The sequence below is a fragment of the Methylorubrum rhodinum genome (assembly GCF_014199935.1).
Classification (GTDB): domain Bacteria; phylum Pseudomonadota; class Alphaproteobacteria; order Rhizobiales; family Beijerinckiaceae; genus Methylobacterium; species Methylobacterium rhodinum.
In genome coordinates, this window is the sequence record NZ_JACHOP010000011.1 from 110,504 (window position 1) to 154,091 (window position 43,588).

The 43,588-nt window shown below is 69.9% G+C and carries 46 protein-coding genes (1 of these 46 only partly in view); 19 read left to right on the top strand and 27 right to left on the bottom strand.

Annotated elements, in window-relative coordinates:
* A protein-coding gene (locus tag HNR00_RS14130) for an amidase family protein (RefSeq protein WP_183570334.1) crosses the window boundary here: on the bottom strand, positions 1 to 183 show its start. Its footprint begins 1,050 nt before the window's first position; only the first 183 of its 1,233 coding nucleotides appear in the window; its start codon is at positions 181 to 183; its stop codon lies beyond the left edge, outside the window.
* Positions 184 to 317: 134 nt separating this feature from the next.
* Here HNR00_RS14130 and HNR00_RS14135 point away from each other — a divergent pair, with 134 nt between their 5' ends.
* The 3 genes from HNR00_RS14135 to HNR00_RS14145 all read left to right on the top strand — a co-directional run bounded on the left by HNR00_RS14135 (position 318) and on the right by HNR00_RS14145 (position 2,879).
* Entirely contained in the window at positions 318 to 1,289 is a 972-nt protein-coding gene (locus HNR00_RS14135) for an extensin-like domain-containing protein (protein ID WP_183570336.1), read from the top strand.
* Between the two features lie 333 nt (positions 1,290 to 1,622).
* On the top strand, positions 1,623 to 2,090 hold the full coding sequence (locus HNR00_RS14140) for a hypothetical protein (RefSeq protein ID WP_183570338.1): 468 nt from the start codon (positions 1,623 to 1,625) through the stop codon (positions 2,088 to 2,090).
* A gap of 93 nt (positions 2,091 to 2,183) precedes the next feature.
* Positions 2,184 to 2,879: a ribonuclease T2 family protein gene (locus HNR00_RS14145; RefSeq protein WP_183570340.1), complete on the top strand. Its 696-nt coding sequence runs from the start codon at positions 2,184 to 2,186 to the stop codon at positions 2,877 to 2,879.
* Between the two features lie 6 nt (positions 2,880 to 2,885).
* Here HNR00_RS14145 and HNR00_RS14150 read toward each other — a convergent pair whose 3' ends face one another.
* Positions 2,886 to 4,043: a glycosyltransferase family 61 protein gene (locus tag HNR00_RS14150; RefSeq protein ID WP_183570342.1), complete on the bottom strand. Its 1,158-nt coding sequence runs from the start codon at positions 4,041 to 4,043 to the stop codon at positions 2,886 to 2,888.
* Between the two features lie 110 nt (positions 4,044 to 4,153).
* Here HNR00_RS14150 and HNR00_RS14155 point away from each other — a divergent pair, with 110 nt between their 5' ends.
* Positions 4,154 to 5,002, top strand: a complete 849-nt coding sequence (locus HNR00_RS14155; protein ID WP_312886058.1) for a 23S rRNA (adenine(2030)-N(6))-methyltransferase RlmJ — start codon at positions 4,154 to 4,156, stop codon at positions 5,000 to 5,002.
* Positions 5,003 to 5,073: 71 nt separating this feature from the next.
* On the opposite strand, the gene HNR00_RS14160 is transcribed toward HNR00_RS14155, so the two are convergent.
* From HNR00_RS14160 to HNR00_RS14170, 3 genes are all read right to left on the bottom strand, one after another.
* Positions 5,074 to 5,331 (bottom strand): DUF6894 family protein, encoded by a 258-nt coding sequence (locus HNR00_RS14160; RefSeq protein ID WP_183570343.1) that lies wholly within the window; start codon positions 5,329 to 5,331, stop codon positions 5,074 to 5,076.
* Positions 5,332 to 5,453: 122 nt separating this feature from the next.
* The gene (locus tag HNR00_RS14165) at positions 5,454 to 5,684 is read right to left on the bottom strand and encodes a hypothetical protein (protein WP_246390628.1); all 231 of its coding nucleotides are present in this window, start codon (positions 5,682 to 5,684) and stop codon (positions 5,454 to 5,456) included.
* A 22-nt stretch (positions 5,685 to 5,706) separates the two neighbouring features.
* A complete protein-coding gene (locus HNR00_RS14170) occupies positions 5,707 to 7,140 on the bottom strand; it encodes an FAD-linked oxidase C-terminal domain-containing protein (RefSeq protein WP_183570348.1) in 1,434 nt (477 codons plus the stop codon).
* Between the two features lie 317 nt (positions 7,141 to 7,457).
* Between HNR00_RS14170 and HNR00_RS14175 the strand changes: the two genes are divergently transcribed.
* Together HNR00_RS14175 and HNR00_RS14180 are read left to right on the top strand one after the other, a co-directional pair.
* Complete coding sequence (locus HNR00_RS14175) at positions 7,458 to 7,820, top strand: c-type cytochrome (RefSeq protein ID WP_183570350.1); 363 nt, start codon at positions 7,458 to 7,460, stop codon at positions 7,818 to 7,820.
* Between the two features lie 180 nt (positions 7,821 to 8,000).
* Positions 8,001 to 8,363, top strand: a complete 363-nt coding sequence (locus HNR00_RS14180) for a c-type cytochrome (RefSeq protein ID WP_183570352.1) — start codon at positions 8,001 to 8,003, stop codon at positions 8,361 to 8,363.
* Positions 8,364 to 8,435: 72 nt separating this feature from the next.
* Here the strand turns inward: HNR00_RS14180 and HNR00_RS14185 are convergent, their stop codons facing one another.
* The 5 genes from HNR00_RS14185 to HNR00_RS14205 form a co-directional block, all read right to left on the bottom strand.
* A complete protein-coding gene (locus HNR00_RS14185; RefSeq protein WP_183570354.1) occupies positions 8,436 to 8,915 on the bottom strand; it encodes a MarR family winged helix-turn-helix transcriptional regulator in 480 nt (159 codons plus the stop codon).
* Positions 8,916 to 9,457: 542 nt separating this feature from the next.
* On the bottom strand, positions 9,458 to 10,750 hold the full coding sequence (locus HNR00_RS14190) for an HlyC/CorC family transporter (protein WP_183570356.1): 1,293 nt from the start codon (positions 10,748 to 10,750) through the stop codon (positions 9,458 to 9,460).
* A gap of 247 nt (positions 10,751 to 10,997) precedes the next feature.
* Positions 10,998 to 11,591 carry a DUF1254 domain-containing protein gene (locus HNR00_RS14195; protein WP_183570358.1) on the bottom strand — a complete coding sequence of 198 codons (594 nt, stop codon included), beginning with the start codon at positions 11,589 to 11,591 and terminating at the stop codon, positions 10,998 to 11,000.
* Positions 11,588 to 12,265: a DUF1214 domain-containing protein gene (locus tag HNR00_RS14200; RefSeq protein WP_376770386.1), complete on the bottom strand. Its 678-nt coding sequence runs from the start codon at positions 12,263 to 12,265 to the stop codon at positions 11,588 to 11,590. Before HNR00_RS14200 ends, HNR00_RS14195 begins: the two co-directional genes overlap by 4 nt.
* 11 nt (positions 12,266 to 12,276) lie before the next feature.
* Positions 12,277 to 14,541, bottom strand: a complete 2,265-nt coding sequence (locus HNR00_RS14205) for a transglycosylase domain-containing protein (protein ID WP_183570360.1) — start codon at positions 14,539 to 14,541, stop codon at positions 12,277 to 12,279.
* 541 nt (positions 14,542 to 15,082) lie between these two features.
* On the opposite strand from HNR00_RS14205, the gene HNR00_RS14210 reads away from it, so the two are divergent.
* Positions 15,083 to 15,547 carry a YcgN family cysteine cluster protein gene (locus HNR00_RS14210; protein ID WP_183570425.1) on the top strand — a complete coding sequence of 155 codons (465 nt, stop codon included), beginning with the start codon at positions 15,083 to 15,085 and terminating at the stop codon, positions 15,545 to 15,547.
* 6 nt (positions 15,548 to 15,553) lie between these two features.
* Here HNR00_RS14210 and HNR00_RS14215 read toward each other — a convergent pair whose 3' ends face one another.
* A complete protein-coding gene (locus tag HNR00_RS14215) occupies positions 15,554 to 16,177 on the bottom strand; it encodes a GNAT family N-acetyltransferase (protein WP_183570362.1) in 624 nt (207 codons plus the stop codon).
* A gap of 244 nt (positions 16,178 to 16,421) precedes the next feature.
* Here HNR00_RS14215 and zapE point away from each other — a divergent pair, with 244 nt between their 5' ends.
* A complete protein-coding gene (gene zapE / locus HNR00_RS14220) occupies positions 16,422 to 17,639 on the top strand; it encodes a cell division protein ZapE (RefSeq protein ID WP_183570364.1) in 1,218 nt (405 codons plus the stop codon).
* 141 nt (positions 17,640 to 17,780) lie between these two features.
* Here the strand turns inward: zapE and HNR00_RS14225 are convergent, their stop codons facing one another.
* The 4 genes from HNR00_RS14225 to HNR00_RS14240 are packed head-to-tail and all read right to left on the bottom strand — an operon-like array spanning position 17,781 to position 20,164.
* On the bottom strand, positions 17,781 to 18,359 hold the full coding sequence (locus HNR00_RS14225) for a DNA-3-methyladenine glycosylase (protein ID WP_183570366.1): 579 nt from the start codon (positions 18,357 to 18,359) through the stop codon (positions 17,781 to 17,783).
* An 11-nt stretch (positions 18,360 to 18,370) separates the two neighbouring features.
* Positions 18,371 to 19,096, bottom strand: a complete 726-nt coding sequence (gene rnhA / locus HNR00_RS14230) for a ribonuclease HI (protein ID WP_183570368.1) — start codon at positions 19,094 to 19,096, stop codon at positions 18,371 to 18,373.
* Between the two features lie 31 nt (positions 19,097 to 19,127).
* A complete protein-coding gene (locus tag HNR00_RS14235; protein WP_376770387.1) occupies positions 19,128 to 19,937 on the bottom strand; it encodes a hypothetical protein in 810 nt (269 codons plus the stop codon).
* Positions 19,934 to 20,164, bottom strand: coding sequence for a hypothetical protein (locus HNR00_RS14240; RefSeq protein WP_183570370.1), 231 nt, complete (start codon positions 20,162 to 20,164; stop codon positions 19,934 to 19,936). The genes HNR00_RS14235 and HNR00_RS14240 overlap by 4 nt, the downstream gene beginning before the upstream one ends.
* Positions 20,165 to 20,720: 556 nt before the next feature.
* On the opposite strand from HNR00_RS14240, the gene HNR00_RS14245 reads away from it, so the two are divergent.
* Both HNR00_RS14245 and gshB read left to right on the top strand, forming a co-directional pair.
* The gene (locus HNR00_RS14245) at positions 20,721 to 21,059 is read left to right on the top strand and encodes a hypothetical protein (RefSeq protein WP_183570372.1); all 339 of its coding nucleotides are present in this window, start codon (positions 20,721 to 20,723) and stop codon (positions 21,057 to 21,059) included.
* Between the two features lie 70 nt (positions 21,060 to 21,129).
* Positions 21,130 to 22,095: a glutathione synthase gene (gshB, locus tag HNR00_RS14250; RefSeq protein ID WP_183570374.1), complete on the top strand. Its 966-nt coding sequence runs from the start codon at positions 21,130 to 21,132 to the stop codon at positions 22,093 to 22,095.
* A gap of 48 nt (positions 22,096 to 22,143) precedes the next feature.
* On the opposite strand, the gene HNR00_RS14255 is transcribed toward gshB, so the two are convergent.
* The 5 genes from HNR00_RS14255 to HNR00_RS14275 all read right to left on the bottom strand — a co-directional run bounded on the left by HNR00_RS14255 (position 22,144) and on the right by HNR00_RS14275 (position 26,554).
* Complete coding sequence (locus HNR00_RS14255; RefSeq protein WP_183570376.1) at positions 22,144 to 22,302, bottom strand: hypothetical protein; 159 nt, start codon at positions 22,300 to 22,302, stop codon at positions 22,144 to 22,146.
* A 662-nt stretch (positions 22,303 to 22,964) separates the two neighbouring features.
* Positions 22,965 to 24,530: a cation:proton antiporter gene (locus HNR00_RS14260; protein ID WP_183570378.1), complete on the bottom strand. Its 1,566-nt coding sequence runs from the start codon at positions 24,528 to 24,530 to the stop codon at positions 22,965 to 22,967.
* A gap of 84 nt (positions 24,531 to 24,614) precedes the next feature.
* A complete protein-coding gene (locus tag HNR00_RS14265; protein ID WP_183570380.1) occupies positions 24,615 to 25,367 on the bottom strand; it encodes an N-acetylmuramoyl-L-alanine amidase in 753 nt (250 codons plus the stop codon).
* Positions 25,364 to 26,089, bottom strand: coding sequence for a TerB family tellurite resistance protein (locus tag HNR00_RS14270; protein ID WP_183570382.1), 726 nt, complete (start codon positions 26,087 to 26,089; stop codon positions 25,364 to 25,366). Before HNR00_RS14270 ends, HNR00_RS14265 begins: the two co-directional genes overlap by 4 nt.
* 195 nt (positions 26,090 to 26,284) lie before the next feature.
* Positions 26,285 to 26,554 carry a YMGG-like glycine zipper-containing protein gene (locus HNR00_RS14275; RefSeq protein ID WP_091944642.1) on the bottom strand — a complete coding sequence of 90 codons (270 nt, stop codon included), beginning with the start codon at positions 26,552 to 26,554 and terminating at the stop codon, positions 26,285 to 26,287.
* A 212-nt stretch (positions 26,555 to 26,766) separates the two neighbouring features.
* Here HNR00_RS14275 and HNR00_RS14280 point away from each other — a divergent pair, with 212 nt between their 5' ends.
* The 4 genes from HNR00_RS14280 to HNR00_RS14290 all read left to right on the top strand — a co-directional run bounded on the left by HNR00_RS14280 (position 26,767) and on the right by HNR00_RS14290 (position 29,816).
* Entirely contained in the window at positions 26,767 to 27,351 is a 585-nt protein-coding gene (locus tag HNR00_RS14280; RefSeq protein WP_183570384.1) for an urease accessory protein UreE, read from the top strand.
* Positions 27,329 to 27,463 carry a hypothetical protein gene (locus HNR00_RS25805; protein ID WP_281383317.1) on the top strand — a complete coding sequence of 45 codons (135 nt, stop codon included), beginning with the start codon at positions 27,329 to 27,331 and terminating at the stop codon, positions 27,461 to 27,463. The genes HNR00_RS14280 and HNR00_RS25805 overlap by 23 nt, the downstream gene beginning before the upstream one ends.
* 489 nt (positions 27,464 to 27,952) lie before the next feature.
* Entirely contained in the window at positions 27,953 to 28,150 is a 198-nt protein-coding gene (locus HNR00_RS14285) for a hypothetical protein (RefSeq protein WP_183570386.1), read from the top strand.
* An 892-nt stretch (positions 28,151 to 29,042) separates the two neighbouring features.
* The gene (locus tag HNR00_RS14290) at positions 29,043 to 29,816 is read left to right on the top strand and encodes a right-handed parallel beta-helix repeat-containing protein (protein ID WP_183570388.1); all 774 of its coding nucleotides are present in this window, start codon (positions 29,043 to 29,045) and stop codon (positions 29,814 to 29,816) included.
* Between the two features lie 346 nt (positions 29,817 to 30,162).
* Here HNR00_RS14290 and HNR00_RS14295 read toward each other — a convergent pair whose 3' ends face one another.
* From HNR00_RS14295 to HNR00_RS14320, 6 genes are all read right to left on the bottom strand, one after another.
* Complete coding sequence (locus HNR00_RS14295) at positions 30,163 to 31,860, bottom strand: carbamoyltransferase family protein (protein ID WP_183570390.1); 1,698 nt, start codon at positions 31,858 to 31,860, stop codon at positions 30,163 to 30,165.
* Positions 31,857 to 32,114 carry an acyl carrier protein gene (locus HNR00_RS14300; protein ID WP_183570392.1) on the bottom strand — a complete coding sequence of 86 codons (258 nt, stop codon included), beginning with the start codon at positions 32,112 to 32,114 and terminating at the stop codon, positions 31,857 to 31,859. The genes HNR00_RS14295 and HNR00_RS14300 overlap by 4 nt, the downstream gene beginning before the upstream one ends.
* Entirely contained in the window at positions 32,111 to 33,835 is a 1,725-nt protein-coding gene (locus tag HNR00_RS14305; protein ID WP_183570395.1) for a cytochrome P450, read from the bottom strand. Before HNR00_RS14305 ends, HNR00_RS14300 begins: the two co-directional genes overlap by 4 nt.
* Positions 33,832 to 35,526, bottom strand: a complete 1,695-nt coding sequence (locus tag HNR00_RS14310; RefSeq protein ID WP_183570397.1) for an AMP-binding protein — start codon at positions 35,524 to 35,526, stop codon at positions 33,832 to 33,834. The genes HNR00_RS14305 and HNR00_RS14310 overlap by 4 nt, the downstream gene beginning before the upstream one ends.
* Complete coding sequence (locus HNR00_RS14315) at positions 35,523 to 37,052, bottom strand: B12-binding domain-containing radical SAM protein (protein ID WP_183570399.1); 1,530 nt, start codon at positions 37,050 to 37,052, stop codon at positions 35,523 to 35,525. The genes HNR00_RS14310 and HNR00_RS14315 overlap by 4 nt, the downstream gene beginning before the upstream one ends.
* A 232-nt stretch (positions 37,053 to 37,284) precedes the next feature.
* Positions 37,285 to 39,432: a phosphopantetheine-binding protein gene (locus tag HNR00_RS14320; protein ID WP_183570401.1), complete on the bottom strand. Its 2,148-nt coding sequence runs from the start codon at positions 39,430 to 39,432 to the stop codon at positions 37,285 to 37,287.
* Positions 39,433 to 39,534: 102 nt separating this feature from the next.
* On the opposite strand from HNR00_RS14320, the gene HNR00_RS14325 reads away from it, so the two are divergent.
* Together HNR00_RS14325 and HNR00_RS14330 are read left to right on the top strand one after the other, a co-directional pair.
* The gene (locus HNR00_RS14325; RefSeq protein ID WP_246390630.1) at positions 39,535 to 39,831 is read left to right on the top strand and encodes a PsiF family protein; all 297 of its coding nucleotides are present in this window, start codon (positions 39,535 to 39,537) and stop codon (positions 39,829 to 39,831) included.
* Between the two features lie 96 nt (positions 39,832 to 39,927).
* Positions 39,928 to 40,083 (top strand): DUF3309 domain-containing protein, encoded by a 156-nt coding sequence (locus HNR00_RS14330; protein ID WP_156384084.1) that lies wholly within the window; start codon positions 39,928 to 39,930, stop codon positions 40,081 to 40,083.
* A 948-nt stretch (positions 40,084 to 41,031) separates the two neighbouring features.
* On the opposite strand, the gene HNR00_RS14335 is transcribed toward HNR00_RS14330, so the two are convergent.
* On the bottom strand, positions 41,032 to 41,517 hold the full coding sequence (locus tag HNR00_RS14335; protein ID WP_312886060.1) for a lysozyme: 486 nt from the start codon (positions 41,515 to 41,517) through the stop codon (positions 41,032 to 41,034).
* A 48-nt stretch (positions 41,518 to 41,565) separates the two neighbouring features.
* Here HNR00_RS14335 and HNR00_RS14340 point away from each other — a divergent pair, with 48 nt between their 5' ends.
* The 3 genes from HNR00_RS14340 to HNR00_RS14350 all read left to right on the top strand — a co-directional run.
* A complete protein-coding gene (locus tag HNR00_RS14340) occupies positions 41,566 to 41,856 on the top strand; it encodes a hypothetical protein (RefSeq protein ID WP_183570403.1) in 291 nt (96 codons plus the stop codon).
* A gap of 32 nt (positions 41,857 to 41,888) precedes the next feature.
* Complete coding sequence (locus HNR00_RS14345; protein WP_183570405.1) at positions 41,889 to 42,956, top strand: glycosyltransferase; 1,068 nt, start codon at positions 41,889 to 41,891, stop codon at positions 42,954 to 42,956.
* Between the two features lie 79 nt (positions 42,957 to 43,035).
* Positions 43,036 to 43,588, top strand: a 553-nt coding sequence (locus HNR00_RS14350) for a class I SAM-dependent methyltransferase (RefSeq protein ID WP_246390632.1), incomplete at its 3' end; no start/stop codon positions are given.

Sequence of the window (43,588 nt, forward strand, 5' to 3'; positions counted from 1 at the left end):
GATGCCGACCGCGATGCCGGCGAGCGGTCCCTCCGCCGGGACCGGCCCCTCCGGCGCGGTGCGCAGGATCGCGCCGAGGCTTTTATCGCGCTCGGCGAGGCTTTCGCGCGCCTCGGCGATGGCGGCGTCCGGCGCGAGGCGGCCCGCCTCGATGCGGGCGCGGAGATCGACGAGCGAGATCATGGCTCCCGCGTGAGGCTTGGGTGCCGCCGCTGTCAACACCGCTCCACAGGCCCGATGCACCGAAGACACGCGGACGGCGCATCCGCCCGCATCGTTAGCGTCGCGTTTACGGACTCGCCCGCATCGTCGGCCTCATGTGGCGTAAAGTGTTTGCGTTCTCGGCCCTGGCGCTGTTCGGCGCGGGCCTCACCGGTTGCGCGATCAACCGGTTCGAGCGCCGTGAGGCGTGGCGCGACCAGGCGGAGCAGGCTTGCATCGCCCGGAAGCTGGTTCAGCCGACGACCTACGTCTCGCTGGCGCGCGAGATCGAAGGCCCCGGCCCCTGCGGCATGCAGCAGCCGTTCCGGGTGACCCGGCTCGGCAACGGCACGGTCGCGCTCAAGCAGCGGATGACGCTGGCCTGCCCGGCGCTCGCCGAGGCCGAGGCGTGGCTCGCCGACACGATCCAGCCCGCCGCGAACCTCTATTTCGGCGTGCCGGTGGCCGAGGTCAACGCCGGCTCCTATTCCTGCCGCGGGCGCAACAATCAGGTCGGCGCCAAGCTCTCCGAGCATTCCTTCGGCAACGCCGTCGACATCATGTCCTTCACGCTGGCCGACGGCCACGTCATCACCGTCAAGGGCGGCTGGCGCGGCACGGAGGCCGAGCAGGCGTTCCTGCGCGAGGTCTTCGTCGGGGCCTGCGCCCGCTTCACCACGGTGCTGGCGCCGGGCTCCGACATGTTCCACTACGACCACATCCACGTCGATCTCGCCCGGCACGATCCGCGGGGCCTGCGGCGCGTGTGCAAGCCGCTGCTGAAGTTCGAGTCGCAATTGTACGCCGCCGACGGCACGCCCCGGCCGATGGCGACGCCCCGCCCGCCCACGCGCCAGCCGGTCGCGCCCCAGGCGCCGGCCGACATGGAGGAGGACGACCCTTACGGCCTGTCGCCGACCTCCTCGCGGAGCGGCGGGAACCGCTATGCCCGCAGCCCCAGCCCGTCGGCCCCCGCGGCCTACGCCGCCGCCCCGCCGCCGCGCCCCCGGGTGGCCGCGGCGCCCGCCGCCGAGGAGGACGCGGAGCCGACCACCGCGCACGGTCCTTCGGACGAGCCGATTTATTGAGGTTGTTCATGCCCTTCGGAGCACCAACAACGACACCGCATCCCATCCCTCCCCCTCCTCCTGAGGCGGCGGCGCGAAGCGTCGCCCTCGAAGGAGGGCGTCCCACGGATCGCGCTCCGCCGGAGCCTTCCTTCGAGGCCCGCCGGGGCGGGCACCTCAGCATGAGGGGGATGGGTGGGGGCACGTCCGCGCAATCGGTTTCAGATATTCCCTTGGTGTGCCCCCGATACCCCAGCCGCCGCCAAAACGACCGCCCCCGCCCGGCGCAAGCTTGACTTGAGGCGGCCGCCCGGCATCGTCTTCCGCCATTCTCAACAGGCGGATCTGAGCGGCATGCGCCCGAACCTTCCCCTCGCCGTCCTGGCGCTCGGCCTCGTCACGGTCTCGGCCGTGCACCCGGCCTTCGCCCGCTCCGGCCGCGAAGAAATCTCGCCGGCCGAGGAGCAGACCTTTCCCTACGACGCCGACATCCCCGGCTGCCAGGACACGGACGTGCTGGAGAAAGTCTCGACCCAGTTCGCCGAGAAGGAGGCGAAGTTCTGGAACTCGTCGCTGACGATCCTCTCCTACGAGCGGATCGAGCGTACGGCGTGGCGGCCCTACGGCGTCGACTTCATCCCGCGCCGCTACTGCTCGGCGGTCGCCACCACCTCGGACGGGGTGCGCCGCAAGGTGGATTACTCGGTGCGCGAGAGTCTCGGCATCATCGGCGCGACCTGGGGCGTCGATTTCTGCGTGCACGGCCTCGACCGCAACCTCGCCTACGCCTACGCCACCGCCTGCCGGATGGCCCGGCCCTGACGGAAAAGCCGAAGGGGCGGCGGGCACAAGCTTGACTTGCGGCCCGTGCCCGGCATCGTCCGGGGAACCGCCCGCGCTTTTTTCGAGACCGCCATGCTCCGCCGTACGCTTGCCGCGCTCGCCCTCGGGCTGACGCTCACATCCGGCGCGGCAATGGTCGCCTCCGGCGCGGGCGCGCAGGATTTCGGCGGGTTCCGGCGCGGCGGCGGGGAGCCCGGCGCGTTCGACTTCTACGTGCTGGCCCTGTCGTGGTCGCCGACCTATTGCGACGGCGAGGGCGCGCGCCGCGACCGCGACGGGCAATGCGCGCCGGGCCGCGGCCTCGGCTTCGTCGTCCACGGGCTGTGGCCGCAATACGAGCGCGGCTTCCCCTCGAACTGCTCCGCGGTCGAGCGCCCGCTCACCCGCAACGCCGTCGAGGCCGCGGGCGAGGTGATGCCGAGCGAGGGGCTGGCCCGCCACGAATGGCGCACCCACGGCACCTGCTCGGGCCTCGATCCGGTCGCCTACTTCAAGGCCGTGAAGACCGCCCGCACCGCGGTGACGATCCCCGACGCCTTCACCAAGCCCGAGGGCACGATCCGCGCCGCGCCGATCGACATCGCCCGCCAGTTCGTCGCCGCCAACAAGGGCCTGCGCCCCGACATGATGTCGGTGACCTGCCGCCGCGGGCAGCTGCAGGAGGTGCGGATCTGTTTCTCGAAGGACCTGCGCGGCTTCACCCCCTGCCCGGAGGTGGCGCGCCAGAATTGCCGTGCGGGCGAGGTGACGATCGAGGCGGCGCGCTGAGCGGGCTCACGCCCCGGCCCGGCTGGTCAGGCGCGACAGCGCCCGGTCGAGGCGGTGCCGCAGCCGGGTGAGCCGCAGCCGCAGCGCCTGCCGGTTGGTCCCCATCAGCCGGTCGAAGGCGAGACCGAGGGGAAGGTCGGCGAGTTCGCAGGCCGAGGCGTCGAGATACTGGTAGTGCTGCCCGCGCTTGGCCGCCAGGATGAGGAACCAGGGCCGCAGCATGCCCCTGCCGTCGAGGTCGGAGTTCAGTTCCAGCACCCGCAGGTCCGGCCCGCCGAAGACGATGTTGCTCAAGCCCGCGCCGTGGGCCGCCACCACGTGGGTCGCGCCCGCGAACAGCCGGATCTGGTCGGCCATGTCGCGCTCTTCGAGCCGCACCTTCTCGAAGCCGTGAACCGCGAGATGCCGGTCGAGGCTGCGGATCGCCTTCGGGTCGAGCAGGCGCGCGTCGCGCACCCGCTCGATGAAGATGCGCTTCGGGAGACGCCGGGCCGTGTCCGCCGGGACGGCCCGGGCCAGCGCGTCGAAACAGGCGAAGACCTCGTCGAACAGGTGGAGCGCGGCGGGCTGATCGTGGTTCGGCCAGATCAGGTGGAGGTTGCGCGGCCGGTAGAGGCCGTCCGCCACCGGCCGGACGCGGGCAGTATGCCCGCTCAAGGTGAGGAGTTGGTCGAGCATCGCAGGGCCGCCCTCCGCCGCACCGGTGCGGCGGGCCGGCAGCACGACCGCCGCCCCCGGCAGGTGCGCGAGCGCCAGCGGCAGCTTCGGCAGCGCCAGCGTCAGCAGATGGAAGTGGTTGTCCCAGGCGCAGTCGATGACGCTGACCCAGTCCTCGTCGACCTCCTGGGCGGCCCGCAGGCGCTCCGGCGTCACGGCAGGGGCGGTGCGGGCGAAGATCGCGGTCTCGCTCACGGGCCGCCCCTCGGCGGTGAAGACGATCCCATCGACGCCGGGGCCGAACAGCAGGCAGCCGCCGGGAATCGTCACCACGTCGAGCCGCATCGGCCCGCTTGTGCCGTGGTAAGGAACCTGCTTCACGAGAGCCGCCGGGTCCTGCCCCCTGAACGAGGGGACGACGGCCTCGGCGATGCCGGGGTCGCGCCCCACGGCGATGGTCCGGCGCTCGGTCAGGTCCGTGACGGCGATGTGCCGCGCCTTGGTCATCGGCTGGAACGCCCGCCGGGCGCCCCGCCTCCGAACCCTCGAAACGTGGAAGCCGGCATCATGGTCCGATCGCGACGGAACGAGGATCGGGCATCGTCTCCGGCCGTCCGGTGAATTACCGCCACGCCTTCCACGCCGGCAATTTCGCCGACGTGCTCAAGCACCTCGTGCTGGTGCGGGTGCTAACATACCTCGCCGCCAAGCCGAAGCCGTTCCGCGCCGTCGACACCCATGCCGGGATCGGCCTCTACGACCTCGACGCCGACGAGGCCGGGCGCACCGGCGAGTGGCACGACGGGATCGGCCGGCTCGACGCGCCCTTCGCCCCCGAGGTCGAGGCGCTGCTCGCCCCCTACCGGGAGGCGGTCGCCGCGGTGCGGGCGCGCTACGGTGCCAGGACCTATCCGGGCTCGCCCGCGATCATCCGCGAGGCCCTGCGGGCGGGCGACAAGGGCGTGTTCGTGGAGCTCCATCCCGTCGATGCCGGGACGCTGGCGGAGCGTTACGCCAGCGATTCCCGCACCAAGGTGCTGCATCTCGACGGCTGGACCGCGCTCAACGCCCTGATCCCGCCCCCCGAACGCCGCGGCCTCGTGCTGATCGACCCGCCCTACGAGGAGCGCGGCGAGATCGACCGGCTGGGCACGAGCCTACTCAAGGCCGTGCGCAAATGGCCGACCGGCATTTTTTTGGGATGGTACCCGATCAAGGACCTGTCGGCGGTCGATCGCATGGCCGCCGCGCTGGATGCCGGCCTGGAGCGGCCGGCTTTGCGCCTCGACCTGATGATCGAGCGGCCCGACGACCCGACGCGTCTCTCCGGCACCGGCTTGATCGTGATCAACCCGCCCTGGACGCTGGCGGCGGAAGCCGAGATCGTCCTGCCCGCGCTCGCCGAGCGGCTGGCGCGGGGCGGCTACGGCGCGTTCCGCTGCGAGCGGCTGGGGCCGGAGGGGTAAGGCATCGGCCCGAACGGTGGGCACCGGCTTTCGGAAAGAGCCGATGCGGCACAAAGATCGAGGGCATCCCCTCAGTGCAGGGTGTCGTCGCCCTCGGGCGGCGCCGCGACGACCTCCGAGAACGGAAACTCGAACACCGTCTCGCCGACGGCATCCGCGACGATCAGGCTGGCTTGCATCAGCCGGGCGGTGTCGGGCTCCTCGGCGAGGCTCTCGCGGATCGTCGCGCGGGCGACGCGCCACGCGTGGTCGGGATCGGACAGCTCGACGCCCTCCTCGTCGGGGAGGACGGCGCCGCCGATGCGGGTGTGGAAGAAGTAGCGCGGCATCTGGGTCTACTCGCCCGGCGGGGAGTGGCGGTCGAGGTCCCATTCGTGCAGGCGCACCGCGCCGTAGGCGAGCGTCAGGACGATCGCCGGGATGCCGAAGATGACGTAGATATCCATCCAGCTCACGCGCGGAGCCTCCGCAGCAGATGCCTCGCCATGAGATGTAGAACGACCGCGGCGGCAAACCAAACCAGCGAGAACGCGACGCTTTTGGCCGTCGCCGGCGGCGCGGTCGGGAACTCGTAGCTCCAGGCGATCACCGGCGTGACGACGCCGATGATGCCGAAGGCACTGCTCAATCGGTCGAGGTTGCCGGCGAGCAGCTTGGTCTGTTCGTTGCGGACTTGGCTCATCGGGCCGGGAAGGCGCAAAAACTCACGCCGCCACCCGGCCCTCCAGCGGAAACACCTTGGCCGGGTTCATCAGCCAGGCGGGGTCGAACACGTTGCGCACCCGCATCTGCTGTTCGAGGTCTTCCTGCGCGTACTGGAAGCGCATCAACTCGCGCTTCTCGATGCCGACGCCGTGCTCGCCGGTGAGGCAGCCGCCGACCTCGACGCAGAGCTTGAGGATCGCGTCGCCCGCGGCCTCGGCCTTCTGCAATTCGCCGGGCGTGTTGATGTCGAACAGGATCAGCGGGTGCAGGTTGCCGTCGCCCGCGTGGAACACGTTGGCGACGCGAAGACCTTGGCTCGCGCAGATCGCGCCGATGCGCTCCAGCACCGGGCCGAGTTGGCCGGTCGGGATCGTGCCGTCCATGCAGATGTAGTCGGAGATGCGGCCCGTGGCGCCGAAGGCGGATTTGCGGCCCTTCCAGATCGCCGCCGACTCGGCCTCGGATTTCGAGACGCGGATGCTGGTCGGGTTGAAGCGCGCCGCGATGGCCTCGATCCGGGCGAGCATGTCCTCGCATTCCTCGTCCGAGCCCTCGACCTCGATGATCAGCATCGCGGCCGCATCCCGCGGGTAGCCGGCGCCCGAGAAGTCGTCGGTGATGAGGATCGCCTCGCGGTCCATGTACTCGATGGCGACCGGGATGATGCCCTCGCCGATGATCGCCGCGGTGCAGGCGCCGGCATCCTCCACGGACGAGAAGCCGACCAGCGCCGGCCGCGCGCCTTCCGCCGAGCGCAGGATGCGCACGGTCGCCTCCGTGACGATGCCGAGCTGGCCTTCCGAGCCGCAGATCAGGCCGAGCAGGTCGTAGCCCGGTGCGTCGAGGTGCTGGCCGCCGAGTTCGACCACGGTGCCGTCGTTGGTCACCAGCGTCACGCCCATGAGGTTGTTCGTCGTCACGCCGTATTTCAGGCAGTGGGCGCCGCCCGAGTTCATGGCGATGTTGCCGGCGATGGTGCAGGCGAGCTGGCTCGACGGATCGGGGGCGTAGAAGAAGCCCTCATGCGCCACCGCGCCCGAGATCGCGAGATTGGTGATGCCGGCCTCGACCCGCGCGGTACGGTTGGGAAAGTCGAGATCGAGGATGCGGGTCATCTTGCCGACGCCCAGAATGATCGCGTCCTCCTGGGCGATGGCGCCGCCCGCGAGCGAGGTGCCGGCGCCGCGGGCCACCACCGGCACGCCGTTGGCGTGGCAGAACGCCATCACCGCCGAGACCTCCGCGGTGGTGGACGGCAGCACGACGGCGAGCGGCATCTTGCGGTAGGCGGTCAGCCCGTCGGTCTCGAAGGCGCGGCGCTCGTCCTCGGTCGTCACCAGGGCCTCCGGCGCGACGAGGGCGGCGAGTCCCTGGATGATCGCCTCGCGGCGGGCGACGACGCCGGCATCGGGAGTGGGGAAGGCGATCGACATGGGCGGCGTCTCCTCGGGGCTCTGGCGGGCGCGCCCGGGTCGGATTCTCGCTTCGCCGGCCCGCGGGTCTTCAGCACCGCTTCAGCCGCGCCTTGCGAGGATCGGGCGCGTCGAAAGCGGGAAACCTAACCTGAAACGCCGGCCGGTGCACGGCGCTCCAGCGCCGCGGTGAGTCCGGAACCGGAAACGGTGCGACGGGCGTTAGACGTGGCCGGCTCGACTGGACGGTGGCACGGCATAGTCTATATCTGTTCTAAGGCAGGAAGCTCTGCCGCAAGGGGACGGCCGTCGGCCGCCCTCACGGAGGAAGGAACACGATGCGTCACCTCATCCTCGGCGCCGCCCTCGCGGTGCTGATGCCGATCGCAGCTCAGGCCGAGGGCGACGCCGCCGCCGGCGAGAAGGCGTTCGCGCCCTGCAAGGCCTGCCACAATTTCGAGAAGAACGGCGTCGGCCCGAACCTCAAGGGTGTCGTGGGCCGCAAGGCCGGCATGGCCGAGGGCTACGGCTACTCGCAGGCGCTCAAGGATTCCGGAATCACCTGGGACGAGGCCAACCTCAAGGAGTGGCTGATCGGCCCGGCCTCCAACAAGGTGAAGGGCACCAAGATGGCCTATCCGGGCCTGAAGGACGAGAAGAAGGTCGAGGACGTCATCGCCTACCTCAAGTCCAAGTCCTGATCCCGACAGGGACCAGAGGCCCGGCTGCCCGCAGCCGGGCCTTTTCGGTTTCGCTCACGCCGTGCGGAGGGTGAGCGGAGCACGAGGATCCGCGTGGCCGCAGAAGCCGTGCGGGTCTCACTCAGGAACGAACCTCTGCACACGCGCGCCAACCGGCCGCACCCAAGGAGGAAAACAACAATGCGTCATCTGATCCTCGGCGCCGCTCTCGCGCTGCTTCTGCCCGTCGCCGCCCAGGCCGAGGGCGATGCCGCCGCCGGCGAGAAGGCGTTCGCGCCCTGCAAGTCCTGCCACAACTTCGAGAAGAACGGCGTCGGCCCGCAGCTCAAGGGCATCGTCGGCGAGAAGGCCGGCCAGGGCCGCGACGGCTACGCCTTCTCCGACGCGCTCAAGAATTCCGGCATCACCTGGGACGAGGCCAACCTCAAGGAGTGGCTGACCGACCCGAAGAAGAAGGTTCCGGGCACCAAGATGGTCTTCCCCGGCATCAAGGACGAGAAGAAGGTCGACGACATCATCGCCTACCTCAAGACCAAGTCCTGATCGCCGTCAGCGCCCGATCCCTCGGATCGGGCGCCGGAGGAGCCGCTCCGCCTCGGGGCGGCTCTTTCCCGTTCAGCAGGGCTCGGCGACGGGCTCGGTCCCGGCGGCGCCGGCATGCAGGGCGTCGCGCATGCTGGCCAAGCTGTCGAGCAGCGCGCGGCGCTCGTCCAGGCTCATCCCGGTCATGCCGCCGACCGTGAGGGGCAGGCAGTCCATCTTGCCCTTGAGGCCGCGGCCCTTGTCGGTGAGGAAGATGCTGACCTGCCGCTCGTCCGGCCTGTCGCGGGCGCGGCGGACATGGCCCGAAGCCTCCAGCCGCTTCAGCAGCGGCGTCAGCGTGCCGGAATCGAGGAAGAGCCGGCCGCCGATCTCCTTGACCGACAGGCCCTCCTCCTCCCACAGAACCAGCAGCACGAGGTATTGCGGATAGGTCAGCTCGTGATGGGCGAGCAGATTGCGGTAGGCGCGGCCGAAGGCGTGGGCCGCGGCGTAGACGGCGAAGCAGAGCTGGTTGTCCAGCAGTTGCGGGTCGTCCCGGCCCGGGTCACTCATGGTCCATCCTCGATGCGCGCCGCGCCCTGGGCCGGCTTCCGACGGGCGTCGAGCCGGAAGCGGCGGAGCACGGGGCGGCGAACCGCCTCAGATATGGTCGGTCCCCGGAGAACGCCAATCCGCCGCGGCGGATCGGCCTCCCGCGCATGCACGACACCGCCGCGGCGACCCCTGCGCCTCCGGCTGCGAAACGCCATCGGACCAGGGACGATCGCGCAGCGGGCATCCTGCGACAGACCCAAGCCCTGATACCTAAAGGAACATCTTGCAGGGCACAATCAAACTGTACGCAGCGCATCCCCCTCTCCAGGGGATGGCTCGGGTGGCCGCACGTCGTTGGCAGAGTTCCACGATATCGAGGGATGTCCGCCGTCATTCCCCGGCCGCGCAGCGGAGCCCGGCCCCGAAGGCGCGCCGGAGGCGTGCAATCCACGACCGGCCGCGACGCCTGTCACGGGCGCGCATCACGGGCGGATTCCGGGCTCGCCTGCGGCGCCCCGGAACGACGGTGAAGGGTTCGGACTTCGACAGCAAAACCGCCCTCACTCGTCCCGCCGCGGGGCGGGCGCCAGCGGGGTGATGCGCAGCGAGGTGATGCGGTTGCGCGCCTTGCGCAGCACCTGGAAGCGGAAGCCGTGGAAGTTGAACGCGGTGCCGGCGTCGGGGATGGCGCGGGCCTCGTGGATGACGAGGCCGGCGACCGTGGTGGCCTCCTCGTCGGGCAGGGTCCAGTCCATCGCCCGGTTGAGGTCGCGCACCGCCACGCTGCCCTCGGCGAGCACCGAGCCGTCCGCCTGCGGCCGCACCCCCGAGACCGCGACATCGTGCTCGTCGGCGATATCGCCGACGATCTCTTCCAGGATGTCTTCGAGGGTCACGAGGCCCATCACCTCGCCGTACTCGTCGACCACGAGCGCGAAGTGGGTCTTTCGCGAGAGGAACGCCTTGAGCTGGTCGCGGAGCGTCGTGGTGCCGGGCACGAACCACGTCTCCAGGGCCAATGCCTCGACCTTGAGGCCCGCCGCCTCGCCGCCCGCCGCGTCGAGCGCCCGCAGCAGATCCTTGGCGTGGAGCACACCGACGATGTTCTCGTGGCTGTCGCGCCACAGCGGCATGCGGGTGTAGGGCGAGGCCAGCACCGCCCGAACGATCTCCTCCGAGGGGAGGCCGGCGTCGATGGTCCGCATCTTGGTGCGGTGGACCATCACCTCGGCCACCGTCAGCTCGCCGAGATCGAGCAGCCCGCCGAGCATGTCGCGCTGCGCCTTCTCGACGCCGCCCTCGCGGTGAAGCAGGGCGACCTGCCCGCGGATCTCCTCGGTCGGCGTCAGGATCGAGCGGCCGGCATCGATCGACAGGCCGAGCGGGCGCAGCAGCACCCGCACCAGGGCCTCGACCGCGAGCGCCAGCGGCCCGAGGAGACCCACCGCGAAGGCGACGGGGCGGGCGGAGGCCAAAGCGATCCGGTCGGGATTGTTGATCGAGAGCGTCTTGGGCAGCACCTGCGCGAAGGCGATGACGAGCACCGACAGGCCGGCGGTGGCGTAGAGCACGCCGATCTTGCCGAACAGGTGGACCGCGACGCCGGTGGTGAAGGCGGCCGCGCCGATGGCGACGACGTTGTAGCCGATCAGCATCGCGCCGATGAACCGCTCGCGCCCGGCGAGAATCCGGTTGACGATCCCCGCCTGCCGGCTGCCGGCATTCTCCAGCGCCAGCATCCGCGCCCGCGAGGCGGCGGTGTAGGCGGTCTCGGCCCCGGCGAAGAAGGCCGACAGGATCAGCGCGATCCCGACGATGCCCGCCGCGAACCAGAACTCGGTGTGGTCGTCCATGGGCGCGTCCGGTTTTTTGTCTGTGGGCGAGAGAGCCCAGAACCGGAGCAGTATAAGCCGATACGCATCCGCCGCGTCCCCCTCTCCCCTCCGCGGGAGAGGGTGGCCCCCGAAGGGAGTCGGGTGAGGGGAGCGACGCTTCCGCTTGGCCGCAATCGACGGTGAAATCTCCGGAAGCGTCGCTCCCCTCTCCCGCCCCCTCCGCGGGCACCCTCCCCCGCGGAGGGGGGAGGGTTACGCGCCAGCGTCAGCCCTTCCCGTCCTCCGTCGGCTCGGCAGGGCTGTCGATGGTGCAGCCGACGGCCTGCACCGCGGCGTCGGCCGCCGCGCGCTGGCTCGGCAGGGCGGCGATGACGCGGACCACGGCGAAGCCGCGGCGGGCGGGGGCGACGATGCGCACGTCGCGGGTCACCTCGCCCGCGACGTCGTTGGCCAGCGCCTCGTCGTACTGGGCGCGGGTCATCACCACGAGGTCGAGGCCGCCGCGCACCGCCGCCTGGTCGGTCAGCGCGTAGAAGGCGCCGCGGCGGGCATGGACCGAGACCGAGAGCATCAAGGACCCGGCCTGGGCCGAGACCCGCATCGGCCCGTCGTCGAGATCGTAGGAACAGACGCCGACCGACACCGCCGGATCGGGGTTGGGCAGCCAGGATTCCTGCGGTGGGGCGTCGCCGGTCAGGCCGTGGATGCGCAGCGGGTGATCCAGCGTCTCCGAGGCCTGGGCGCGGGAGAAGGCGTCGCCTTCGGCAAAGCGCGGGATCGCCAGCACGGTCGCGACGTGGACGAGGCCGGCGAGCACCAGCCCGGCGGCGGTGGCGAGAAGGAAGGGGCCGCGGCTCATCGGGCGCAGCCCACGCGCTCGATGGCGGGCAGGCTGTCGCGGTCGAGCGAGCTGACGCTCGCGGCCACCGGCGTGTCGTAGAGGCGCAGCGCGAGGCGCACCGGTCCGCGCGGGCGCGGCATCGGCAGCCAGTTTCCCGGCTGGACTTCCGGGGAGAGCAGGATCGCGAACAGGCCATCGGCGTCGCGCAGGATCTCGGTGGAGGTGAAGTTTTCGCGCATCGGCGCCTGCTCGGCGGTGCCGCGGCCGGTGACGGTCAAAGTCCAGGCGCGGGCCGGGGGCGTGATGCCGGAGAGCCGGTAGGTGCAGGTGGCGTCGAGCGTCCGGCCGGAATCGTCGGCGGCGGCCGTCAGCAGCATGCCCTCGCCGACCGCGAGCGGGATGTCGCCGCGCCGGGCGTTGACCGCGCGGGAATAGGGGTCGGCGTCGAGCGAGCCGGCCTTGGGCCACGCCGTCCAGCTGCCGATCGCGGTGCCGCCGAAGGGATAGCCGCCGCTGGTGGCGTAGTCGGCGCTGACGAGGCCGAGCGCGCCGCCGAGCGCCAGGGCGTAGACCACGAGCCCGACCCGCGAGGTCCGCGCGGCCAGCCCGTTCAGGATCGCACCGAGGCGCGGCGAACGCCGCGCGGGCGCCCCCGCCGTGGGGCCGGCTCCGGTCGGTGCCTGCATGTCCATGCGGGCGCCGCTCAAGGCGTCCCGAAGCCGGCGGCGCGGGCGCCCTCGGCGACGTCCACCGGGGCGAGGCCGGGCACCCGCGGGGAGCCGAGCGAGCCCTGGCGGGCCGGCCCGCCGGTCGGTCCTTGCGTCGCGGCCGAGCGCTCCGACTCGACGCTGCGGAACAGGCCGTTGAGGCCGGACAACACCTCGAACGAGCGGCGCGACAAGCGCCCGCCTGCGCTCGCGGCGGCGGCCGCGGTCTCGGCCTGGGCGACCTGCGGGCTGCCCTTGCGGTCGTTCAGCCCCGGCATCGGCTTCAGCTCGATGCCCTGGTGGGCCGGGGCCATGATCTCGTGCCACGTCATCGCGGGAAGCGAACCGCCGGTCATCTTGTTGGTCGGACTGTGGTCGTCGTTGCCGTACCAGACGGCGCCGACATAGTTGCCGGTGTAGCCGACGAACCACGCGTCGCGGTAGCCGTTGGTGGTGCCGGTCTTGCCCGCCACCTTCACGCCCTCGATCTGGGCCTTGCGCGCCGTGCCTTCCTCGACGACCTTGTTGAGCATGTAGTTCATGTCGGCCGTCACCTGGGACGAGAGCACCTGCACCGGCGGCTCGTCGGCGTGGCGGTAGATCACGTCGCCGCTCGAATTCTTCACCTCGACCGCGGCGTAGGGCTTGGCGAGCCGGCCGCCGTTGGCGAACACGGCAAAGCCCGCCGCCTGATCCATCACCGTCACCTCGGTGGCGCCGATGGGCAGCGAGGGCGTGTCGGTCAGCGGCGTCGTCACGCCCATGGCCTTGGCAAGCTGGATGATCTTGGCCCGGCCCGCCTTCGCCGCGTTCCACTCGTGGGTGATGCCCATCCCCTTGCCGATGGCGGTCGTGATCTTGATCGGGATGGTGTTGACGGATTTGGCCACCGCGAGCCACAGCGGCTGGCGGCCCGAATAGGAGCGGCCGTAATTCTGCGGGCACCAGTTGCCGACGCAGACCGGCGAATCGACCACGGGCGAATCGGGCTTGTAGAGCCCGGCGGCGAGGGCGGCGGCGTAGACGTAGGGCTTGAACGAGGAGCCGGGCTGGCGCAGCGCGTCGGTGGCGCGGTTGAACTGGCTCTCGCCGTAGTCGGCGCCGCCGACCATGGCGCGCAGCGCCCCGTCGGGATCGAGGATGACGACGCCGGCCTCGTCCACGTCGTACTGGTCGCCGAGCCGCCGCAGCATCCCCTCGACCGCTTGGTCGGCCGAGCGCTGGATCGAGAGGTCCAGCGGCGTCTTGACGGTGAGCACCCGGTCGGAGCGGAGCTTGCCGGCATCCGCCATCCGCCGGACCTCGTTGAAGGCCCAGTCGAGATAGTAGTCGGCGGTGATGTCGCGGGTGCGGGTCACCGGGGTGGCGGGGTTGCGGAGCGCCGTCTGGATCTGGCCTTCCGTGACGAAGCCGGCCTCGACCATGTTGTGCAGCACGTCCACCGCCCGGCCGCGGGCGGCGGGCAGGTTGACGTTGGGCGAGTACTTGGTCGGCGCCTTGAACAGGCCCGCCAGCATCGCGGCTTCCGCCAGCGTCACGTCCTGCAGGCGCTTGCCGAAATAATAGTCGGCCGCCGCCACCGCGCCGAAGGTGCCGCCGCCCATATAGGCGCGGTCGAGATAGAGCTTGAGGATCTGGTTCTTGGTGAGGTGGCTCTCCAGCCAGAAGGCCAGGAACGCCTCGTTCACCTTGCGCTCCAGCGAGCGCTCGTTGGACAGAAACAGGTTCTTGGCGAGCTGCTGGGTCAGGGTCGAGCCGCCCTGCGTGCCGCCCTTGCCGGACGAGTTCGACACCAGCGCGCGGGCGGTGCCGATCGGGTCGATGCCGTAATGCTCGTAGAAGCGCCGGTCCTCGGTGGACAGCAGCGCCTTGATCATCAACTCAGGGAAGTCGTCGAACTTGAGCGAGTCGTCGTGCTTGATGCCGCGCCGCCCGACCTCGGTGCCGTAGCGGTCGAGGAAGGTGACGGCGAGATCCTGGGCTTTCAGCCAATTGTCGCTGGTCAGGTTGAAGGCGGGCTGGGCCAGGAACAGCAGGAACATCGCGCCCGCCACGCCGACCGTGACGCCCTCGCTCGTCAGATCGAGGGCGACGCGTTTCCAGCCCCTGAAGGCGAAGACCTGCATGCGCGCCTGGAAGCGCTCGTAGGCCTCGGTGGTGGAGTGGCCGCCCTCGTAGAGCCCGGCATTGACCCAGGCGTCGAACGCCAGCGCCCCGCGGGAGAGCCGTGTCTTCAGCGTGGTGAGGCTGGGCAGGCGCACGGGGTGATCCGCTCTTCTTACCTTCAGGGCCGGCCGTCGGAGCACCGGTTCGTCCGCGCGCCGGGCCCCCGCCGTTCTGTATCAGGACAGGGGCGGGCCCGCGAGCTTTCGTGTCCGTTAAGGAACGCGAGACCCGCGCCGCCGCACCGGCCCAGGCGGGGCAAGCTTCGCTTAACCTTAACGGGGCCGATCAAGCTCCAGCCTCGTCGCCGATCCTGGCGTGGGTGTGGCGGCGGGCGGGGGCTGGATTGCCGAAGAACCGAGGAGATTCCATCGACCCTCGCCGTCGTTCCGGGGCGCCGAAGGCGAACCCGGACCCGAAGGGGCGCGCCGGAGGCGTGCAATCCACGACTGGCCGCGACGGTCCGGCTTGAGCCGTTTATCCCGCATCACGGGTGGATTCCGGGTTCCGCTGCGCGGCGCCGGAATGACGGCGGGGAGCAACAAATGCCGGCTCCGCTTGCCCCGTCTCCCGCCATGCGGCAGGAGGGGCGCCGTCCCGGAATGGAACGCGATGCGAGAGAAGCGAGGCGCCGACATCATGGCGGAGCGCGGCGAGGGGCCGTTCTGGCGGGTCAAGACCCTCGAAGAGATGAATCCGGCGGAGTGGGAGAGCCTGTGCGATGGCTGCGGCCGCTGCTGCCTGTTGAAGCTCGAGGACGACGACACCGGCGAGATCCACCACACCGATATCGGCTGCACGCTCCTCGACGCCCATGCCTGCCGCTGCCGCGACTACCGCAACCGGGCGAAACGCGTGCCGGACTGCGTGCGGCTGACCCCGCAGGCGGTGCGCGAGATCCCGTGGCTGCCGCCGACCTGCGCCTACCGCCTCCTGCGCGAGGGCCGCGACCTGCCGGGCTGGCACCCGCTGATCACCGGCCGCCGGGCCAGCGTCCACGAGGCCGGCGTCTCGGTGCGCGGGCGCGTCTCGGGCAACGAGGAAGAGTTTTCGGAGGAGGAATACGTCGAGCGGATCGTGGCGTGGCCGGGCGAGGCCGCCTGACGCCCGTCACGCCGCCCGCGGCAACGACGGCGGCGAGGCCGCCGCGGCGAGCCCGAGATCGAGCCATCCCTCCATCCCCTCCCGCCACAGCGAGAGCGCCGTCGGCCGGGTGAGACGGAGCGCCGCCTCGCTCTCGCCGTCGCGCAACCGAACCTCCGCGCCGAGGCGGCAGGCCAAGCGCCGCATCGCGCCGTTCACCGGCAGGCAGCGCAGGTGGAGTTCGCGCACGCCGCGGTTCCGCGCGGCCTCCGCCAGCCGCTCCAGCAACAGCCCGCCATGGCCGGCCCGGCGAAAGCCGCGCTCGACCGTGAGCGCACCCTCGGCTCGCGACCCCAGCCGGCCGACCCCTCCGTTGGGGCCGTGCGGGCGCAGTTCACCGAGCCCTCGCAGCACGCCGTCGACGAAGACGCCGAACATCAGCCCCGGCGTCCGCATCGCGCGCTCGGCATGGGCCGCCACCGCGGCGTCGCCGAGGGCGGCCATGAAGCGGCTGGCGCGGGCCTCTCGGTCGAGGCGCAGGAAGTGCTCGCGCACGGCCACGGCGTCGCCCGGCCAGAGGCGGCGGCAGAGGGCGCCCATGACAGGCGGCGGGCCGGACGGGAGATCGGTGGATGGCTCGATGGAGGGCATGATACGCGACTTCGCCTCGAAGGCCGCTCGAACCCGAGGGTCGATGGCCGGCACGCTCCCCTCCCGCCTCGGAAACTGGCGGCGAACCGGAATTGTTGCAATGCAGCAAAGTGCCGGATCGGCGGGTTCGCCCGCATGGCTGTCCCGCGCCCGCAGGCTTGACCGACTCCGCTTGATCCGGGCCGGGCCGCACGGCACTAGGGATCCTTCGGCCCGAGACGGCCGCCCAAAGACGCGGCCCCGGATGCCCACGGACAAGCTCGCCCCCTCCGACCATGCCCGCTCCGGCGCGGTCCATCCCGGCCCGGTGCGCCAGCGCTACGACGCCCTCGTCCATGCGGGCTCGATCGAGCGCGACCCGGCCCAACTGCGCCTCGTCGCAGCTTTGGACGATCTGGTGCAGGCGCTGTCGCGCCGCCGCCGGGCCAGGAAGGGCTCGGCGCTCGGCTGGCTGTTCGGCCGCAAGGACGAGGGGGTGGAGGCGACCAAGGGCCTCTACGTCTGGGGCTCAGTCGGCCGCGGCAAGACCATGCTGATGGACATCTTTCACGAGTCCGCGCCCGGCCCGAAGCGCCGCGTCCACTTCCACGGCTTCATGGCGGACGCGCACGAGCGCATCCACGCCCACCGGCAGGCGGTGAAGAACGGCACGATCAAGGGCGACGACCCGATCCCGCCGGTCGCCGAGGCGCTGGCCGCGGAGGCGACGCTCCTGTGTTTCGACGAGTTCACCGTGACCGACATCGCCGACGCGATGCTGCTCGGCCGCCTGTTCGCCGCCCTGTTCCGCCACGGCGTGACGGTGGTGGCGACCTCGAACGTCGAGCCCGACCGGCTCTACGAGGGCGGGCTCAACCGCGCCCTGTTCCTGCCGTTCGTGGCGGAGCTGAAGCAGCGGGTCAGCGTGCTGCGGCTCGATTCCCGCACGGATTTCCGCCTGGAGAAGCTCGGCGGCGCCTCGGTCTACCATGTGCCCGCGGACGCGAGCGCGGGGCAGGCGCTCGACGCCGCCTTCCGCTCGCTCACCGGCAAGGCCAAGGGCAGTCCGAGCACGGTCCGGGTGAAGGGGCGCGCCGTGGCGGTGCCGGAGGAGGCGGGCGGCGTCGCCCGCTTCGGCTTCGACGATCTCTGCCGCCAGCCGCTCGGCGCCTCCGACTACATGGCGCTGGCGGTGACCTTCCACACGCTGATCGTCTCCGGCATCCCGGTGATGGGCGAGGCCGAGCGCAACGAGGCCAAGCGCTTCATCACACTGATCGACACGCTCTACGACGCGAAGGTGAAACTCGTCGCCTCCGCCGCCGCCGAGCCGCCGGGGCTCTACACCGCCACCGACGGCCGCGAGGCCTTCGAGTTCGAGCGCACCGTCTCGCGGCTGATCGAGATGCGCTCGGAAGAGTACTTGGCGGAAGCCCACGGGCATGGGCTGTCGGAGTCGAGTGCGGGGCTGGTCGAGACCTGACCGGCGCGTCCAGTCCCCTTCTTCCCACCCGCCCCTCATCCTGAGATGCCCCTTGCCTCGGCAAGGGGCCTCGAAGGAGGCCTCCAGGGATCTCGCGACTTCTGGGGGCCTCCTTCGAGGGCGCCGCTTCGCGTCGCCACCTCAGGATGAGGGGGCGGGTGGGAGAAGCGACCGTCGCGGCAGCGGCCGGCTCACGAACGGGGAGCCCGCCAGCAGGAAGCGCCAGGGCGTCTCCGCCCCCTTGGTGATGCCGATGCGGGTGGTCGCCACGACGCTCACCGGGCCCTCGGGCGCGCCCCAAGCGAACGGCGCCCGATCGGTCGGCACGCCGTCATGCGAACAATCGATGGCGAGCGCCTGGGCGAGGCGGCCGGGGCCGGCGCAGAGGCGCCTGGGATCGTCGAGGCCGCGGCGGGCGCGCATGGTGTCGAGGCCCCGCGTCGGGGCGAGCGCGCGCAGCAGCACGGCGCTGCCGGGCGCGCAGACGAGGTTGAGGCACCAGTGCAGGCCGTAGGAACGGTAGACGTAGGCGCGGCCCGGCGGGCCGAACATGCTGGCGTTGCGCTTCGTCGGCCCCGCAAAACTGTGCGAGGCCGGGTCGGTGCGGTCGTAGGCCTCGGTCTCGACGATGACGCCGCCGACGCCCTCGACCAGGAGGACATGGCCGATCAGCTCGGCCGCGACGGTCGCGGCCGGGCGGTCGAAGAAGGCGGCGTCCATCCGCCCTCCCCTCAGGACGCCTTGCGCGACGAGAAGTCCTGTCGCGCGCGGGCGATGCCGGCGGGGCCGAGATCGAGGGCGAGCCGCAAAGCCTCCTCCAGCAGCGCCTGAGGCGTCGTGCCGGCCCGATCCGCGGCGCGGGTGAGCGCCCCGACGAGGTCGGAGGGGAGCGCGACCGGGGTGGTTTTCTGGACGGGGCTCGGCGCCGAAGGAGCAGAGATCGTGGCCGAGGTCGCGGCCGAGGCCGACGCCGTCGCGGAAGACGAGGACGACGAGGCGGCGGCCGAGGACGCCGTGCTCTTCACCCCCGTCAGCGCCTCGCGGCGCCCCTGCGCGGCGAGGCGGTCGGCGCGCTCGTTGCCGGCCTCGCCCGCGTGGCCCCGCACCCAGGTCCAGCGCACGTCGCGGGCGCTCGCGAGCGCGTCGAGGCGCTGCATCAGGTCGACGTTCTTCACCGGCCCCGTGGCGGTGCGCCAGCCGCGGGCCTTCCAGCCGCGCATCCATTCGGTGACGGACTTCACCACGTACTGGCTGTCGCAGCGCATCTCGATCGAGGCGCCCTCGGGGAAGTGTTCGAGGGCGCTGATCGCGGCGGTCAACTCCATGCGGTTGTTGGTGGTGGCGCGCTCGCCCCCGCACAGCTCGACCGTGCCGCCGGGCGCCTGGATCACGACGCCCCAGCCGCCGGGGCCGGGATTGGGGTCGCAGCCGCCATCCGCGTAGACGATGGTTCGCATGTTTGCCTGAGCGTTTCGGGGTCGGGAGCGCCTAATACTTGGCCACGACCGGCGGAGCCAGGGCGACGGCGGCGGCGTCCGCCAGACCGCAGCGCTCGGCCGTCTCCGGCGGCAGCAGCGGGTCGAGCAGGCGGCGGCGCCCTTCCAGGAAGGCCAGCGCCTGCTCGGCGGGCACCGCCTCGCGGCCGGGCATCTCGACCAGGAAGTGCTCCAGGGCGTAGCGGTAGCGCGCGACGCGAAGGCCCGTCTCCAGGCGGACCCAGGCGACGAGGCAGCGGTTCTCGGCGACCCGCATCGCGGCCTGCCGCATGTCCCACTCGTCGAGGCTTTTGGCCAGCGGCAGCGCCCGCAGGCGCATCGCGTCGGCCTCGAACACGCGGGCGGCGATGGCCGTGAAGGACGGGATCAGCCGGCCGTCGGCGGTGGCGTCCTCGGACAGGCGGCGGTAGCGGGAAGTGGGTGAGCGAAACCCCTCGCCGAGCAGGCCGTCGTGGTAGGCCGGCAGGTCGTCGGGCCGCCAGGAAGTCGGCAGCGCGCGCACGCGGGTGAGGTTGGCCAGCACGTCCTCGAAGGCCGCACGTCCCTGCGCCGGCATCAGGAAGCGCCACGCGCGATCGCGCAGGGTCTCCTCGTCGTCCGTGAGCGGCGAGGCGGAGACCATCAGGCCGCGCTCGCGGGCGGCGATGGTGCCGGTGGTCTCGACGAGGCCGTTCCACGCGCTCTTGGCCGGCCGCCCGAAATCGCCCTCCTGGGCGCAGGAGACGAGCGACGGGACGAGGAGCGCCGTGAGCAGCAGCGAGGCGAGCGGGAGCGGAAGGCGGAGCCCGCCGCCGCGGATCACGAGCGGCGGCGCTGCGGGACCGCCGGGGCGTCCGCGTCCGGCAGCCTCTCGTAGCGCACGCCCGTGAAGAGCAGGATCTGGCCGCGGGGCGCGTCGTCGTCGCGGCGGAGGCGGCGCGTCGGGGCCTTGGGGAAGGGGACCACGGCGGCGGGGCCGCGGCTCCGGAGGAAGGGCGAGGGTCGCTCGGAAGGGGTCTGGGTCGAAGGCGTCTTGGTCGAGGGCGTCATGAGCCTGTCCCGTCATGCTGAGGAGTCCGGCGCCCGCCGCCCCCTGCCGCCTCGGGAGGAGGCGGTGCGGAAAGCGGCTGGCCGCCGTGGACGGGCTGGTCCGTCCGGCCGGGCTGTTGGGCCAAGCTCATCATGGCGTGGTTAACGGAATGTTTCGCCGGCCCGGCCTGCGGCCCTCATCCGCGAGGATGGCAGCGGCGAGGCGTCGCAGGTGGCATTCACGCGACACCGGCCTGCTCCTTGCTTCGGTGCTTTCGCCCATGGCGGGCTTATCCTCCCTTCGACTTCGGCCCCGCGCGCGATCCGCTGCGGGGCCGTTTTTCGTGTGCGGATGCCGCCTTCATGGGCGGACGGTGCAGCGACGGAAGCGGGGCCGCGGGAGGCCGGACGCTCGATGCTGCGCTTGCTAACCCGGCGAGATGACCGATATGCGAGGCCCAGAGTGCCTCGCGAAACGCCCGCTGCGCCGCCGCGTCCGAACGGAAGCCGAGGGGGTTCGGGCGTTTTGCGAGAGACACGAGATGCCCCTCTCGGATCGAGCGAAGGACAAGGCAGGATGCGTCCGGACTTCTCACGACTTGGCAGACGACCGCGCGCCGTGCGGGGCTTGTCGGCGGCCCTGAGACTCGCCCCCTTCGCCCTCGTCGCCCTGGCCGTGACCCCGGCCCAGGCCCAGCGCGAGGACCAGGGGCTGCAGCTCGGCTGCGCCAACGACTATTTCCGCCTCTGCGCGGGCGTCGATCCGAACAGCCCGGACGCCGAGAACTGCATGAACCGCAACCGCTCGCGGCTCTCGCCCGAGTGCCGCTCGGCGATCACCGACTACGACAAGCGCACCGGCGGCGGCACGAAGGGCAACGGCCGCGGCCGCGGCGCGGGCCAAGCGGACGACTGATTTTTCTCGTCTCGCCGGGATGTCGCATCCCGGCGAGACGCGCGGCGGGATCAAGGACGCGAGGACAGGCATGGCGTTGACCGTCGCGGTCCAGATGGACCCGATCCAGTCGATCCGCATCGCGGGCGACACCACCTTCGGCCTGATGCTGGAGGCGCAGAGGCGCGGCCACACCCTCTACACCTACACGCCCGACCGGCTCTCGCTGCAGGGCCGGCTCGTCACCGCCCACGCCTCCCCCGTGACGGTGCAGGACGTGGAGGGCGCGCACGCGACCCTCGGGCCTCGGGAGCGGATTGATCTGGGGCAGGTCGACGTGGTGCTGATGCGCCAGGACCCGCCCTTCGACATGGCCTACGTCACCGCCACGCACATGCTGGAGAAGATTTCCTCTCGCACGCTGGTGGTGAACGATCCGACGGAAGTGCGGAACGCGCCGGAAAAGCTGTTCGTCCTCGACTTCCCCGACCTGATGCCGCCGACGCTGATCTCCCGCGACCGCGCCGAGATCGAGGCGTTTCGCGCCGAGCACGGCACCATCGCGATGAAGCCGCTACACGGCCATGGCGGCGCCGCGGTGTTCCGGGTCTCGGAGGAAGACCCGAATTTCGGCTCGATGTTCGACCTGTTCGCCGCGACCTTCCGCGAGCAGTGGGTGGTCCAGCGCTTCCTCGAAAAGATTTCCGAGGGCGACAAGCGCATCATCCTCGTCGAGGGCGAGCCGATGGGCGCCATCAACCGGGTGCCGGCCAAGGGCGACATCCGCTCCAACATGGTCCGCGGCGGTGCCGCCGGCGCCTCCGACCTGACCGAGCGCGAGCTTGAGATCTGCGCCAGGATCGGCCCGGAACTGCGGCGGCGCGGCCTGATCCTCGTCGGCATCGACGTGATCGACGGGCATCTCACCGAGATCAACGTGACCTCGCCGACCGGCGTGCGCACGATCCAGCGCCTCGGCGGCCCGGACCTGACGGGGCCGATCTGGGACGCGATCGAGACCCGGCTCGCGGCGCGCCGCCTGACGCCGCAGACCTAGAGAATCGGCTTTTCCCGAAAGCCGGCATCCCCCTTTCTGGCCGATCCGCTAGCGGAACACCGGCAGACCGGAGCCGATCAGGGCGAGCCCGAGGATCAACAGCCCGCCCGCGACGGTTTCGGCCAGCGCCACCCGCTCCTCGAACTGATGGGCAAGGCCCGCCAGCACGGCACCGGCGACGAGGCAGGCGAGGGAGGTCGCGACCATCGCCTCACGCGCTCCCGAGAGGCGGATGCGCGCCGACGGGACGGGCCCGGTGGTGCGGGGTTTCGAGGGTCATCGGGAACGTCCGCAAAGAAATCGACAGTTTCGAGTTGGGCCGTGCACGCGTTCGAGCAATCGTTGCCGTTATGGACGTTGGATTTCGCGGATCAAACAAATCTTTTTGACGAAATTGCGAATGATGTGGATGCCGGATTTTGAGCAACTTGGAATTGTACGGCCGATATCGCAATTGAAATCGCATCAGTGCCGGCCTTGGCAGGGCCTTGAGATTGCATTCGATTGCGAATGCCGCCTCGACAGATGGACGATACCAATCATCTTCGAAAAGACCCTGTCGTCATTCGGGTCGTGTAAAATGCAAACCCGTCCTTGCGAGGCGAAGCCGAAGCCATCCAGTGATCCGCACTCACCGGATCGATCACGCGCGTGACCGCTTCTTCGGCGCGGCCTCGTCTACTCTGGACAGGTCGCGCTCCGGAACGCCTCGCGAGGACGGTGCGGGCCAACCGCTTCGTCAGCCCGCCGTCCGGCGCGCGGTCCTCGATGGATCGAGAGTTCCCCTTCCGAACCACGCCCATCCCTGCCGCGTCCTTCGCCGAGGGGGAGGCGAGCGCCCGACCCGGCGACACGGGGCAGGAGATCCCTCACGCCTCCGCCCGCGGCGTGGCGTTGAGTTCGGCCCAGTCCAACTCCTCCTCCAGCACGAAGTAGGCGTCGTCGCCGATATGGCCGCTGCGGCGCAGGGACTGGATGCGGTCGCGGGCGGCATGCACGGCCCTGCGGCGGGGCGCGTCGGTGGGCAGGCCCTCGGGCGCGAGGCCCTCCTCGTGCGCCTCGGCCTGGGCGAGCGCCGCGTGGAACTCCCGGCGCAGGGCGTCGGCGGCCTCGGAGGTGTCGCCCTCAAGGGTCTCGACCGCGGCGCCGTAGGCCTCGGCGCGCGCCCGGCCGACCTCGCGCCCGACCGGATCGGCGTCCTCCAGCCCGAGGCGGAGCAGGAGCGGGCGTAAGCTCAGCCCCTGGATCACCAGGGTGCCGATCACGACGCAGAAGGCGGTCAGCACGATGAGGTCGCGGTAGGGGAAGCCGCCGCCGTCCGGCCCGCCCTCCGGCAGGGCGAGCGCGGCGGCGATGGTGACGAGGCCGCGCATCCCGGCCCAGGAGACGGCGAAGCCCGCCCCCACCCCGAGATCGGCCCGCGGCTCGCCCTCGCGCGGCTCGCCGAACCGCATCCGGCGGATGCCGCTCGCCGGCAGCACCCAGGCGATGCGCACCGCGATCACGGTGGCGACGACCGCACCGGCGACGACCGCGTAGGACATCGCCTGCGCCTCGGTCAGCCGCGCCAGGATCGGCCCGATCTGGTTGCCGATCAGCACGAAGGCCAGCACGTTGAGGACGAAGATCACGGTCTGCCAGACCGCGTTCGAGATCACCCGCTGGCGCGGCGCGGTCTGGCCCGGCGCGCGCCGGGCGACCGTGATGGCGAAGCTCACGACCGTGAGGACGCCCGACAGCTCGATCGCCTCGGCGGCGATCCAGAGGCCGAAGGTAACGACGAACTGGAACACGATGGTGCTCGGCGCGTCGGCGAAGCGGCGCAGCACCCGCAGGTAGGCGAGCGCCGCGAGCGGACCGGCGATCAGGCTGCCGACCACGCCGATCAGGAAGGCCGGCGCCACCTCGGTCACCGAGAAATGCCCGGTCATCGCCGCCGCGACGCCGAGGCGGTAGATCAGCAGCGAGCCGGCATCGTTGAGCAGACTCTCGCCGCGCAGGATCGTGGCCAGCCGATGCGGCAGCGGCACGTGGGCGAGCACCGAGAGGGCGGCCACGGCATCGGGCGGGGCCACCACGGCGCCGAGCACGATCGCCGCCGAGAGCGGCATGTCGGGCACGAGCCACTTCGTCACCCCGGCGACGGCCGCCGTGGTGACCAGCACGGCCCCGACGGCGAGCCCGGCGATGGGACGCCAGTTGCGCACCATGTCGCGCAGCGAGATCGCGTAGCCCGCATCCATCAGGACGGGGGCGAGGAACAGGGCGAGCGCCAGCTCAGGATCGAGGCCGAGATTCGGCACGCCGGGCACGAAGGCGAGCCCGGCCCCGCCCAGCGCCAGGAAGGCCGGATAGGGCGCGCCGACCCGCCGGGCGAGCGCCGCGAGCAGCACGGCCCCGAACAGGACGCCGACGATCCAGGAGAACACGAACATGAGGGCCGGCAGATAGGGCAGGCGCGGGCCGACCCGCGCGGTGGCGACGAAACGCCGCCTGAAGCCGCTTCTTTCCCTGATGGGTCAGCCGGGCAGCGCGGCGATCAGGTCGCGCAGCGTCGTGATCGTCGAGGCATCGGCCACGCCGTCGACGCGGGCGGGCCGGAAATGGCGCTGGAACGCGGTGACGACGGCGCGCAGCGCCTCGTCGAACCGGCCGGTGATCGGCTGGTCGTAGCCGTAGAGGGCGAACATCGCCTGGAGCGCGGCGATCGGATCGCCCGCCTCGCCCATGGCGAAGAAGCGCCCGTCGCGGATCGGGGCCGGTGCCACCCAGTGGCCGATGCCGGCCGCCGCGAGCCGGTCCCACGGAAAGTTCTCGCCGGGGTCCTCCTTGCGGTCGGGCGCCACGTCGGAATGGGCGAGCACGCGGGGGGCGGGGATCGGGTTGCGCCCGAGGATGTCCCGGCACAATGCGATCACGGCCTCGATCTGCCCGTCCGGGTAGGGCGGCAGGCCGCCGTCATGGCCCGGATGGACGATTTCGATGCCGATGGAGCGGGAATTGATGTCGGTCACGCCGGCCCAGGCGCCGCGCCCGGCATGCCACGCCCGCTCGGCCTCCGGCACGAGCTGCACCACGCGCCCGTCCTCGAACACGAGGTAGTGGGCCGAAACTTCCGCCCGCGGATCGCGCAGGCGCGCCAGCGCGCCGCGCCCCGTCGCCATGCCGGTGTAGTGCAGGATCAGCATGTCGATCGTCCCGCCGATCCGCGGGCCGCGATTGGCCGAGGCCAGCACCTCCGCCACATGCGGGGAATCGGCGGCAAACGTCACCGCAGGCCCCGCTCGGCCGCGATCCGGTCCCAGGCGGCGTTGATCGCCGCCAACCGGCGGGTCGCGATCGCCACCGCCTCCGGCGGCAGGCCGCGGGCGAGCGCCCGGTCCGGATGGGTCTCGGCCACGAGGCGCCGGTACGCCGCCTTGAGGGTGGCGTCGTCCATCGAGCGCTCAAGGCCGAGCACGAGGTAGGGATCGTCGGCCAGCCGCACGTGGCGGGCGGCGATGCGGCGGAAGCCGTCGTCGTCGAAGCCGAAGATGGCGGCCACGGCGCGCAGATAGCGCTCCTCCTTCTCGTGGATCGCCCCGTCGGCCTTGGCGATGTGGAACAGGCCGTCGAGCACGTCCTCGAGAAGCGCGGGCTCCTCGCCGAAGGTCGCGGCGAGCTGGCCGGCATAGGCCTCGAAGCCGGCGGTCGTCGCCTTGGCGAGGTCGAACAGGCGCTCGACGCCAGCCCGCGCCTCCGGCTCGACCTGAACCACCTGCCCGAAGGCCTCGACCTCGGACTCGGTCACGACGCCGTCGGATTTCGCCATCTTGGCCGCGAGCGCGACGAGGCCGGTGGTGAACACCACGTCCCGCGGCGTCGGCCCGAACGGCGCGCCCTCGCGATCGACGAGGAAATGGCCGGCGACACCGCCGACCAGCGCCCCGATCGGCCCGCCGACGAGCCCGCCGAGCCCGGCCCCGCCGATCTTGCCCCAGATGCCGGCGCTCATCGGCGGGCTCCGGATCGGATGGGCGCGGGGGAGGGATCGGAGCGGGGCACGGGTGGTCGGAATTCCTGTGGCGTCCGCCGAGTGTAACGCCGCAAAGCGCCGCCCGGCGCAAGCCCGGTCGTGCCGGATCGACCGGAACGGGAAAGGGCCGGGGCTCCTCGAGCCCCGGCCCTTTCCGTCGTCTCGTCGCTTCGATCAGCGGCAGTAGACGTTGCCGAACTCGTCGCGGTAGGTGCCGTAGGGGCAGCGCGGGGCCGTGGCGGCGCCCGCGATGGCGCCGCCCGCGCCGCCGATCGCGGCCCCGGCCAGCGCGCCGCCGGCGCGACCCGTGGCGAGGCCGCCCACCGCGGCGCCGAGGCCCGCGCCGAGCGCAGCGCCGCCGAGCGCGCGGTCCTGTGGCGTGTTGCAGGCGCCGAGCGAGAGCGCGAGGCTGCCGGCGAGCGCGGCGGCGATCAGGGTCTTCATGGTCGTGCAACTCCCTTGTGCAACGGCGCTCCGGCCTCGTCGCGAAAGAATCCCGCCGGGCGCCGGTGGTCTCTCAGCACCGGCACGTGAAACGGCCAAGATTGCGACCGGTTCGCGCCGGGGCATGACTTTTCGGCCCGCGCCTGCCATCTGAGGCGCACCTGTTGCAAAAACGTCGGCCTTCACGGCCCGCGCGTCGTCCCGAGGATGCCATGCCCACAGCCCGCCAGATCGTCCGCAAGGCCGCCGTCCGGCCCGAACAGGTCGTCGATACGCTGACCCTCGACCACGCGGCCCGCGCGAAGGCGCACGCCCACTTCCACACGGCGGGGGGCTTCTGCGTCGATCTCGCCCTGGAGCGGGCGGCGGGTCTGGAGGACGGCGATGCGCTCCGCCTGGAGGACGGGCGCCTCGTCGGCGTCAAGGCGGCCGAGGAGGCCCTGCTCGAAGTGCGCGCCGGCAGCCCGGCCCGGCTCCTGCGCCTCGCGTGGCAGCTCGGCGGCAGCCACGTCCCGGCCGAGGTCGGCGCGGACGTGCTCTACGTGCCGGCGAGCGCGGCGGAGCTGGTGCGCGGCTCAGGGTGTTCCGCCGAGCCGGTCTCGCGCGCCTTCCGCCCGGAAAAGGCCGCCCACGACCACAGCACCTGCGGGCACGACCATTCCCACGATCACCATCATCACACCGAAAAGCACGATCACGGGCCTGCCCACGATCACGCGCACGATCACTCCCATGACCACGGCCACGATCATTCGCACGACCACAAGCACGGACATGACCACGACCACCGGCACTGAGCCGCGGATGATCGCCCGCGACCTCCGCTTCTCCGTCGCCCCCATGATGGACTGGACCGACGCAAAGCGTTTTCGCATGCGTAATGGCGCGGAAATTTCGCGCATGCTGTAGGGAATGCTGTAGCCGCTCAACCAAGGAGAGGGCCTTTAAGGACCTGCGGACACAAAAAACCCGCTACGGGCGCTGCCGGGCGGGACTGGGTAAGAGGGGCCTGGAGGCCCCTCCCCTTATTCCGGGAGGAAGATCAGGTCCCGGCCGGTCTTACAGTAATAGCTGGCCATTTCGAGGGTGAGACCGACGGCGGCGGTCTTCTTGGTGCGGGTGTTGGAGAGCTTGTAGGTCATTTGTTGTCTTCGTCTCTTTTTCTAAGTAAGCAATACACCAGTTAATGCTTAGGGTGGCAACAGTATTCGCGCAAGGCAACGCAAGTATTCTGCGGGCGAGACAAGAAAAACCCCGCCGCGGTTGAGCCGGGCGGGGCGAGGCTTGGGCTTGAGACGGTGCGTTCGCCGGCCAGCGAAAATCAGCTGCCGTCGCTGGACAATGACATGACCGCGATAATAATTTTCGGCGCCCTACATATCGATGATGAAAACAAATTTGACCCAGCGTCGCTTCGCGACATCAATGCTCGGTGGCGCATGCTGCGGCGCCATCATGCTCGGGCTTCTGGCCACTCTGTGGCCCAGCCAAATCACTCCCATCCCGCCGGTAATCTTCGCGCTCGCCTGCGTCTTGGCGGTTGCGGGCGGCGCCTTCGGCTCGCTCTTCGCCCTTGGGCAGACCAAGCACGGCTGAGTGCGGGACAAGAAGAAGGCGCGCCGGGTGACCGGGGCGCCTTGGGGCAGGCGGAGGACCTGAGTGGCTATTCTGGCGGCGGTCCGGCCGGGACGGCACCGGGCATCGCGCCGGTGCGCCAGAAGTCACCGATCCAGGGCCGCGCCTGCTCAATGTTGAACCCGCTGAAGGCGGAGAGCGGCACGAGACAGCGGTGCTCGGGCCCGAGCCAGCGGCGCCAGCGCTGCGCACGTTGGTGACACCGGAATCGACCCGCTTGCCCCCAGAGCGAAGGCCGGGGAGGACATGCCCCAGCGGTACATCGAGAGAACGCGCCGCCCCTGCGCGATGTGGGCGATCGGCGCGGCGGTGTTCGGAAAGATGCCGGGCGGCGGCGGTAGGTTACCGGTGCGGTCAGCGTCGATTTGGAAGGCGCGCCGCCACACCGATACCAACCTCGTCGACCAATTGATAAGACGTCGCATCCGCCTCCCGCATAACCCCCTCCGAACGCGGAGAACTTCGCACCCCAATATCGTTACATAAAAACTACATCACCAAAAATTCTTCGTTCACAAGCGTTTCGCGCATTCTAGAGGGCGAGCCTTCCGCGACAATCACCTGAGCCGGGGGTAAGAACAGGTCGCTCGACATGGCGTTCGTCATAAGACCTATGCTGGTCTCAGCTGTCGACTGCTGGCGCGGGATACTTTCGGATGAAACGACGCCGATGCCATCTGATACCGTTCAGCGCGTTTGCTGTCGCAGCAAGACACTTGCGACGTCTGAACGCATGTTTCGCGGCATCGTAGGTGCATCAAGGAACTTAATTCCTGAATAGCTGCCGCCGGACTGCTCGCCGCCACTCGACGATCACGGCACTTCAATAGAAATTCCACAAAGGGAGTACAGCATGAAGACGATCAGGAAGGCGGGGCTGGCCTTTGCCTCGCTTCTGTTTTTCGCCATCTCGGGTGGGGCAGCATCGGCGCAGGCGACACGCACCTGGGTCTCGGGCGTCGGCGACGACGCGAATCCGTGCAGCCGCACCGCACCGTGCAAGACGTTCGCCGGCGCGATCTCCAAGACTGCGGCCGGCGGCGAGATCAGCGTCCTCGATCCGGGCGGATTCGGCGCGGTGACAATCACGAAGTCGATCAGTATCGTCGCCGACGGCAGCGAAGGAAGCATTCTTTCGCCCCAAACCAATGGGATCGTCATCAATGCGGGAGCGAACGACACGGTTCATATCTCCGGCCTCAAGCTCGAGGGGGCCGGACAGGGCGTCAACGGCATCCGTGTCCTATCGGCCGGGAATGTGTATATTACGAATACACAAGTTCGCGGATACATCACCGGCACGGCGCCAGCAGGTCGAGGAATATCCCTCGAAAACAGCGCGGCGGCGTCTCGGGTTTATTTAAGAAATGTTGAGATCACCAATAATAACGTAGGCGTCTATGTTCATGCCGGCGCAACTCCGGGCGTCGTTCTGCTGGATGATTCTGTGGTTGAAGGGAACAAGAGCAATTCATTATATCTCGACACGAGCAACTCATCCGTTGCCGCTTCCAAATCGAACATCCTGACACCTGTTTTTCTGTCCAATGGTGCACAGTTCATCTCGACAGGGAACAACTTCATTCAGGGCGCCGTAGGTCCGACGGTCACGATCCCGCTCAGGTAGTTCCGGGAGTCGACGGGGACGCTCGCCGAATCGTACACGGCGGGCGCCCCCGCGCCGCGGCTGTGGCGTCTTCGATGCGCCATCGGCGACGAGCATCCCCAAGCGTCCGACTTCATGTGTGTTCAAAAATCCCGTCGCACTGTAATGCCGCATTGGAACGCGACGACGATCGGGAGTGTTGAGAGACACCTAGGACTGTAACCGACCTGATGGCATCACGCCGGCGGCTCCAAGTCCTTGTTGTGCCGCGCATTCTCGCGACGAACCCGTTTACCCTTCGTTAGAACGCGACCTAGAGCGCAGGTTCCGGAAACGCCGGTGAAGCCGGCCGGCCCCCGGCTGCCGTTCAGCGCGGATCGCCGCCGCGCTCCTTCTCAATGAGGATGTCTTCGATCAGCACGCCATCGAGGCCCGACGTCATCAGCATGCCGAGGGCATCCTCGACGGCGTTCACGATGGGCTTCCCCATGATGTTGAAGCTCGTGTTCAGGATCACCGGCACGCCCGTTCGCCGGCCGAACGCCTCGACGAGGTCATGGAGCCAGGGATTGTCCGAAGGCGTCACGGTCTGCACGCGGCCGGTGCCGTCCTCGTGCACCACGGCGGGGATGCGATTCCGCTGGTGAGGGCGCCACGGCAGGGTGAACGACATGTAGGGCGAGGGCTGGGCCCGCTCGAACCATCGGTCCACCTGGTCGGCCGGGACGACGGGCGCGAAGGGCCGGTAGGCTTCACGCCCCTTCACCCGCTCGTTGAGACGGTCCTTCATGCCCGCCGGGCGCGGATCGGCGAGGATCGACCGGTTGCCGAGGGCGCGCGGGCCGAACTCCGCCCGGCCGCGCATCACGCCGATGACGTGCCCCTCAGCAAGTCGCTGTGCCAGGATGTCGGCCATGCCGGTCGAGAGATCGGATACCGCCGCGGCGCCGCAATTGCCTGCGAGCTTGGCGATCCTGAGTGAGTCGGCGGTCGAGCCGAGATAGGGGGAGCCGTCGCTGGCGGGGAGCGCGGAGGCCCCGGTATCCTGCATCCAGGCCAGCAATGCGGCGCCGACCGCGTTGCCGTCGTCGGCCGGAGCGGACGGCACGAAGACCTGCTCGAACGGCGTGCGGCCGACGATGGTCCCGTTATACGAGGAATTGAGGGCGCAGCCGCCGGTCAGGACGAGGTTGGTCGTCCCCTCGTGGGCGCAAGACGCCAGCATGCGGTCGACCAAGCACGCATAGACGGCCTGTCCCGTCGCCGCGAGATCGGCCGCCTGCAGGATCGGACCCCCCGGGCTGCGCATGTGACGCGAGGCGGCGGCCCGTCCGGTCTCGATCGCCGCCGCGTCGGCCAGGCGCAGGCGCCCCCGGTCGACCGCCAGCATCGGCTCCAGGGCCACGGCGAGGTCGGGCAGCACCTCTCCGAAGGCGGCCAGACCCATCACCTTCCACTCCTCACCGAGCCGCCAGTCGAAACCGCACAGCCTCGTCAGCCACGCGTAGAACGTCCCGAGGCTGCCGGGTCCCCAGGATCGCCAGCGGCGCGCGAGGCTGCGCCGGCGCAGGTCGAACAGCGAGACGGCGCCGACCTCGCCCTCGCCGTCGATCACGAGGCAGACGGCATCCTGCATCGGCGACTGGAAGCAGGCGGCCGCGGCGTGGCACAGGTGGTGGTCGAAGCGCAGAACCGCGGGCATCGTCTCCGCCAGCCCGAGCCGCAGGAGCGAGGCGCCGGCCTGGCCCTGCGCCTGAGCCTGGAGGATGCGCAGCCAGAGGCCGTCCTGGGCGGGCAGGAGCGCGTGGGAGACCTGCACCGGGATGTCGGCCTTCACGCCCGACCAGCTGCTCGCGACCGTCAGAGCGTCGCGCCCTTGCACGAATCCGGCGGTCTTGAGCGCTTGGTCGAGATGGGGCGCGTGGTCCGGCGCGATGCCCCAGGCCCGCTTGTCCTGGACGAACCGCTCGGTCGCCTCGGCGAAGACAAGCCGGCCGGCCGGATCGACGAGGGCGAGCGCCGGGTCGTGCCCCGACGTGGACAGTCCGAGATAGAAGCGGCTCATCGCGCCTCGAGGCGGCGTGCGACGTAGGCCGTGAAGCTTCCGACGGTGTCGTGCTCGAAGATCGAGCTCGGATCGAGCTCGACCTGGAACCGGTCCTCGACCTCGCCGCACAGGAGCACGGCATCGACCGATTGCAGCCCGAGATCGACCAAGCTCGAGGTGACGTCGATCTCCTCGACGGGCACCTTAACGAGCAACGACAGCCTCGCCCTGACGAACTTGACGATGGCGGTTTCACGATCACGCGTCGTCATGGTGCTTCCGGAATCGGCGTAACGGTGAGGCGGCAGGGCAGCGAGGCCATGGCAACGGTCTGCGACATCGTGTGATAGGCCTGCGCCTGCGGAACCAGCGTGATCGTCGGGAAGCGGCGGAGCAGCGCCGGCACCGCACGACGCAGCAGCAGGCGCGTGAGTCCCGCGCCCACGCAGTGATGCAGGCCGTGGCCGAAGGCAAGATGACCGCTCGCGGCGCCGCGGTTGATCGAGAGCAGCTGGAAGCGGGCCGTATCCCCGATCGAGACGGTGAGGTCTCCCCGCTGCGACGGCCGCCGCGCCATGCGGTAGATATATTTGGGCGATGCGCAGAGCGCGATCAGCCGCTCCATGTTGCCTTCGATCCAGGTCGGTCGCGCGACCTCGTCGCGTTCGTCCGGAGGCCGGCCGAGGATCCAGTGGAGCGCGTTGCCGAGCGTGTGGGAGAGGTTGAAGCTCGCCCCGTAGAGGACCAGCACCAGCGCTTTCAGATCCTCCGCCTCGAAGTCGGGCAGTTCCGACGCCAGAAGCGAGGAAAGCAGCGAAGCGCCGGGGCCCTGCCGCGGGGCGGCGGGCAGTTGCATCAGCGCGAGCAGCTCGACGCTGACGTCCTGCAGCCGCATGAGTTCGCGCATCGGCAGCCACGGCTCCAGCACGTCCTGCAGAACCGGGGCGACGGCATCGAACCGGGCCGGGTCGCGGGTCGAGATTCCGAGGATCGGCTGGGTCACCTGGCGGAACAGGGGCTCGGCGAAGTCCCGCACAAGGTCGGGCGTCCCGGAGCGGGAGAGGCGGTCGAGCGCCGCCTCGATCCGCTCGTCGACGAGATCGGTCCACACCGCCAGGCGGTTGGTGCCGAGGCAGGCGGCGACGGCGCGCCGGGCGAGGGCATGCCGCTCGCCCGACATGAAGAACATGGCGTTGCGGGCGATGCGGATCGAGGGGGCGAGATCGCGTCCGCTGCCGGCCGCCAGCATCCGCAGATAGGCCTCCATTGCGGGTGGCGAGAAATCGGCGTCGTCGTTGACGATGCTGCGGGCCGTGTCGAGGTCCTTGACCTCGACGAGACGCTGAGTCGCCCGGCGCGACGATCCATGCAGCTCGCACGGAAGCGCGACGGGTGCCGGGACCGGCGGCGCGACACGGAACCGGGCGAGATCCTTGTGCAGCGACAATCGGGGGAAGCGGCGGGCGAGAGCGGGAATCGCCGTGCGGAACAACGGCCCCGCCAGCCCGCCGTCTCCCGCGGCGCCTCCGCCGACCGGGACGTCGATGGCTCCGATCCACGGGGGCGGGAGATGGAGGGCGAGCAGGCGGTCGAGCCGGCGCGCCGGCCAGTCGGGCTCAACGGCCTCGTCCCAGGCCGCGGACGCACCCGTGAGCAGCCCGTACAGGGCGCAGGCGAGAGACTCGGCGGCGACATCGACCGCCGGGCGCCGGTCTGCGTCCGCTCCGGGGCGCTGGGCCAGGATCGCGGTGATCGCAGCGTGGAGCGGTGCCACGAAATCGGCCACGAGATCCGGTCGCGCGGCCGCTTCAAGGCGGTCGAGCGCGCCGGTCACGGCCTCCAGGATCACGCTCTCCAGCCGAAGCGCCTCACCGCCGACGCGCTCCCCGGCGGGACGCGGGCAGGCGGGACGATGGACAGCCGGCCGGTGCGGCTCGATCCGCTCCGGGCTGCGTTCGAGGACCGATGGATCGGTTCGTCCGTCGCGCGTCATGGCGCGGCAGCGCCTGTGGCCTCGCCGTCCGTCGCGTAGCGTCCCTGCCGATAGGCCTCAGCGACGGCCTGGCGCCGGATCTTGCCGCTCGTCGTCCGCTCCAGCCCGCCCCGGGGCAGGATCCGCACGTCGCGCAGGCGGAGGCCCCATTCGCCCGAGACGGCCCGCTCGATCGCGACCCGGACGGTGTCGGGGCGGTCGGGCGCCTTGCGGCCCGACTTCAGCTCGATGAGCAGCACGGCTGTCCCGCTCTCCGTCGGGTCCGGCATGAAGGCGGCCGCCGCGAGCGGGTTGAGCGCGTCGTCGAGGCCGGCGGCCAGCCATTCGAGCTCGGCCGCCGCGACCTTGCGGCCGTTGACGATCAGGATGTCCTTGAGGCGACCGGTGACGTAGACCCATTCGCCGGAGATCGCCCCGAGATCGCCCGTCCTCAGCCATTCGCCACCGGCGCCGGAGGCCGGCGCGACGCCGAAGGCGGTCTGTGTCTCCTTCGGCCGGTTGAGGTAGCCCCGGCCCATGGAATCGCCGCGCAGCCAGATCTCACCGGATTCGCCGTCCGGGACCGACCGGCCGCTCTCGGGATCGACGATGCGCAGCCCGGGCGCCGTGATCTCGGTCAGGCGGCAGGGATGGACGGCGCCGCAGCCTTTCGGCGGCAGCGGCAACGGACCGTCCTCGGGCGCGCCGGCCGCGAACAGGGTCATCTCGGCCAGCCCGTAGCATCCGAACACGGCGGCGGGCGCGAGACCGTAGGGCGCGAACCGGCTCCTGAACGACGGGAGCAGCCCGGCCGGGATCGGCTCGGCCCCGCAGAAGGCCCGGCTCCAGCAGGACAGGTCGAGTCCGACGCAGTCTTCGTCCGCAACGCGCCGCACGCAGTCGGCGAAGGCGAAGGCCGGTCCGCCGCTGAAGGTCGCGCGGTAGGTGGACACCGCCCTCAGCCAGTCGGCGGGCCGGCGGATCATGTCGAGCGGGCTCATCTGCACCGAGTAGGCGCCCGCGAGCAGCGGATACAGGATGCCGCCCATGAGCCCCATGTCGTGATAGTGCGGCAGCCAGTTGACGAACCGCGACGAGGCGTCGAGATCCCAGCTGCGCATGACGAGATCGGCGTTGGCGAGGATCTGCTCGCCGAAGATGCGCACGCCCTTCGGCAGACGCATCGAGCCGGACGTGTACTGGATGATGGCCGGCCCGGGTCCCGCATCCGCGCCGCGCCTCGGCGCGACACCGTCGGCCTCGGTGTTGTCCGGCCCGTCGATCGCGACGACGCGGGGCCCTGCCGGCCGGTCCTCGGCCGTGCCGAGATGCCGGAGGATCGCCGGCCGGTGCTCGGCGAGGCAGAGCAGGGCGGTCGCGTCGCAATCACCCAGGACATGCGCCAGCCGATCGGAATGCGCGCCCGCGCGGGGCAGCGCCACCGGAACCAGAGTGTGCCCGCCGAGCAGTCCCGCCAGCAGGGCGGCGAGGAACCTCTCTCCCGGCGGGAGCGCGAGAACCAGGGTGTGGGGGCCGGGGCCGAATTGGGCGCCCCACCGCTCGACGAGCTGGGCGGCGGCGGCGTGCAGGTCACGGCCGGTCAAGTCGAGCGGCGGACGTGCCCGCGCGAGCACGGTGATCTGCGCCGTGTCCCACCGCTGCGACAGGCGGCGTTCGATGGTCTCCCGCAGAGGGTCGCGCAGCGTCGTCACGCGACCGCTCTCGCGGTGCCGCCCGCGCGGGCCCAGGGCTGCTGCCGCGCGTAGCTGTTGAGATAGAGCCCGAGGGCCTGCATCAGGTCACCGCGCGTCAGCGGTCGCTTACGGCTGAGGTCGCTCACGCACTCGATCACCCTGCGTGCGCCGCGGTCCCGCGAGGATTTCGTCAGAAGCTCGATCAGGGGGCCGGAACGAGCCGTGGGCACCTCGCGGATGCCGCGAACGAGGTGGGGCGGGCAATCGCCGAGCACCCGGGCATACAGCTCGAAGCGACGGATCGCGTTCTCCGGGTCGAGGAGCGACCGCTTCAGCCAATCCGTCCCCTCGGCGAGTTGTGCGCGGGTCATCTGCATCGGCTGGATGTTCGTCATCGTTCCGGCGGTCGAGGCCCGCGTCTGCGTCACGTCCTCGACGATGCGGCCGGCGGCCTTCATCGCGTCGTAGAGCGGCGTCGCGACGGGCGCGACCAGCACGGCAGGCCGGTACATGACGATCGGCAACGTCATCGCAAACGAGAATTGCCGCTCGAAACACGACAGGTCGTCGCTGTCGAAGCCGAGCATCAGGCCCGCCGTCATCGAGACGCCCGCGCCGACCACCTTCATGCACTGCTCGACGAGATCGACGCGCAGGTTCTGCCGCTTGCGGCTCTCGGTCAGGGCCTCCTCGCTGCTGGTCTCGAGGCCGACGAAGGCGAAGCGCAGACCCGCCTGGCTGCATTTGGCCAGCAGATCGGGCGATTTCGCCACGTCGATCGACATCTGCGTCATGAAGCTGACGGGCTGGCGCCCGTCGGCCGCGTTCCAGTCGGCGAGTGCCGAGAGCAGGGTGCTCGTGCGCTGCCGATAGACCGTGAAGTTGTCGTCGGAGAGATTGATCTGGCGATATCCCAGATCGTACAGCGTCTGGACTTCCTGGACGACCTTCTCGGCCGGCTTGTGACGCTGCACGCGGCCGAGATACTGGATCACGTCGCAGAAGTTGCACTCGAACGGGCAGCCGCGGCTGGTCTGGACGACGCCAGCCAGGGCCCGCTCGTTGTCGTAGAGATCCCAGCGCGGCGGCAACGTCGCCGCCAGGTCGGCCTTGCTGCCGTCGTAGCGCGGCTTCAGCCGTCCGGCGAGCAGGTCCTCCATGAACGCGCCCGCCACCGGCTCGAACTCCCCGACCACGAGGCAATCGGCCGTTCCCTCGAACAGGTCCGGCGCGAGCGAGACGTGAGGGCCGCCCAGGACCACGCGGATGCCCTTCGCCCGGAAGGCGCGGGCGATCGACATCGCGCGCGGCACCTGTGCGACGTTCACGCTGATCGCGACGTAATCCGCGGGGTCGTCGTAGTCGACGGGCTCGATGATCTCGTCGCAGAGCCGGAGATCAACCTCGTCCGGAAAATAAGCTGCGACGGTCGCGATGCCGGCCGCCGCCTGCATCGCGACCGGCCGATCGAGGCCCATCGCGCTGTCCTCGTCCAGGCCGTCGCGTCCGAAATCCGGCGCCGGGGCGATCAGGTACACACGCATCGAGACCTCAGGGCATGACCCGGATGGCATGACTTGGACGGCATGACTTGGATGTCACGTCCCGGAACCGGTCGTGGGATCGCGCGCCACATCCGCCGGAACGCGATTGCGTTCCGATATCGACGACGACAGCGAGCGGCGGTCCTGCCTTGGCCGGGGAGGCTGTTGACAGGACGGGGATGTCATAAATGCGGCTGCTTCGCAGTGGCGAGCCTCGCCGCGCCTGCCCGAGCTACGGCGCATGGGTTTGGTCCCGTTTCGGATCGGCGAGCCCGTCCTCGCGCGATGCGGCCCGAGGCGGAAACATTCCTCGGAAGCGAAGAATGAAATCCCCCTTCATGCCGGCCCACAGCGTCGGCAGGATTTCGGCATCGCCATCGGTCCAGCACCACGACGAAGCCTCGCCCCTCTCGATTTCGAAGAACCCCGCCGACAGGGCGGGATCGTCGAGGGCGACGTCGCGGACGTGAGCGTGGTCCTCGACGGAGATCTGGCTGATCAGCACCCCGAGCGTCCGGACGTCGGGGGCGGCCGCCGGGGTGCGCGCGGACACGAGGCGCACGGAGCGCGCTCCGCGCGGAACGGAGAAGAGCAGTTCGTCCGCGCAGACACGCCCGAACCTCGCCGTCCCGTCGATCACGAGATGCGGATCGCCGGAGGCGCCCGCCCGTTCGCTGCGCGGATCGTCGGGCGCGTCCGGGACGACCTCCACGGGAAGGGCAGCAGCCCCCTCCGTGCGAGCGGGATCGAACCACGCATTGCCCTCCTCGACAACATCCACGACGAGGAGGAAGCGGCCGGCGTTGCGCGGTGCCGTGATCGTCAGACCGAGTTCGACGCTGGCTCCAGCCTCGATCCTGGGCAGGAGGCAGCGTCCGTCCGAGGGCTGGAGTGTTTCCTCCAGGTCATCGACCCAGTAGCTGCCCAGCATCAGACCGGAGCTTTCGGTTTCGAGCCATGCATAGGCGCTGCGGTTCTTGAGGGTCAACGCGATGGTAAGCGGCTGGCCGGGCTTCAGGCTCGCAGGCGGCGCGGCGAGGCGGATCGCGGCGCGGCGCCCGTCGACCGGCACCTCGAGCGGCGGTCGGGCGAGCGCCTGCGCACAGGCATCCGCGAGCGACGCCGCGGTCGAGGTGACGTACTTGGCGTCGAAGAGTTCGCGGTAGGCGGCGTCCGGCAGGGCGACGGCGGACACCTCGCCGTAGCGCCGGCTCCAGGCACGGTCCGGCTCGCTGAAGCGCCGGTAAGGGCTCGAAAACCGGCTTTCCTGTCCGTAGAGGAGGAGGACGCGACCCGGATAGCTGCGAAGGTTGAACCCCCATTCCATGAGGGCGAGGAGGCGCACGTCGCGCCCCCGGTGCAGCAGGTGTTCCGCCATCGCCTGCGCGACGATGCCGCCCTGGCAGGCGCCCGCGATCAGGATCGGGCCGTCCGGCCAGACCTCCTGAAGGTCGGCCGCGTAGCGCAAGGCGAGCGTCTGGATGTCCTCCTCCCGGCGCGACGTGACCATGTATCCGGATCGGAAACCGTGCACCGGCTGATCGGAACCCAGTTCCCGGGCGAGATCCCGCACCTCGAACTCGACTTGGCCGACGAAGAAGATCGGCACCCGGCGACCGTCCGTATTGAAACTCACGACCAGCCGGTCTTTCGTCACGCGCCGACCGGGCCACGATTCGGTGAAGACGAGGAGGCTGCGGTGCTGGCGCGCCGACAGCGGCCAGATGTCGGGTTCATCCGCGGACGCAGTGTGTTCTGCCTCGATCAGGGCCTCAAGGCCGGCCAGTGTCGGGTTCCTGTAGAACGCGCGCGGATCGACGCGCGACCCGAACGCCTCGTCCAGACGCGAGAACAGTTGCAGGGAGCGAAGCGACTCTCCGCCGAGCGCACGGAAATCGGCGTCCGGATCCTCGGCACTGCCTGGACCGAGCACCTCTTCCCAGATGCGCCGCAGGGTCGCCCGGTGCGGCGCCGACGGTGTGTCCGCCGCCACGGCCGTGGGCTGCGGCGCGATCGCCTCCTGTGCGGATGCGGTTTGCGGCGCCAGCCGTTCGGCCAACAGGCGTCGGTCGACGTCACCGGCCACGGTCTCGGGAACGGCATCGGCGGTCAGCGTCGCGACCTTGTCGACCTCGAGCCGAAAGGCGGAATGAACGGTTTCGCGGACGGCCTGCTCGACGGCACCTGCCGACGATGCGCCGGTTCCGACCACGGCGGCGGCTTGCCACCCGTCCCCGCTATCCTCTCGGCGGATCACACAGGCATGGACCGTCTCGCAGTCTTCGGTTGAGTGGGAGGCTTCATCGATGGAATCGCCGGGGCCCGTGGAACGCTCGACATCCGTATCGCTACCGTGGCTCTGCAAGGTTTGTCGGCCCATGGGGTGATCCCGGAACAAGATGCGGACCGTAGTGCAATTCCCCTCGTTGTCGAGCGCGTCGACCTCGGCACTTCAGTGGCTGGCCTTGATCGTGCAACCTGCTTGATCAGGAGCATCGTCCTCCCAGAGACCGCGCCGGCGCCGGCCCCGTCCGCTGCTCAGGCCGCGCAGCGCGACTGGATGAAGTCCTGCAACGCCGACGCTGGCATGCAGAAGCTCGCGGGCGACGCGCGCAAGAGCTTCATGGCCGACGGCCTTGCCGGCAAGACGACCGCGGCGCCCGAGACGGTACTGACGCCGCAGCAGGCCAAGAAGAAGAGCTGCAACGCGGACTCCTCAGCAAAGAGCCCGAAGGGCGCCGACCGCAAGGCATTCATGAACACCTGCCTGAAGGGGTAGGCCGCGGGCGTGCTCGAACGCCGGCAACGAAATCGTGTTGGTGGTGGTTAGCCGCCATGCTCAAGCGATGGTGCGGGGGCAAAAGGAGCACCGCCTATGTCCGTCACGACCATTCTGCTGATCCTGCTCATCCTCATCGCGTTCGGTGGCGGCGGCTTCCTCGGCGGCGGCGCCTATCGCGGCCCCGGCTTCGGGCTCGGCGGCATCCTGCTCATCATCCTCATCGTGCTGCTGGTCACCGGCAGAATCTGAGGCAACCGCTTGGGCCCGTGAAGCTGTGCGGTATCTTAGGCACCGCACCGGGCCATCGACGCTATCGAATGGGCCTCCCGAGAAGTAATCGGGAGGCCCCGGCGCTCCTTACCGGGTTCCCGAGCCGGTACCGGTACCCTTCGATCCTGGCGACGAGCCCGAACCGGCGTCGTTCGCACCGGTACTGTTCGAGGTGCCGGATCGGCTCTTGTCGCCGGTGGTCGGCCCGCTTCCGGAGGCGCCGGGGGTCGATCCTGCGCCGGCATCATTCGGTCCGGTGCTGTTCGACGTGCCGGAATTGCTCGTCCCGGAAGATCCCGATCCCGTTCCTCCTGCGATCGCTTGGCCGCTCACCGCGAGAAGAAGTGCGCTGGCGAGCGCTGCTGCCGTCACTCTCATAGGCTTTCCTCCTGTTGTTGTGCCTTTCGGCAGGAGGGGGAACGGACGCTGGAGACGGCTCGTTCCAGAATGTCGCAGTCCTGCGGGGAGAGTTGGGCAATGCGGGCCGTGCCGGTGACCCTCAGGCCACCGGCAGCGCTGAAGTTCAGGGACAGCCCCAAGGCCGAGCCTCTTCATCGCCTGCCTTCTCATCCCGCTCTGCATCTGCATTGTGATCGCGGCGGCCATGGCTTTCTCATCGGCAGCAGGATCGCGCCCCGCGTGCCATGGCACGGCGACCTCGCCTGACGAGACCAGCAATGACGTCGCCTCGCGCGAGGCGGGGCCGCCCCAGTAACACCGCGTGAGGATGGAAGGGCCCGAAGGCCCCTCCCCTTCAGGCCGGGAGGTAGATGAGGCCCCTTCCGTCTCGGGCGATCGCGTGGGCTTGGTCCAGGGTGAGCTTGGTGGTGAGAACCTGCTTGGACTTGGTGCAGAAGTTCTTGTAGGTCACTTGCTGTCTCCGCCTCTCTGTCTATCCAATCGATACGCCGGTTAATATTTGAGATTTCAACAGCATTCTCGCAAGGCAGCGCAAGTATTTTGCCGTTCGAGCAAGAAAAGCCCCGCCGCGGCAGTGCCGGGCGGGGCGGTAGTTCGTTGAGCGGGTCCGCCTGGGTGGCGGGCCGTGGTCAAGGCCGGCTGCCCGATGTTGAAGCAGAGCGAGACCAGGGCGTCGAAGGCGTGCTGCGGCAGGTCCGCCGACACGGCGTCCCGCACCGTCTTCACGAACTTCTGCACGCCGCGGGCGAAGATCGCATCGCACTCGGCCGCGGTGATGCGCAGGCCCACGCGCGGCGTCGGGGGGCCCGCGGCGGCGGTGTGGCCGACGCCGATGGTCCAGATACCGACGCTGTCCCTGTAGGCTTCGAGCCGCCGTCCCTCGCGCGCGATGAGAGCGGCCTCGCCGATGAGGCTGAGGTTTATAATGTTTCTCCGGTGGGGGTGGGGGTGGCGGGGCCGGACTAGGCGGGGGCCGAGCCGGTGGGTAATGATGCGCGCCGCCGTGAGCCGGTCGGCTCACATTCAGCGAAGGCACAAGCGATGAGCACGAACCCGCTTTCTGGCATCATCTCAGCCGGCTCCCTGATCATCTTCCGGCTCGGGCTCGACGAAGAAGCCTACAACGCAGGCGCCTACCGAGCGAAGCAAGACATTCATCAGGGCGATGCGATCGACAATTACGTGATGTATCTGCGCGATGAGCAGCCCGGAGAAAAGCCCTATAACGAGGGCTTTCGTTTGTGGATGATTGAAAAGGAGATGATCGAGGAGGTGCCCACGGCGGATTGGGACCTCGGCGACCACATGGGGTTCGACCCGCGCCGCTCCTGATCCGCCCCCTCGCGCAATTCCGGAAATCCCTGATGTCATCGGACAAGCCCGCGGAACCGTTCAAGCATCCGCGCGTCATGGGCACGCTGATCTGCAAGGACCCGCCCATCATCCTTGGCGGCATGAATGGTCTTCCGAATGGGTATCCGCTTAATTCGGCATCGCTCGACGCCTTTATCTGTCATAAGCGGCCGATGTATTACTTTTTCTGCCCGCAGTGGAGCTTCACGCAGCCCAAATACCTGAAGACGGCGGTTGACGCTCTCAAGGACCGGATGAAGCGATTCCCGCAACACACCTACACCATCCTCGTGAACGACCCGATCGACCTTCCCACGGTCCGCGCGGCCCTCCCGGAAGTTGGGGTCTATGTCTGGAACACCAACTGCACCGCGGACCCCAAGGCGTTCTCGGGGCCGCCGACCGAGCCGACCGAGCCGACCGAGCCGGAATTCGGCGCCGTCTACAACGCGCGTTACTCGCCTTACAAGCGGATCGAACTGGCGGCGCAGGTCGAGCGGCTGTGTCTGATCTCGCGCGGCTGGAAGGCCGAGCAAGCCGGCGCCCTGCGCTCCCTGGTGCCGAACGCCTACATCCCGAACCTCGGTGAGGGCGATCAGCCGCGCGTGCTGCCGCCGAAGGAAATCGCTTCCATCTCCGCGCGCTCACGGTGTGGCCTGATGCTGTCCGGCCTCGAAGGTCAGACGCGAGCGATCATGGAATACCTGCTCTGCGGTCTGCCGGTTGTGACGACCCCCAACTATGGCGGACGCGATCGCTTTCTCACCCCGTCCAACTCGCTCTTCGCCGCACCCGATCCAGCGTCCGTAGCAGCGACCGTGGCGATGGTCCCCGCGGTCGGCTTTGATCGACACGAGATCCGGGCCGAGGCGTTGCGCGCCATGGAGAAGGAAAAGAACCTGCTCGTCCAGATCGTCAACGCCGTGATCCAGGCCAAAGGCGAGCGGGCGATCCGCCTGGAGGAGTTGCGCCTGCCGCACAAGGCGTCGAGCGAGCCGAACCGCCTCAGCTACTATTTTACCGAGTTGGGCTATGAGCTGCCCCCGCCCGAGGCTTTCGTGAGCGCGGCGCTGACGTGAGTCCCGGAAAGGATGGACACCGCGTACCCGGCGGGCTTTAACGGCACCGCATCGACCCTTCGGAAGGGCGGTGGGGTCAATGAGCCAGGGGGACGTGATGGACGGAGAAGCAGAAAAGGACCGACTCATCGCCCCGTTGACGGGCGACGGCTATACGGTCGTGTTGAGGAACCTGCACAAGTTCCTGAGGCCGAAAACCTACTTGGAGGTAGGGGCGCGCTCGGGCCGATCGCTGGAATTGGCGGAGTGCGATACGATCGCTGTCGATCCTACGTTCACCCTGCGCGACAAGTTCTTCGGCAAGAAGCCCTCTTGCCTGCTGTACCAGATCGGCAGCGACCAGTTCTTCCGCGAACAGGACCCGGTCGCTCTTTTCGGGCGCCCGGTTGATCTCGCTTTCCTCGACGGCATGCATCTTGTCGAGTTCCTGCTGCGCGACTTCATGAACACCGAACGGCACTGCTCGCGGAACTCCGTGATCGCGATGCACGATTGCGTCCCTGCCGACTTCGCGATGACCCGACGCGTCGAAATCGGCCCGAAGGACGCGCAGAGTAAGAACGAGCCGACGTGGTGGCTCGGCGATGTCTGGAAAATCGTGCCGCTCCTGAGGAAGCATCGGCCAGACCTGA

What these genes read in the sequence shown, in the direction of transcription:
- zapE (WP_183570364.1), top strand. Translation starts at nt 16,422, where the DNA reads ATGCCCACGGACAAGCTCGCCCCCTCCGACCATGCCCGCTCCGGCGCG.
- HNR00_RS25805 (WP_281383317.1), top strand. Translation starts at nt 27,329, where the DNA reads ATGACCACGACCACCGGCACTGAGCCGCGGATGATCGCCCGCGACCTC.
- HNR00_RS14160 (WP_183570343.1), bottom strand. Translation starts at nt 5,331, where the DNA reads ATGCCGCGCTACTTCTTCCACACCCGCATCGGCGGCGCCGTCCTCCCC.
- HNR00_RS14345 (WP_183570405.1), top strand. Translation starts at nt 41,889, where the DNA reads ATGTCATCGGACAAGCCCGCGGAACCGTTCAAGCATCCGCGCGTCATG.
- HNR00_RS14330 (WP_156384084.1), top strand. Translation starts at nt 39,928, where the DNA reads ATGTCCGTCACGACCATTCTGCTGATCCTGCTCATCCTCATCGCGTTC.
- HNR00_RS14300 (WP_183570392.1), bottom strand. Translation starts at nt 32,114, where the DNA reads ATGACGACGCGTGATCGTGAAACCGCCATCGTCAAGTTCGTCAGGGCG.
- HNR00_RS14140 (WP_183570338.1), top strand. Translation starts at nt 1,623, where the DNA reads ATGCGCCCGAACCTTCCCCTCGCCGTCCTGGCGCTCGGCCTCGTCACG.
- HNR00_RS14340 (WP_183570403.1), top strand. Translation starts at nt 41,566, where the DNA reads ATGAGCACGAACCCGCTTTCTGGCATCATCTCAGCCGGCTCCCTGATC.
- HNR00_RS14225 (WP_183570366.1), bottom strand. Translation starts at nt 18,359, where the DNA reads ATGGACGCCGCCTTCTTCGACCGCCCGGCCGCGACCGTCGCGGCCGAG.
- gshB (WP_183570374.1), top strand. Translation starts at nt 21,130, where the DNA reads ATGGCGTTGACCGTCGCGGTCCAGATGGACCCGATCCAGTCGATCCGC.
- HNR00_RS14210 (WP_183570425.1), top strand. Translation starts at nt 15,083, where the DNA reads ATGGCGGAGCGCGGCGAGGGGCCGTTCTGGCGGGTCAAGACCCTCGAA.
- HNR00_RS14150 (WP_183570342.1), bottom strand. Translation starts at nt 4,043, where the DNA reads ATGACCAAGGCGCGGCACATCGCCGTCACGGACCTGACCGAGCGCCGG.
- HNR00_RS14275 (WP_091944642.1), bottom strand. Translation starts at nt 26,554, where the DNA reads ATGAAGACCCTGATCGCCGCCGCGCTCGCCGGCAGCCTCGCGCTCTCG.
- HNR00_RS14305 (WP_183570395.1), bottom strand. Translation starts at nt 33,835, where the DNA reads ATGACGCGCGACGGACGAACCGATCCATCGGTCCTCGAACGCAGCCCG.
- HNR00_RS14135 (WP_183570336.1), top strand. Translation starts at nt 318, where the DNA reads ATGTGGCGTAAAGTGTTTGCGTTCTCGGCCCTGGCGCTGTTCGGCGCG.
- HNR00_RS14255 (WP_183570376.1), bottom strand. Translation starts at nt 22,302, where the DNA reads ATGGTCGCGACCTCCCTCGCCTGCCTCGTCGCCGGTGCCGTGCTGGCG.
- HNR00_RS14240 (WP_183570370.1), bottom strand. Translation starts at nt 20,164, where the DNA reads ATGACGCCCTCGACCAAGACGCCTTCGACCCAGACCCCTTCCGAGCGA.
- HNR00_RS14185 (WP_183570354.1), bottom strand. Translation starts at nt 8,915, where the DNA reads ATGAGTGACCCGGGCCGGGACGACCCGCAACTGCTGGACAACCAGCTC.
- HNR00_RS14165 (WP_246390628.1), bottom strand. Translation starts at nt 5,684, where the DNA reads ATGAGCCAAGTCCGCAACGAACAGACCAAGCTGCTCGCCGGCAACCTC.
- HNR00_RS14315 (WP_183570399.1), bottom strand. Translation starts at nt 37,052, where the DNA reads ATGCGTGTGTACCTGATCGCCCCGGCGCCGGATTTCGGACGCGACGGC.
- HNR00_RS14215 (WP_183570362.1), bottom strand. Translation starts at nt 16,177, where the DNA reads ATGCCCTCCATCGAGCCATCCACCGATCTCCCGTCCGGCCCGCCGCCT.
- rnhA (WP_183570368.1), bottom strand. Translation starts at nt 19,096, where the DNA reads ATGCGAACCATCGTCTACGCGGATGGCGGCTGCGACCCCAATCCCGGC.
- HNR00_RS14180 (WP_183570352.1), top strand. Translation starts at nt 8,001, where the DNA reads ATGCGTCATCTGATCCTCGGCGCCGCTCTCGCGCTGCTTCTGCCCGTC.
- HNR00_RS14260 (WP_183570378.1), bottom strand. Translation starts at nt 24,530, where the DNA reads ATGTTCGTGTTCTCCTGGATCGTCGGCGTCCTGTTCGGGGCCGTGCTG.
- HNR00_RS14170 (WP_183570348.1), bottom strand. Translation starts at nt 7,140, where the DNA reads ATGTCGATCGCCTTCCCCACTCCCGATGCCGGCGTCGTCGCCCGCCGC.
- HNR00_RS14290 (WP_183570388.1), top strand. Translation starts at nt 29,043, where the DNA reads ATGAAGACGATCAGGAAGGCGGGGCTGGCCTTTGCCTCGCTTCTGTTT.
- HNR00_RS14280 (WP_183570384.1), top strand. Translation starts at nt 26,767, where the DNA reads ATGCCCACAGCCCGCCAGATCGTCCGCAAGGCCGCCGTCCGGCCCGAA.
- HNR00_RS14200 (WP_376770386.1), bottom strand. Translation starts at nt 12,265, where the DNA reads ATGGACATGCAGGCACCGACCGGAGCCGGCCCCACGGCGGGGGCGCCC.
- HNR00_RS14320 (WP_183570401.1), bottom strand. Translation starts at nt 39,432, where the DNA reads ATGGGCCGACAAACCTTGCAGAGCCACGGTAGCGATACGGATGTCGAG.
- HNR00_RS14245 (WP_183570372.1), top strand. Translation starts at nt 20,721, where the DNA reads ATGCGTCCGGACTTCTCACGACTTGGCAGACGACCGCGCGCCGTGCGG.
- HNR00_RS14270 (WP_183570382.1), bottom strand. Translation starts at nt 26,089, where the DNA reads ATGAGCGCCGGCATCTGGGGCAAGATCGGCGGGGCCGGGCTCGGCGGG.
- HNR00_RS14195 (WP_183570358.1), bottom strand. Translation starts at nt 11,591, where the DNA reads ATGAGCCGCGGCCCCTTCCTTCTCGCCACCGCCGCCGGGCTGGTGCTC.
- HNR00_RS14175 (WP_183570350.1), top strand. Translation starts at nt 7,458, where the DNA reads ATGCGTCACCTCATCCTCGGCGCCGCCCTCGCGGTGCTGATGCCGATC.
- HNR00_RS14145 (WP_183570340.1), top strand. Translation starts at nt 2,184, where the DNA reads ATGCTCCGCCGTACGCTTGCCGCGCTCGCCCTCGGGCTGACGCTCACA.
- HNR00_RS14295 (WP_183570390.1), bottom strand. Translation starts at nt 31,860, where the DNA reads ATGAGCCGCTTCTATCTCGGACTGTCCACGTCGGGGCACGACCCGGCG.
- HNR00_RS14190 (WP_183570356.1), bottom strand. Translation starts at nt 10,750, where the DNA reads ATGGACGACCACACCGAGTTCTGGTTCGCGGCGGGCATCGTCGGGATC.